The organism is Rhodanobacter denitrificans (assembly GCF_000230695.2).
GTDB lineage: Bacteria > Pseudomonadota > Gammaproteobacteria > Xanthomonadales > Rhodanobacteraceae > Rhodanobacter > Rhodanobacter denitrificans.
The window spans coordinates 2,815,132-2,869,612 of record NC_020541.1; the positions used below are offsets into that span (position 1 = coordinate 2,815,132).

58 protein-coding genes (2 of these 58 running past the window's edge) are annotated in these 54,481 nt (G+C 66.2%); 23 read left to right on the plus strand and 35 right to left on the minus strand.

The features are described from left to right. The 3 genes from R2APBS1_RS12900 to R2APBS1_RS12910 all read left to right on the plus strand — a co-directional run. A protein-coding gene (locus R2APBS1_RS12900; RefSeq protein ID WP_007507952.1) for a hypothetical protein crosses the window boundary here: on the plus strand, positions 1 to 300 show its 3' portion. It extends 270 nt beyond the left edge of the window; only the last 300 of its 570 coding nucleotides appear in the window; its start codon lies beyond the left edge, outside the window; the stop codon is at positions 298 to 300. Between the two features lie 418 nt (positions 301 to 718). Beyond that, positions 719 to 1,690, plus strand: coding sequence for a restriction endonuclease (locus R2APBS1_RS12905; protein WP_007507950.1), 972 nt, complete (start codon positions 719 to 721; stop codon positions 1,688 to 1,690). A gap of 229 nt (positions 1,691 to 1,919) precedes the next feature. Then, a complete protein-coding gene (locus tag R2APBS1_RS12910; protein WP_015448246.1) occupies positions 1,920 to 2,651 on the plus strand; it encodes a hypothetical protein in 732 nt (243 codons plus the stop codon). A gap of 334 nt (positions 2,652 to 2,985) precedes the next feature. Here the strand turns inward: R2APBS1_RS12910 and htpG are convergent, their stop codons facing one another. Together htpG and htpX are read right to left on the minus strand one after the other, a co-directional pair. Further along, entirely contained in the window at positions 2,986 to 4,854 is a 1,869-nt protein-coding gene (gene htpG / locus R2APBS1_RS12915; protein WP_015448247.1) for a molecular chaperone HtpG, read from the minus strand. A 164-nt stretch (positions 4,855 to 5,018) separates the two neighbouring features. After that, positions 5,019 to 5,912 carry a protease HtpX gene (htpX, locus tag R2APBS1_RS12920; protein ID WP_015448248.1) on the minus strand — a complete coding sequence of 298 codons (894 nt, stop codon included), beginning with the start codon at positions 5,910 to 5,912 and terminating at the stop codon, positions 5,019 to 5,021. Positions 5,913 to 6,019: 107 nt separating this feature from the next. On the opposite strand from htpX, the gene gluQRS reads away from it, so the two are divergent. From gluQRS to R2APBS1_RS12935, 3 genes are all read left to right on the plus strand, one after another. Then, positions 6,020 to 6,886, plus strand: a complete 867-nt coding sequence (gluQRS, locus tag R2APBS1_RS12925; RefSeq protein WP_015448249.1) for a tRNA glutamyl-Q(34) synthetase GluQRS — start codon at positions 6,020 to 6,022, stop codon at positions 6,884 to 6,886. Between the two features lie 111 nt (positions 6,887 to 6,997). After that, positions 6,998 to 7,738: a beta-ketoacyl-ACP reductase gene (gene phbB, locus R2APBS1_RS12930; RefSeq protein ID WP_007507941.1), complete on the plus strand. Its 741-nt coding sequence runs from the start codon at positions 6,998 to 7,000 to the stop codon at positions 7,736 to 7,738. Positions 7,739 to 7,849: 111 nt separating this feature from the next. Beyond that, on the plus strand, positions 7,850 to 8,773 hold the full coding sequence (locus tag R2APBS1_RS12935) for a tetratricopeptide repeat protein (protein ID WP_015448250.1): 924 nt from the start codon (positions 7,850 to 7,852) through the stop codon (positions 8,771 to 8,773). Positions 8,774 to 8,869: 96 nt separating this feature from the next. Here the strand turns inward: R2APBS1_RS12935 and R2APBS1_RS12940 are convergent, their stop codons facing one another. After that, positions 8,870 to 9,658 (minus strand): tRNA threonylcarbamoyladenosine dehydratase, encoded by a 789-nt coding sequence (locus tag R2APBS1_RS12940; RefSeq protein WP_041676777.1) that lies wholly within the window; start codon positions 9,656 to 9,658, stop codon positions 8,870 to 8,872. 123 nt (positions 9,659 to 9,781) lie between these two features. Between R2APBS1_RS12940 and R2APBS1_RS12945 the strand changes: the two genes are divergently transcribed. Then, entirely contained in the window at positions 9,782 to 10,171 is a 390-nt protein-coding gene (locus tag R2APBS1_RS12945; RefSeq protein WP_015448252.1) for a cytochrome c, read from the plus strand. Positions 10,172 to 10,228: 57 nt separating this feature from the next. Here R2APBS1_RS12945 and R2APBS1_RS12950 read toward each other — a convergent pair whose 3' ends face one another. The 6 genes from R2APBS1_RS12950 to R2APBS1_RS12975 all read right to left on the minus strand — a co-directional run bounded on the left by R2APBS1_RS12950 (position 10,229) and on the right by R2APBS1_RS12975 (position 14,277). Further along, complete coding sequence (locus R2APBS1_RS12950; RefSeq protein ID WP_015448253.1) at positions 10,229 to 10,531, minus strand: Mpo1-like protein; 303 nt, start codon at positions 10,529 to 10,531, stop codon at positions 10,229 to 10,231. A 58-nt stretch (positions 10,532 to 10,589) separates the two neighbouring features. Then, positions 10,590 to 11,465, minus strand: coding sequence for a pirin family protein (locus tag R2APBS1_RS12955; RefSeq protein WP_015448254.1), 876 nt, complete (start codon positions 11,463 to 11,465; stop codon positions 10,590 to 10,592). Between the two features lie 18 nt (positions 11,466 to 11,483). Then, positions 11,484 to 12,545, minus strand: a complete 1,062-nt coding sequence (locus R2APBS1_RS12960; RefSeq protein WP_015448255.1) for an NADH:flavin oxidoreductase/NADH oxidase — start codon at positions 12,543 to 12,545, stop codon at positions 11,484 to 11,486. 52 nt (positions 12,546 to 12,597) lie between these two features. Further along, positions 12,598 to 13,515 carry an alpha/beta hydrolase family protein gene (locus R2APBS1_RS12965; protein WP_015448256.1) on the minus strand — a complete coding sequence of 306 codons (918 nt, stop codon included), beginning with the start codon at positions 13,513 to 13,515 and terminating at the stop codon, positions 12,598 to 12,600. Positions 13,516 to 13,600: 85 nt separating this feature from the next. Further along, on the minus strand, positions 13,601 to 13,810 hold the full coding sequence (locus tag R2APBS1_RS12970; protein ID WP_007507924.1) for a cold-shock protein: 210 nt from the start codon (positions 13,808 to 13,810) through the stop codon (positions 13,601 to 13,603). 257 nt (positions 13,811 to 14,067) lie between these two features. Then, entirely contained in the window at positions 14,068 to 14,277 is a 210-nt protein-coding gene (locus tag R2APBS1_RS12975; protein WP_007507922.1) for a cold-shock protein, read from the minus strand. Between the two features lie 327 nt (positions 14,278 to 14,604). Between R2APBS1_RS12975 and R2APBS1_RS12980 the strand changes: the two genes are divergently transcribed. Continuing rightward, positions 14,605 to 15,069 (plus strand): hypothetical protein, encoded by a 465-nt coding sequence (locus R2APBS1_RS12980; RefSeq protein ID WP_231378358.1) that lies wholly within the window; start codon positions 14,605 to 14,607, stop codon positions 15,067 to 15,069. Between the two features lie 25 nt (positions 15,070 to 15,094). On the opposite strand, the gene R2APBS1_RS12985 is transcribed toward R2APBS1_RS12980, so the two are convergent. Next, the gene (locus R2APBS1_RS12985) at positions 15,095 to 16,330 is read right to left on the minus strand and encodes a winged helix-turn-helix domain-containing protein (protein WP_015448257.1); all 1,236 of its coding nucleotides are present in this window, start codon (positions 16,328 to 16,330) and stop codon (positions 15,095 to 15,097) included. A 183-nt stretch (positions 16,331 to 16,513) separates the two neighbouring features. Between R2APBS1_RS12985 and R2APBS1_RS12990 the strand changes: the two genes are divergently transcribed. Further along, positions 16,514 to 16,897 (plus strand): hypothetical protein, encoded by a 384-nt coding sequence (locus R2APBS1_RS12990; RefSeq protein ID WP_015448258.1) that lies wholly within the window; start codon positions 16,514 to 16,516, stop codon positions 16,895 to 16,897. Positions 16,898 to 17,012: 115 nt separating this feature from the next. Then, entirely contained in the window at positions 17,013 to 18,110 is a 1,098-nt protein-coding gene (locus R2APBS1_RS12995) for a phospholipase A (RefSeq protein WP_007507914.1), read from the plus strand. A gap of 85 nt (positions 18,111 to 18,195) precedes the next feature. On the opposite strand, the gene R2APBS1_RS13000 is transcribed toward R2APBS1_RS12995, so the two are convergent. Then, positions 18,196 to 18,678, minus strand: coding sequence for an FKBP-type peptidyl-prolyl cis-trans isomerase (locus R2APBS1_RS13000; protein ID WP_007507912.1), 483 nt, complete (start codon positions 18,676 to 18,678; stop codon positions 18,196 to 18,198). Between the two features lie 149 nt (positions 18,679 to 18,827). Continuing rightward, a complete protein-coding gene (locus tag R2APBS1_RS13005) occupies positions 18,828 to 19,313 on the minus strand; it encodes a glutathione peroxidase (RefSeq protein ID WP_015448259.1) in 486 nt (161 codons plus the stop codon). Positions 19,314 to 19,412: 99 nt separating this feature from the next. Between R2APBS1_RS13005 and R2APBS1_RS13010 the strand changes: the two genes are divergently transcribed. The 3 genes from R2APBS1_RS13010 to R2APBS1_RS13020 all read left to right on the plus strand — a co-directional run bounded on the left by R2APBS1_RS13010 (position 19,413) and on the right by R2APBS1_RS13020 (position 22,120). Beyond that, complete coding sequence (locus R2APBS1_RS13010) at positions 19,413 to 20,423, plus strand: methionine ABC transporter ATP-binding protein (RefSeq protein ID WP_015448260.1); 1,011 nt, start codon at positions 19,413 to 19,415, stop codon at positions 20,421 to 20,423. Beyond that, a complete protein-coding gene (locus R2APBS1_RS13015) occupies positions 20,420 to 21,097 on the plus strand; it encodes a methionine ABC transporter permease (protein WP_015448261.1) in 678 nt (225 codons plus the stop codon). Before R2APBS1_RS13010 ends, R2APBS1_RS13015 begins: the two co-directional genes overlap by 4 nt. Positions 21,098 to 21,325: 228 nt before the next feature. Then, the gene (locus R2APBS1_RS13020) at positions 21,326 to 22,120 is read left to right on the plus strand and encodes a MetQ/NlpA family ABC transporter substrate-binding protein (RefSeq protein ID WP_015448262.1); all 795 of its coding nucleotides are present in this window, start codon (positions 21,326 to 21,328) and stop codon (positions 22,118 to 22,120) included. Between the two features lie 145 nt (positions 22,121 to 22,265). On the opposite strand, the gene pncB is transcribed toward R2APBS1_RS13020, so the two are convergent. After that, positions 22,266 to 23,450: a nicotinate phosphoribosyltransferase gene (gene pncB / locus R2APBS1_RS13025; RefSeq protein ID WP_007507903.1), complete on the minus strand. Its 1,185-nt coding sequence runs from the start codon at positions 23,448 to 23,450 to the stop codon at positions 22,266 to 22,268. A gap of 333 nt (positions 23,451 to 23,783) precedes the next feature. On the opposite strand from pncB, the gene R2APBS1_RS13030 reads away from it, so the two are divergent. Beyond that, entirely contained in the window at positions 23,784 to 24,590 is an 807-nt protein-coding gene (locus tag R2APBS1_RS13030; protein ID WP_015448263.1) for a c-type cytochrome, read from the plus strand. A 14-nt stretch (positions 24,591 to 24,604) separates the two neighbouring features. Here the strand turns inward: R2APBS1_RS13030 and R2APBS1_RS13035 are convergent, their stop codons facing one another. The 4 genes from R2APBS1_RS13035 to R2APBS1_RS13050 form a co-directional block, all read right to left on the minus strand. After that, complete coding sequence (locus R2APBS1_RS13035) at positions 24,605 to 25,642, minus strand: aminopeptidase (protein WP_037115191.1); 1,038 nt, start codon at positions 25,640 to 25,642, stop codon at positions 24,605 to 24,607. 78 nt (positions 25,643 to 25,720) lie between these two features. Continuing rightward, positions 25,721 to 26,128, minus strand: coding sequence for an LptM family lipoprotein (locus R2APBS1_RS13040; protein ID WP_015448265.1), 408 nt, complete (start codon positions 26,126 to 26,128; stop codon positions 25,721 to 25,723). Positions 26,129 to 26,285: 157 nt separating this feature from the next. Further along, positions 26,286 to 26,594 (minus strand): hypothetical protein, encoded by a 309-nt coding sequence (locus R2APBS1_RS13045; protein WP_015448266.1) that lies wholly within the window; start codon positions 26,592 to 26,594, stop codon positions 26,286 to 26,288. A gap of 92 nt (positions 26,595 to 26,686) precedes the next feature. After that, complete coding sequence (locus R2APBS1_RS13050; protein ID WP_007507894.1) at positions 26,687 to 27,292, minus strand: rhomboid family intramembrane serine protease; 606 nt, start codon at positions 27,290 to 27,292, stop codon at positions 26,687 to 26,689. 201 nt (positions 27,293 to 27,493) lie between these two features. Between R2APBS1_RS13050 and R2APBS1_RS13055 the strand changes: the two genes are divergently transcribed. Further along, positions 27,494 to 28,372, plus strand: coding sequence for a PhzF family phenazine biosynthesis protein (locus tag R2APBS1_RS13055; protein WP_015448267.1), 879 nt, complete (start codon positions 27,494 to 27,496; stop codon positions 28,370 to 28,372). A gap of 13 nt (positions 28,373 to 28,385) precedes the next feature. On the opposite strand, the gene R2APBS1_RS13060 is transcribed toward R2APBS1_RS13055, so the two are convergent. Together R2APBS1_RS13060 and R2APBS1_RS13065 are read right to left on the minus strand one after the other, a co-directional pair. Next, on the minus strand, positions 28,386 to 29,270 hold the full coding sequence (locus R2APBS1_RS13060) for an NAD(P)-dependent oxidoreductase (protein WP_015448268.1): 885 nt from the start codon (positions 29,268 to 29,270) through the stop codon (positions 28,386 to 28,388). Between the two features lie 84 nt (positions 29,271 to 29,354). After that, positions 29,355 to 30,533: a BaiN/RdsA family NAD(P)/FAD-dependent oxidoreductase gene (locus R2APBS1_RS13065; RefSeq protein WP_484587429.1), complete on the minus strand. Its 1,179-nt coding sequence runs from the start codon at positions 30,531 to 30,533 to the stop codon at positions 29,355 to 29,357. A 229-nt stretch (positions 30,534 to 30,762) separates the two neighbouring features. Between R2APBS1_RS13065 and R2APBS1_RS13070 the strand changes: the two genes are divergently transcribed. After that, positions 30,763 to 31,245 carry a YajQ family cyclic di-GMP-binding protein gene (locus R2APBS1_RS13070; protein ID WP_007507886.1) on the plus strand — a complete coding sequence of 161 codons (483 nt, stop codon included), beginning with the start codon at positions 30,763 to 30,765 and terminating at the stop codon, positions 31,243 to 31,245. 2 nt (positions 31,246 to 31,247) lie between these two features. Here the strand turns inward: R2APBS1_RS13070 and R2APBS1_RS13075 are convergent, their stop codons facing one another. Both R2APBS1_RS13075 and R2APBS1_RS13080 read right to left on the minus strand, forming a co-directional pair. After that, positions 31,248 to 31,901, minus strand: coding sequence for an NrsF family protein (locus R2APBS1_RS13075; protein ID WP_007507884.1), 654 nt, complete (start codon positions 31,899 to 31,901; stop codon positions 31,248 to 31,250). A gap of 4 nt (positions 31,902 to 31,905) precedes the next feature. Next, complete coding sequence (locus R2APBS1_RS13080; protein ID WP_015448271.1) at positions 31,906 to 32,571, minus strand: RNA polymerase sigma factor; 666 nt, start codon at positions 32,569 to 32,571, stop codon at positions 31,906 to 31,908. A gap of 127 nt (positions 32,572 to 32,698) precedes the next feature. Here R2APBS1_RS13080 and R2APBS1_RS13085 point away from each other — a divergent pair, with 127 nt between their 5' ends. Together R2APBS1_RS13085 and msrB are read left to right on the plus strand one after the other, a co-directional pair. Beyond that, positions 32,699 to 34,420: a cytochrome c biogenesis protein DipZ gene (locus R2APBS1_RS13085; protein WP_015448272.1), complete on the plus strand. Its 1,722-nt coding sequence runs from the start codon at positions 32,699 to 32,701 to the stop codon at positions 34,418 to 34,420. 102 nt (positions 34,421 to 34,522) lie between these two features. Then, positions 34,523 to 35,125 (plus strand): peptide-methionine (R)-S-oxide reductase MsrB, encoded by a 603-nt coding sequence (msrB, locus tag R2APBS1_RS13090; protein ID WP_015448273.1) that lies wholly within the window; start codon positions 34,523 to 34,525, stop codon positions 35,123 to 35,125. A 13-nt stretch (positions 35,126 to 35,138) separates the two neighbouring features. Here the strand turns inward: msrB and R2APBS1_RS13095 are convergent, their stop codons facing one another. Continuing rightward, complete coding sequence (locus R2APBS1_RS13095) at positions 35,139 to 35,615, minus strand: hypothetical protein (protein WP_015448274.1); 477 nt, start codon at positions 35,613 to 35,615, stop codon at positions 35,139 to 35,141. Between the two features lie 84 nt (positions 35,616 to 35,699). Here R2APBS1_RS13095 and trxC point away from each other — a divergent pair, with 84 nt between their 5' ends. Further along, positions 35,700 to 36,143: a thioredoxin TrxC gene (trxC, locus tag R2APBS1_RS13100; protein WP_007507874.1), complete on the plus strand. Its 444-nt coding sequence runs from the start codon at positions 35,700 to 35,702 to the stop codon at positions 36,141 to 36,143. Here the strand turns inward: trxC and R2APBS1_RS13105 are convergent, their stop codons facing one another. Continuing rightward, positions 36,144 to 37,049 carry a LysR substrate-binding domain-containing protein gene (locus R2APBS1_RS13105; protein WP_015448275.1) on the minus strand — a complete coding sequence of 302 codons (906 nt, stop codon included), beginning with the start codon at positions 37,047 to 37,049 and terminating at the stop codon, positions 36,144 to 36,146. Between the two features lie 92 nt (positions 37,050 to 37,141). On the opposite strand from R2APBS1_RS13105, the gene R2APBS1_RS13110 reads away from it, so the two are divergent. The 3 genes from R2APBS1_RS13110 (at position 37,142) to R2APBS1_RS13120 (ending at position 39,980) form a co-directional block, all read left to right on the plus strand. After that, on the plus strand, positions 37,142 to 37,738 hold the full coding sequence (locus tag R2APBS1_RS13110; protein WP_007507870.1) for a LysE family translocator: 597 nt from the start codon (positions 37,142 to 37,144) through the stop codon (positions 37,736 to 37,738). 27 nt (positions 37,739 to 37,765) lie between these two features. After that, complete coding sequence (locus tag R2APBS1_RS13115; protein WP_015448276.1) at positions 37,766 to 38,392, plus strand: NADPH-dependent FMN reductase; 627 nt, start codon at positions 37,766 to 37,768, stop codon at positions 38,390 to 38,392. Positions 38,393 to 38,474: 82 nt separating this feature from the next. After that, a complete protein-coding gene (locus R2APBS1_RS13120) occupies positions 38,475 to 39,980 on the plus strand; it encodes a S10 family peptidase (RefSeq protein WP_015448277.1) in 1,506 nt (501 codons plus the stop codon). Between the two features lie 219 nt (positions 39,981 to 40,199). Here R2APBS1_RS13120 and R2APBS1_RS20190 read toward each other — a convergent pair whose 3' ends face one another. The 11 genes from R2APBS1_RS20190 to egtB all read right to left on the minus strand — a co-directional run bounded on the left by R2APBS1_RS20190 (position 40,200) and on the right by egtB (position 53,374). Further along, positions 40,200 to 40,394, minus strand: a complete 195-nt coding sequence (locus R2APBS1_RS20190) for a hypothetical protein (protein WP_157769749.1) — start codon at positions 40,392 to 40,394, stop codon at positions 40,200 to 40,202. A 14-nt stretch (positions 40,395 to 40,408) separates the two neighbouring features. Continuing rightward, on the minus strand, positions 40,409 to 41,104 hold the full coding sequence (locus tag R2APBS1_RS19740) for an RHS repeat-associated core domain-containing protein (RefSeq protein ID WP_217154266.1): 696 nt from the start codon (positions 41,102 to 41,104) through the stop codon (positions 40,409 to 40,411). 230 nt (positions 41,105 to 41,334) lie between these two features. Next, positions 41,335 to 41,481: a hypothetical protein gene (locus tag R2APBS1_RS20195; protein ID WP_157769750.1), complete on the minus strand. Its 147-nt coding sequence runs from the start codon at positions 41,479 to 41,481 to the stop codon at positions 41,335 to 41,337. 412 nt (positions 41,482 to 41,893) lie between these two features. Beyond that, complete coding sequence (locus R2APBS1_RS13125) at positions 41,894 to 42,220, minus strand: hypothetical protein (RefSeq protein ID WP_041676779.1); 327 nt, start codon at positions 42,218 to 42,220, stop codon at positions 41,894 to 41,896. A gap of 20 nt (positions 42,221 to 42,240) precedes the next feature. Then, positions 42,241 to 43,152 (minus strand): RHS repeat-associated core domain-containing protein, encoded by a 912-nt coding sequence (locus R2APBS1_RS19380; RefSeq protein ID WP_015448280.1) that lies wholly within the window; start codon positions 43,150 to 43,152, stop codon positions 42,241 to 42,243. A 68-nt stretch (positions 43,153 to 43,220) separates the two neighbouring features. Then, positions 43,221 to 43,544 carry a hypothetical protein gene (locus tag R2APBS1_RS13135; RefSeq protein WP_041676780.1) on the minus strand — a complete coding sequence of 108 codons (324 nt, stop codon included), beginning with the start codon at positions 43,542 to 43,544 and terminating at the stop codon, positions 43,221 to 43,223. Between the two features lie 63 nt (positions 43,545 to 43,607). Further along, the gene (locus R2APBS1_RS19745; RefSeq protein WP_015448282.1) at positions 43,608 to 44,054 is read right to left on the minus strand and encodes a DUF4279 domain-containing protein; all 447 of its coding nucleotides are present in this window, start codon (positions 44,052 to 44,054) and stop codon (positions 43,608 to 43,610) included. After that, positions 44,054 to 45,037 carry an RHS repeat-associated core domain-containing protein gene (locus R2APBS1_RS19750; RefSeq protein WP_167540069.1) on the minus strand — a complete coding sequence of 328 codons (984 nt, stop codon included), beginning with the start codon at positions 45,035 to 45,037 and terminating at the stop codon, positions 44,054 to 44,056. Before R2APBS1_RS19750 ends, R2APBS1_RS19745 begins: the two co-directional genes overlap by 1 nt. Before the next feature lie 68 nt (positions 45,038 to 45,105). Further along, the gene (locus tag R2APBS1_RS13140; RefSeq protein WP_015448284.1) at positions 45,106 to 50,928 is read right to left on the minus strand and encodes a Rhs family protein; all 5,823 of its coding nucleotides are present in this window, start codon (positions 50,926 to 50,928) and stop codon (positions 45,106 to 45,108) included. Between the two features lie 212 nt (positions 50,929 to 51,140). Next, a complete protein-coding gene (gene egtD, locus R2APBS1_RS13145; protein ID WP_015448285.1) occupies positions 51,141 to 52,127 on the minus strand; it encodes an L-histidine N(alpha)-methyltransferase in 987 nt (328 codons plus the stop codon). Beyond that, positions 52,124 to 53,374: an ergothioneine biosynthesis protein EgtB gene (egtB, locus tag R2APBS1_RS13150; RefSeq protein ID WP_015448286.1), complete on the minus strand. Its 1,251-nt coding sequence runs from the start codon at positions 53,372 to 53,374 to the stop codon at positions 52,124 to 52,126. The genes egtD and egtB overlap by 4 nt, the downstream gene beginning before the upstream one ends. A gap of 225 nt (positions 53,375 to 53,599) precedes the next feature. Here egtB and R2APBS1_RS13155 point away from each other — a divergent pair, with 225 nt between their 5' ends. Then, a complete protein-coding gene (locus tag R2APBS1_RS13155) occupies positions 53,600 to 54,040 on the plus strand; it encodes a DUF6491 family protein (RefSeq protein WP_007507860.1) in 441 nt (146 codons plus the stop codon). A 77-nt stretch (positions 54,041 to 54,117) separates the two neighbouring features. Here R2APBS1_RS13155 and R2APBS1_RS13160 read toward each other — a convergent pair whose 3' ends face one another. Continuing rightward, a protein-coding gene (locus R2APBS1_RS13160) for a hypothetical protein (RefSeq protein ID WP_007507858.1) crosses the window boundary here: on the minus strand, positions 54,118 to 54,481 show its 3' portion. The gene runs 62 nt beyond the window's last position; only the last 364 of its 426 coding nucleotides appear in the window; its start codon lies beyond the right edge, outside the window; the stop codon is at positions 54,118 to 54,120.

Genomic DNA, 54,481 nt, shown 5'->3' on the forward strand with positions numbered 1-54,481 from the left:
CTGGTCCTGCGCACCACGCCTCGCACCGAGGGCGACTACGACGCGCAGTTTGCCTTCGTATCAAGCTCGCCGGTGCCGTCGGGCTCCTGGTACTGGGTCCATATCGATGGCCACCGGCTGGCGCTGGCGAGCCGGGATTCCATCAACCGCGGGGCACGGATCCGATTCAACGACGACCGGAAAATGGACCGGTCCTCGAACCCCATGAACTACCGGTCCGCACCGACTCCGCTCATCCAGAACGCCACCCGCAACACACCCAGCCCCGCACCTGCACGCGTGCCCGGGCACGGAGGGTAATCCGGCCAGCAAGAAGGCCGCCTGCTCCCGGGTAGCACCTGGCAGCAAACAGTGAAAGGCCCGCCGCATGCGACTGGCCTTTCTTGCTGGAAGCGGAACGTACGGTGAGTTGCGACGCCGACATCCGCTACGACGCACGCCTCACGCAGGACACGATTGCCGTACCGATCGGCTCGCGCACGCAACGACGGGTGAGCGCGGCTGCTAGGCTCAAAATCCTTCATGCCATGCCGACCACCTCCAGCCGCAGGACTATTACCGTCGCGCGCAGAGCGTCGAGCCTTTCGCTTCGGAGCTCCTGACTTGCAAGCCAGGGAGCAAACCGTTGTCAGCGGATATTCGGGTATGGCGCCCGGTTTTCCCCGGCGGACGTTTGCAGTACGGTGGGCCTCGCCAGGGAGCACTCAGGGGGAGTGATATGGCGAAACACAAGCAAAGCGGCATCGAGCAGATCGCCTCGATGCCATGGCAGGCAGGTGTCCTGCTCGGGCTGATCGGTTATCTCGCCGTCCGCTTCGGCATCGGCTGGTACTTCGGCGCCCACACCGATCCTCTTTCCGCAGGCATTGCGAAGGATGCTCGCGACGGCATGCTGGCGCCGCTCGCGTGGATGTTGCTCGCGGGCTGCTGGATCGGCGCGCTCGTCTCACTTGTCAAACGTAACCAGCGTCGCCGGCTACTCGACTCGCAAACCGGCATCGAAAGCCTGCGCACCATGCGCTGGAGCGAATTCGAGCTGCTCGCCGGCGAAGCGTTTCGTCGCCAGGGCTACGCCATCGAAGAAACCGGCCTCGGCGGCGCCGACGGCGGCATCGACCTGATCCTGCGCAGGAACGGCCAGACCACGCTGGTGCAATGCAAGCAATGGCAGAACCGGCAGGTCGGCGTCAAAGTCGTGCGCGAAATGTACGGCCTGCTCGTGCACCACCAGGCCGCTGCCGTGAAGATCGTGGCGCTTGGCGACTACACCCCCGACGCCCACCGCTTCGCCCAAGGCAAACCCATCGAGCTGATCCACGGCGGCGAGCTGATCGCCACGGTGCGTAAGCTGCAATCCGGCAAGGCTCGCGCCACACATCCGCTGGATACGCCGCTGGCGTTTGGCGGAAGCATCGCCGCCAGCCTGCTCCTGATTGCGGGACTCTCGCCTTCTACAGCGAGCACCTCGCAGGCACGACAGATCGCTGCGCCTACTGCCGCTTTCCAGCCCACACTCGGACCGGAGCCGCCGTCGATCCCTCATCGCCCCACAGCATCGACACCACGCGCCCATGCAGTGATCTATGCGAGCGATTCGCAGGACGACGCGGAATTGCGCGAGTGGAAAAAGAGGAACGCCGAGTCGATGAAGATTCTGGAGAAGACCACGAAGGAGATGCCGCTGCGCTGATGTTCCTTCGTGCGGCAATACTCGAAACCAGATGTGTCTAAACCCACCCAATGGCGTACACCATGAGCTAGACAAGTTGATGGAGCGGGGGTTACGCATACCGTTCAACCCCGACCTGCGGTCTCATGCGGCCTATCTTGTGTGGCACCTAGACCATTGCTTCAAGCATTAACAAAGAAATCTCCCCTCATTTTTGTAATTCATCAACCCACTACCTGGAAAATTTTCGATGACACCTCCGCAAGTGCCGAAAGCGAAACTTCCTCCGTATTTTTTCTTGGGCCAGCCCATTGGACTCGCTGCACTGACGCTCGGCGCGCTTACCTTGTTTACGCAAAAACGTGATGCGATCGTCGGGGCCATACCGATTCTGGCGAATCGATCGCTCGACTGGTGCCTTCTGGCGCTGGGAGTCCTCGTCCTAGCATCCATGTCCTTGCTCATCCTCAAGACGACACAGCGCCACCAGGATCTGAACCGCAAAATGCACGAACGTCGAGTCGAAGAAGCGCGACAACGTCAGCTTTACGAGCCAAGACCATTGCAGTCGCCGATGACTCTGAAGCCACTCGAAAATGTGTGGATCGGAGTGATTCTCGGCTGGGTGGTCGGTCTCGGCATGATTGCCCTTGGCGTTGCCGGGTTCATGCAACACTCCAGTCTGAGTTCATTCGCCATATGCATGCTTTTCAGCCTGTTTGGTACTCTTATCGTGTTGACGGCCACAAATAAACTGTTTTGCAGGGTGGAGCTTCGGGGCGAAGAAATTTTCTACACTAGTATGTTTTGCAAGAGAAGTTTTCGAGCACAGGACATTCGCTCGGCCATCTACAGCAGAACCGGCAACGTCAAGACGCTGAAGGTAAGCACCGCTCAATCCTGGTTCATCGTCACCACCAGCAACTTTACCCAGGGGCAACTGGAAATCATCCGCAAGTTCTGCGATCCGTCGGCAACCTGAAGCCTGCTATGAAGGCGATTTTGAACTAGCAGGACGGGGCAATTAAATCGCCCTAGCCCGCGCGGCGAGTGTACCGAGTGCGGGCCAGGATGGCCCGCCGTTCTACCCGGGCTCGCGTGCGGCGATGAACTGGGGACAACAGGCCGCGTAGCGGCACGAAAGCTCTTCGCCCCAATGCCAGTGCACAGAAATGCAAAAGCGATTCCGGCCTTCGCCGGAATGACGAAAAGGAAAGAGCGTGGCGGGCACCCGCCCGCCCCCCGCAGGGGGAGAGGGAGCAAAGAAAAGCCCGCCGGATGGCGGGCTCTCTAATATCAACAAAGTACCTCGCGCCTCACCCCAGCAGCACCCGATTCATCCTCTGCACGAACGCCGACGGGTCCGGCAGCTGCGCCCCGGCCGCAATCTCCGCCTGCTCCAGCAGCAGCGTCGCCAGATCCTTCGCCTTCGCCTCATCGGTTTCCGCCTCGACGCGCTTCAACAACGCGTGCTGCGGATTGATCTCCAGCGTGGGCTTGTTCTCGGGCATCTCGTGGCCGGCTTCGCGCAGCAGGCGGGCCAGGTGCGGGGCCATCTCGTAATCGGAAAGCGCCAGGCATGAAGGTGAGTCGGTGAGGCGGGCGGAGACTTTGACGTCGCCGACGCGGTCGCCGAGCAGATCCTTCAGCTTCTTCAGCAGTGGCGCGGCTTCCTTAGTCGCCTCTTCCTGCTTCTTCTTGCCGGCTTCGTCCAGCGGCACCTCGCCCTTGGCGACGCTCTTGAGTTTCTTGCCTTCGTACTCGCTGAGCGAGCCGATCATCCACTCGTCGATGCGGTCGGACATCAGCAGCACCTCGATGTCCTTCGCCTTGAACGCTTCCAGCTGCGGGCTGCCGGCGGCGGCGGCGTAACTGTCGGCGGTGATGTACCAGATGGTGTCCTGGCCCACCGCCATGCGGCCGATGTAGTCGTCGAGCGCGACGGTCTGCTGGCTGCCCTCGCCCTTGGTGGAGGTGAAGCGCAGCAGCTTGGCGATACGCTCGCGGTTGTTGGCGTCCTCGCTGATGCCTTCCTTGAGCGTGTTGCCGAACGCCTTGTAGAAGGTGGCGAATTTCTCCGGCTCGTCCTTCGCCAGCTTCTCGATCAGGTCCAGCACGCGCTTGACGCAGGCGGCCTTGATCCGCTCGAGCTGGCGATTGTGCTGCAGGATCTCGCGGCTGACGTTGAGCGGCAGATCGTCGGCGTCGACCACGCCGCGCACGAAGCGCAGGTAGTTCGGCAGCAGCTCCTCGGCCGCGTCCATGATGAAGACGCGCTTGATGTAGAGCTTGAGGCCCTTGCGCTCGTCGCGGCCGCCCATCATCAGGTCGAACGGCGGTTGCGAGGGGATGTACAGCAGGGTGGTGAAGCTCTGGCTGCCCTCGACGCGGTTGTGCGTCCACGCCAGCGCGTCGTTGAAGTCGTGGCCGAGCGACTTGTAGAAGCTCTGGTAGTCCTCGTCGCTGATCTCCGACTTCGGCTTGGTCCACAGCGCCGAGGCGGCGTTGACGGTCTCGAACTCGTCGGTCGGTTTGTCGTCCTTCTCGGTCGGCATGCGGATCGGGAAGGCCACGTGGTCGGAGTAGCGGGTGATCAGCGCGCGCAGCTGCCAGCGGCTGAGGAACTCGTCCTCGTCGGCCTTCAGGTGCAGGATCACGGCGGTGCCGCGCTCGGCGAGCTCGACCGGCTCCAGCGAATACTCGCCCTTGCCGTCGCTTTCCCACTTCACGCCCTCGCCGGCCGGCGCATCGGCGCGGCGGCTGAGCACGGTGACCCTGTCGGCGACCACGAAGGCGGAGTAGAAGCCCACGCCGAACTGGCCGATCAGGCGCGCGTCGGCTTTCTGTTCGCCCGACATCGCCTCCAGGAAACGGCGCGTGCCGGAGCTGGCGATGGTGCCGATGTTCGCCACCACCTCGTTGCGGTTCATGCCGATGCCGTTGTCGCGCACGGTGACGGTGCGCGCGTCCGGATCCCAGCTGACGTCGATGTGCAGCTCGCTGTCGCCGGCGGAAAGTTCCGGCTTGGCGATCGATTCGAAGCGCAGCTTGTCGCAGGCGTCGGAAGCGTTGGAGATCAGCTCGCGCAGGAAGATCTCCTTGTGCGAGTACAGCGAATGGGTGACCAGGTGCAGCACCTGGGCGACTTCGGCTTCGAACTTGCGGGTTTCGGCGGGTGCGTTCATGCGTGGATGTTCCGTTGTTGCGTTGACTATGTGAGATGGTCCCTCCCCCTGCTTGCAGGGGGAGGTCAGGAGGGGGTTCGCCTTTGATCTTGGCATTCAGGCAAGGTCAAGAGCGCACCACCCCAACCCTCCCCTGCTTTGCAGGGGAGGGAGCAAAGCAGAGGTCAGCCGGCGTTCTGCAGCGCGGCGATGCGCTCCTCCAGCGGCGGATGGCTCATGAACAGTCGCTTGAAACCCTCGGCCAGCGGACCGGAGATGCCGAACGCGGCGATCGTTTGCGGCAGCGTGCTCTCGCCATGGTTGGCCTGCAGCCGCTGCAGCGCGGAGATCATCGCACCACGGCCGGCAAACTGCGCGCCCGCCGCGTCGGCGCGGAACTCGCGCCAGCGCGAGAACGCCATCACGATCATCGAGGCGAACAGGCCGAACACCAGCTGCAGCACCATCACCGTCACGAAGTAGCCGATGCCGGTGCCGCCGCGGTTGTCGTCGCGGCCGCCGGACATCCAGCTGTCGACCAGCCGGCCGACGATGCGCGCGGCGAGGATTACCAGCGTGTTCAATACGCCCTGGATCAGGGTCAGGGTGACCATGTCGCCGTTCGCGACGTGGCCGATCTCGTGGCCGAGCACGGCGCCGGCCTGTTCGCGGTTCATCTGCTGCAGCAGGCCGGAACTGACCGCCACCAGCGAGCTGTTCTTCGTCATGCCGGTGGCGAACGCGTTCATCTCCGGCGCGTCGTAGATCGCCACCTCGGGCATGCCGATGCCGGCGTTCTGCGCGTGGCGGCGCACGGTGTCGACCAGCCAGCGCTCGGTCTCGTCCTGCGGCTGCTCGATCACCCGCGCGCCGGTGGACCACTTGGCGATCGTCTTGGACATCGCCAGCGAAATGAAGGCGCCGCCCATGCCGAACACGGCGGCGTAGGCCAGCAGGCCGCCCATGCCGCCGTAGCCGCGGGCGGCGGCCATCTGGTCGATGCCGAACAGGCGGCAGACGATGCTCAGCAGGAGCAGGACGGCAAGGTTGGTGGCAATGAACAATGCGATGCGACGCATGGCTGTCTCTCTATCGTGGCAGTCATGAAGGGGACTGGGGGTGGACTGAAAATTCGGGGCGGCGGCCGGCGCTTTCAAGGGCTCGGCACGGCATCTAAGATGCGCCGATGAGCTATCGCGGTCGCTTCGCCCCCTCGCCGACCGGACACCTGCACTTCGGCTCGCTGGTCGCCGCGGTGGGCAGCTGGCTGTGCGCGCGGCACGCCGGTGGCGAGTGGCTGTTGCGGATCGAGGACATCGACCCGCCGCGCGAGGTTCCCGGTTCGGCGGCAAGCATCCTGGCCGCGCTGCCGGCGTTCGGGCTGGTTGCCGACCCGCCGGCGCTGTTCCAGTCGCAACGCATTGCCGCCTACGACGCGGCGTTCGAGCGCTTGCGCGCGGCAGGCCAGGTGTTCCCGTGCTGGTGCAGCCGCAGCGACCTGGCCGATGCCGGCGGCATCCATCGCGATGGTCGCTGCGTCGCGTCGCCGCAGGCGGCACAGGCGCCGGCCTGGCGGCTGCGCGTGCCGGACATCGCCATCGCCTTCGACGACGCCCTGCAGGGACCGCAGCGGCAGAACCTGCGCGACGAGGTGGGCGACTTCGTGATCCGCCGGGTCGAGGGGCTGTATTCCTACCAGCTCGCCTGCGTGGTGGACGACGCCTACCAGCGCATCACCGAGGTGGTGCGCGGGCTCGACCTGCTCGACTCCACCGCGCGGCAGATCTGGCTGCAACGCTGCCTCGGGCTGCCCACGCCGGCTTATCGCCACCTGCCGCTGGTGCTGGACGGCGAGGGACGCAAGCTGTCGAAGTCCGGGCAGGCCTTTCCGATCGACCCGGCCGCCCCCCTGCCGGCACTGCGGCAGGCGCTGGCATTCCTGCGGGTACCGGCGCTGCCTGCGGCAGCGGATGCACACCAACTGCTGGTGCAGGCGCTGGCGAACTTCGACCCGGCGGATTTGCCGCATTGCAGCGGTCACTCCGTCGCCTGAAACGCTATAAATGCGCAACGCACCGGCGTCCCGCGGCAACGGCTGCAACATGCGCCCGCCATGCTCCGGCGCGGCGGCCCTACGCTTCACCTGCACAGGAGTTCCAAGGACATGACGCAGCGCACGGCATTGGTCACAGGCGGCACCGGCGGCATCGGCAGCGCGATCGTTCGCTACCTCGCCGGGCAAGGGCATCGGGTGGCCACCAACTATCGCAACCCGGACAAGGCCGAAGCCTGGCGCAAGGCGATGGCGGCCGAAGGCATCGACGTGTGCATGGTGCAGGGCGATGTCTGCGACCCGGATGCCTGCGCAACGATGGTCCGCGTGATCGAGGCCAGATACGGGCCGGTCGACATCCTGGTCAACAACGCCGGCATCACCCGCGACACCACCTTCCACAAGATGACCTACCAGCAGTGGACGGACGTGATCAACACCAACCTCAACGCCTGCTTCAACGTCACCCGCCCGGTGATCGAGGGCATGCGCGCGCGCAAGTGGGGCCGCATCGTGCAGATCAGCTCGATCAACGGCCAGAAGGGCCAGTACGGCCAGGCCAACTACGCCGCGGCGAAGGCCGGCATGCACGGCTTCACCATCTCGCTGGCGCAGGAGAACGCGAAGTTCGGCATCACCGTCAACACCGTTTCGCCCGGCTACGTCGGCACCGACATGGTGATGGCGGTGCCCGAGGAAGTGCGTGAGAAGATCGTGGCGCAGATCCCGGTCGGCCGCCTCGGCAAGCCGGAGGAGATCGCCCACGCGGTGGCCTTCTTCACGGGCGACCAGGCCGCCTGGATCACCGGCGCCAACCTGGCGATCAACGGCGGGCATTACATGGGCTGGTGAGGTAGCGCCAAGCGAACGGATGGCGCGTCGGCATGACCTGGCGCGCACTTGCATCACCGCTCGCCACGGGCGTATATCCACCGTAACCCATCCGGTGAAGGGAGATCGCTCATGGTCATGGAACGTGTTTCCGGCACCTGCGTATGGATGCTTGCTGGCCTGGCCCTCGCCGTGGCGCTGCCGTGCAGGGGGCAAAGCGGCGCGGCGGCCACCGGCAGCACTGCCGCTTCCCCTGCCTACCCGCCTTCCACCAACGCGCCCTCCTACGACAGTGACCCGAGCTTCGGCGCCTCGCCGAACGAGGATTTCACCAGCCCCGAGAGCGACGCCAGACCGGGGGTGTATTTTTTCAGGCTCGCCGCCCGCGCCTACGAGCAAAAGAACTACCGCCACGCGATCGACATGTACAAGGTTGCAGCGTCCTGGGCCTACAAGCCGGCCGAATACAACCTCGGAGTGATGTACTACCGCGGCCAGGGTGTGCCGGTGGATCGGCCACTGGGCGCCGCCTGGATGGTGCTGGCGGCCGAGCGCAGCACACCTCAATACGTCGCGGCGCGCGACCTGATGATCACGCCGCTGAGCAAAGCCGAATTCGCCCGGGTCGACGCCCTGTGGAACGAGCTCAAGCCTACCTACGGCGACGCCACCGCCCTGCATCGAGCCAAGATGCGCTGGGCCCAGGTGCGCGCAGGAATGACCGGCTCGCGCACCGGCGGCAGCACCGGGCCGCTGAAGGTCGGATCGAGGGGCGGCCCCTCATCGCCCAGGACGGGCAAGAGCATGACGGGCGCGCCCTTGCATACGGACACCACGGGCTTCGAGATCACCAGCGGACATGACATGCATGGCGTGGTGGCCTATCAGCAGTTCCGCGAAAGCGACAACCCCTACGACCCGAAATTCAAGACGGATCCAGCCGGCACCACCTCGGTGGGTGCCCTGATGCCGATCCCAGCCAGCGAGGCCAGGGAAGCTGCGGACAAGACCCCGGATAACAACCCACCGGCGAACGACAAGCCCGTCCATCCGTAACCGTTCGTCGCCCGGGCGCGAGAACCGCACGGCAGGCTTGACCCGACCCCGGTCGTCTCGACACGCAAGCACGGGCGCGCTCGCGCCCGTGTCCACTCACCCCAGCAGCTTCTCCAGCACCTTGCCCACCGCCGCGAAAGCGAATGCCCCGGTGATGTGGGTGGCGGCGCCCAGTCCGCCACCGCAGGCCAGGTTCAGCGCGTCGCCGCCGGGCGGGCGGGTGCCGCAGACACTGCCGTCGGGCTGCGGGTACTGCACGTTCTGCAGCGAATAGACGGCCGACACGCCGAAGTAGCGATCCGGGTTGCGCGGAAAGTTGAAATCGGCGCGGAGCTTCTTGCGGATCAGGCTGAACATCGCGTCGTGCTCGGTGCGCGACAGGTCGCGCACGCGGATCTGGGTGGGGTCGGTACGACCGCCAGCCGAACCCACGCTGACGATCGGCAGCTTGCGCCGGCGGCACCAGGCGATGGTTTCGAGCTTCACGCGGAACGCGTCGCAGGCGTCCAGCACCACGTCGTAGCCGCGGTCGAGCAGTTCGTCCAGCGTGGACGGGGTGAGGAAGCGCTCGATCGCCTCCAGCCGGATGGTCGGGTTGATCGCGTGCGCGCGCGCCGCCATCACGCCCACCTTCGACTTGCCGAACTCGCCGTCCAGCGCGTGCAGCTGGCGGTTGGTGTTGGACACGCAGACCTCGTCCGCGTCGATCAGGGTGAGCCGGCCCACGCCGCTGCGCGCCAGCGCCTCGGCCGCCCACGAACCGACGCCGCCGATGCCGATCACGCAAACGTGCTTGCCTGCCAGCGTGGCCACGCTGCCGCTGCCGTACAGCCGCTCGACGCCGGCGAAGCGTTCGGCCGGGAACGTCGCGCCGGACGGCTGCATGGTCGTGTCTGCGTGGGTCACCGGGGAATCCTGTTGCAAAGGCGCCATTTTATCCTGCCCGCATGGATGCCGTGCGGCGGCGCGCGCTATTCTGCGGGTTTCCCCACCTGAGGAATCGTAGCGATGCGCGCAGCCCTGATGATCCTGCTTGGCCTGGTGATCGGCGTGATCGGCACGGCCAACGTGATGAATGCGCTGGCCGCGCGCAACCCGATGCCGAAGGCGGTGATGGAAACGATGGGCTACCACGTGGGCGAGCTGAAGAACGCGATCAAGGCCAGGCAGTGCGACCCGGTGAAGGTGCAACATCACCTGGCCCGCCTGGAGTCCACCGCCAGCGACATCACGCCGGTGTTCGGCATCGACGAAAAGGCCTTCACCGACGACGCCGCCCAGCTGCAGGAACGCCTGCACCAGGCCGTGCAGGCCGCGCCGGCGAGCTGCGCAGCGGTGGCGGCCGCGATCAAGCCGGTCGGCGAGACCTGCCAGAGCTGCCACCAGCAGTACCGCTGAGGGAAAGAGCGACCCCACCCCGGCCCTCCCCTGCCAGCAGGGGAGGGAGAAAATCTGTCAGAAGCGGATCTTGCCACGCAGCATCTGGCCGTACATCACCCAGTCGCCCATCAGGCTGTACAACGGGTGCTTGAAGGTGGCCGGGCGGTTCTTCTCGAAGCCGAAGTGGCCGATCCAGGCGAAGCCGTAGCCGACCACCGGCGCCAGCCACAGCCAGCGGAGCTGGCCGCTAGCCAGCGCCATCACGAGCACCACGACGACCAGCGTACTGCCGATGAAATGCATCCGGCGGCACCGGCGGTCGCTGTGCTCGCTGAAGTAGAACGGATAGAACTCGGCAAAGCTGCTGTAGCCGGACATGTTTCTGCTCCGTGGCGGGACGCTCCGATTCTGCCACGCACCACGTCGTGTACTCCGCCTAGGCCGGCAGCGGAATGAACTCCTGGTCGTCGCCGGCCACTTTCGGGAAGCGGCCTTCGCGCCAGTCGGCCTTGGCCTGCTCGATGCGCTCGCGCGTGCTGGCCACGAAGTTCCACCACAGGTGCCGTTCGCCATCCAGCGGCGCGCCGCCGAACAGCATCAGCCGGCTGGCCTCGTGCGCACGCAGCGTGGGCGCCGACGCGCCGGCCTGCACCGCCATCTGCTGCGCGCCGACTTCCAGTTCGCCCCAGCGGACCGCGCCCTCGACCACGTGCACGCCGCGCTCGCTGTGCTCGGCGGGCACCGCCAGTTCGGCGCCGGCGGCCAGCCGTACTTCGAGGAAGAACATCGGCGCGAACACCTTCACCGGCGAACGCTCGCCGTAGGCGGTTCCCGCGATCAACACCGCCTCGACACCGGGCTGGCGGATGCGCGGCAATGCGTCGCTGTCGTGATGATGAAATTCCGGCGCCACCTCGGCATCGGCCTGCGGCAAGGCCACCCAGACCTGGATGCCGTGCAGCATCTGCCCCCCCTGGCGCGCCTCCGGCGGCGTGCGCTCGGAGTGGGCGATGCCGTGGCCGGCGGTCATCCAGTTCACCTCGCCGGGGCGGATGTCGGCCAGGCTGCCGAGGCTGTCGCGGTGGCGGATCACCCCATCGAACAGCCAGGTCACCGTGGCCAGGCCGATGTGCGGATGCGGCCGCACGTCCATGCCGTTGCCGGCGGCGAACGTGGCCGGCCCCATGTGGTCGTAGAACACGAACGGGCCGACGTGCCGCGCCAGCAGCACCGGCAGCATGCGCCGCACCACGAAGCCGTCGCCGAGATCGTGCAGGCGGGTACCTTCAACCAGGGTCGGCACGGCGTCCATCATGTTCTCCTCGACGATTTACCAGGCCCGCTGATATTGCGCCGGGGCGTCGATCTTCGCACCCAGCTGTTGCGCCGCGCGGCGCGGGAAGTACGGGTCGCGCAGGCTCTCGCGCGCGATCAGCACCACGTCGGCCTCGCCATTGGCGACGATCTGCGCGGCCTGCTCCGCGCCGGTGATCAGGCCCACCGCGCCGGTGGCGACACCGGCCTCGCGCCGCACCTGCGCCGCGAACGGCACCTGGTAGCCCGGCCCCAGCGGGATCTTCGCGTGTGGCAGCAGGCCGCCGCTGGAGACGTCGATCAGGTCCACGCCCAGCGGCTTCAGCTGGCGCGCCAGTTCGACGCTCTGCCCGATATCCCAGCCGCCTTCGTCCATCCAGTCGGTGGCCGAGAGACGCAGCCACAGCGGCAGTTCGGCCGGCCACACTTCGCGCACGGCGACGATCACCTCGCGCACCAGCCGGGTGCGGTTCTCGAAGCTGCCGCCGTAGCGGTCCTCGCGCCGGTTGCTCAGCGGCGACAGGAACTGGTGCAGCAGGTAGCCATGCGCCGCATGCACCTCGACCAGGTTGAAGCCGGCCGCCAACGCACGCCGGGTGGCTTCGCGGAAATCCGCGATCACCGCCTGGATGCCCGCCTCGTCCAGCGCTTGCGGCACCTGCCAGCCGTCGTCGAACGGCAGCGCCGACGGCGCCACGATGCGCCAGTCGCCCTGCCCGGCCGGCACCGGGCCATGCCCTTCCCACGGCCGCAGCGTGCTGGCCTTGCGCCCGGCGTGCGCCAGCTGCACGCCGGCGATCGCGCCATGCGCCTTGATGAAGCGGGCGATCGGCTGCCACGCCTCCACCTGGGCCTGGTTCCACAGGCCGGTGTCCTGCGGCGAGATGCGGCCTTCGGCAGAAACCGCGGTGGCCTCGGCGATCACCGCCCCCGCGCCGCCCACCGCGCGGCTGCCCAGGTGCACCAGGTGCCAGTCGTTCGGCACGCCGTCGACGGCCGAGTATTCGCACATCGGCGAGACCACCAGGCGGTTGCGCAGGGTCAGGCTGCGCTGGGTGAACGGATCGAACAGTTTCATGCGGGCATCCGGCAGATCGGGCCTCTCGACATGCAGGCAGGCTCCCGGAGTATCAACCCGCCGCACCGTCGCGAACGGCGAACGCTGCGTCCGACCTGGCCAGCCAGTCGGCGACGCGCGCGGCGATCGGCGCGGGCGTCTTCATCCAGCCGAAATGGTCGGCCGGCAAGCCGCCCAGGTCTTCCCGCGCGATCGCCTCCACCCGGCGTTCGCCCGGTCCCAGCTTGCCCAGCAGCCAGTCCAGCGATGCCGGCGGCCCCAGCCAGTCCTCCTGCAGGCGCAGCGCCAGCAGCGGCAGTGGCAGCGCGGCCAGCCGGCGCTCGAAATCCTGCGCCATCCCGGCCGCCGCGTAACGGCCAGTGCGCCCGCTGCGTGCCCAATCGGCGATCACCCCGCGCGCCTCGTTGCCGCCAAAACCGATCCGCCGCCCGGGCAGGTAACCCACCAGCCTGGCCAGCAAGGGTGCCAGCACGTAAGCCACGCCGATCAGCCAGCCACGCCGGAAGCATCGCCAGTACGGCGAGCCGCTGGCCACCAGCAGCAGGCCGGTGAAGTCGCCTGGATGGAGGCTGGCGTAGAGCAGGCCGAGCTGACCGCCGAGGCTGTGCCCACCGAGCAGGCAGCTCGCCTGCGGCCAGCGCCGGCGCACGGCGGCCAGGCCCGCGGGCAGGTCGTCCTGCAACAACTGGCGATAACCCCAATTGCTGCCGCGGCCGGCGCGCCGATCGCTGGAACCGATGCCGCGCCATTCGTGCAGCACCACCGCGATGCCCCGCGCTGCCAGCGCCTGGGCCAGCGGCAGGTAATGCCGAGCCGGGATGCCCATCGCCGGAATCCAGTACAGCAGGTGCCGCCAGCGGCCGGCAGGAAGCACGGCCAGCCATTCGTAACGCGCGCCGTCGGCTGCGGTTACCGGAACCGCCAGCGGCTCGGCCGCGGCGAGGGTGCTCTCGATGGATCGGTCGGACATCCGCACAGGCTAGCGAATTGCCGCCATCACCACAAAAAAGAGGCCGGCTTGCGCCGGCCTCTTCAAACGAACGCCGCCACCACGATCAGACCGGGGTGACGTCTTCGGCCTGCAAGCCCTTCTGGCCGTCGACGACCTTGAAGCTCACCTTCTGGCCTTCCTGCAAGCTCTTGAAACCCGAGCCGGTGATGGCGCGGAAATGCACGAATACGTCAGGGCCATTTTCACGGCTGATGAAACCGAAACCCTTGGCGTCGTTGAACCACTTGACGGTACCTACTTCACGATCCGACATGACTCACTCCGATCCTATCCAGACGCTGAGACAAACCGGCCCCAACGGGCCGACGGTTTACTGAGCATGCAGGGTCCGGTGCAACAGTCGGATTCAGGAAATCCCTACCGGGCACTCACGTAGCCAAGCAGACGCAGTGGCCCAAGCATAACGGATTTTCAGCCGGTGAGTGATTTGTCAAGCGGGCTGCCAGGGACATTATCCAGGCAGGAAAAAACCGGGCATCGCTGCCCGGTTTTCCTTACACGGGACGGCACTCAGGCCGGGGTGACTTCCTCGGCCTGCAGGCCCTTCTGGCCCTGCACCACCTTGAACGAGACCTGCTGGCCTTCCTGCAGGCTCTTGAAGCCGCCGCCGGTAATGGCGCGGAAATGCACGAAAACGTCCGGGCCGTTGTCACGGGCAATGAAACCGAAGCCCTTGGCATCATTGAACCACTTGACGGTACCGATCTGACGATCAGACATGTTAATCACTCCACAGGTTTATAGACGCGGCGCCATGCGGCAACCGGCCGGCTTGACTGGTGTGCAAGGAAACAACCCAGGGGTGAACGATGAGGCAGATCGCAGATCGGCTGCATCGGGCCACAAACTCTGCTGACCCCGGCAAACACAGTGGGCGGATCATAACGGCACAACGGGGCCGAACGGAATGGAACGAATGCACCGTTTCCGGTCGCGCCGGCGGCAAATTCAGATTCCCTTGACCTTCGTCGCGCTCTAGTGGCGGCGATTCCCCGTATCCGTACCGGTACCCCGAGGGCCGGCACGGTCGCCACCCCGAGGAGAACGATGATGCCTGCCCTGTCCCGCCTTGCCCTGACCAGCGTGCTCGGAGGCCTGCTGCTGGTTGCTTGCGCGCAGCATCCCCGCAGCACCCAGACAACGACCCGTTCCACCGCGGCGACGGCACCCGCCGCCACGAAGGCTGTCGGCGCCTCCCACCGGGAACATGCCGCGACCGCCCCGCGCAGGCCCGCCGCCGAGCCCGACCTGTCGGAGAACACCGGCATCACCGCCTGCGACGACTACTTGGCCAGCTACATGGCCTGCCACCGCGCGGCGGAGATCTTCCCGCCGAGCCAGCTGCCATCCCGCTACGAGGCGATGCGCGCCGGCCTGTTGCGCGACGCGAAGAACCCGGAGATCCGGCCGCAACTGGCGGCACGCTGCAACTCGCTCGCCAGCCAGTTGCGGCAGGCCCTGCACGGCAAGCCGTGCGCGGCGAACCCGGCCCCCGCCGGCAGCACGCCGTAGGCCGCCCGGGCCTGAAGGAGCGGGGCTAGCCGGTGCCCCGCCAGGCGGCGCGCAACAACCGCGCGAGTCCCGCCGGCCGGGTGCGCCCCAGCTGGATCTCCGGGGTGCCGTGCCAGCGGGCGGTCTCGGCGATCGCCCCGGCTACCGCGTGCGCCAGCGTCGGCTCCGGCGACACCGCGGGTTCCAGGAACAGCGCCTTGACCTCGAACACGCCGCTGCCGCGGTGAGCCTTCGCATCCAGCCGGCCGACCAGCCGGCCGCGATGCAGGATCGGCAGCACGTAGTAGCCGTAGCGGCGTTTCGGCGCCGGCGTGTAGCACTCGATGGTGTATTCGAAATCGAACATCGCCAGGGCGCGAGCGCGATCCCACACCAGCGGGTCGAACGGCGACAGCAGCGCGGTACGGGTGGCGCGCAGGCGTCCGGCCAGCGCCTTGTCCAGCGCGTCGGCATGGTCGCGGTGCACATAGCCCGGTACGTTCCAGCCCGCCACCGGCACCGTCAGCAGTTCGCCGCTGGCCACCAGCGGCGCCAGTTCGCGATCGCCGACCTTCGGCTTCAGGCGGAAGTAGTCGGCGATCCACGCCGCCGGGGTCACCCCCAGCGCACGCACGCTGTCGAGGATGAATCGCTCGCGCTGCTCCGCCACCGACGGCGCGAAGGCGGGATCGAACGGCGGGTCGAGCCGGGCCATTACGTTTTCGGCCAGGTCGTAGACGCGCTGGAAGTTGTCCCGTCGCGCCACCATCAGCTCGCCCAGCGCGAACCATGCCTCCAGCCAGCGCTTCTCCGGTTTCCACTCCCACCAGCCCGGCTTGCCGGCGACGTCCGCGCGCGCGAAATCGGCCGACCGCACCGGGCCGGAGGCGCGGATCGACTGCAGCAGCGCATCCATCTCGGTACGTTGCTCGCGGTACATGCGCGCCGCATGGCGATGCGCCCAATGATGCGTGCGGTGATCGTGGCCGCCACGGTGCCAGGCGACGTCGGCGGCGCCGACGAAGCACGCCTCGTGCGCCCAGCACTCGGCCAGCCGCCCCTGCGCCAGCGCCTCGTCCAGCCACGCCGTGGGGTAGTTGCCCAGGCGCGAGTGCAGCACCAGGTAGGGGCTGCGCGCCACCACGTGGATGGTGTCGATCTGCAGCAGGCACATGCGCCCGATCGCCGCCACCACGTCGTCGCGCCGGGGCCGTCGCCGCGGTGGCTGCAGCAAACCCTGCGCGGCCAGTTGCAGCGCCCGCGCCTGGGCCAGGCTCAGCACGCGACCATCACCTGAAGGGACACCCAACGGCGGCGCACCTTCACGACCCCATGACGCGGATAGTAAGCCGGCATATACAAAGCCCCTGCTAGCGTGAAACGCGAGTTCGGCCGAACGGCATTCCGCCCGATCGATCGCGCATGCCCGCACAGCCTCCTCCGATCATTCTGGCATGGAGTACCGATGATGAAACCGCGCAAATCACTGTTGATCGTCTTCGCCACCGTCGGCCTGCTGTGCGGCGGTCCCCTGATCGCGCAGAACACCGCGCCGCAGACGCCACCGCAGGCGCCGATGGATACGGCACCCGCACCAGCTGGCACGGCGGCGGCGACCGCCACCCTGAACACGCCGACCGGCGAACTGGTGGTGCACTCGAGCATGCCGCCGCCTCCGCCGAGCGGTCCGGCGCCCGCCTTCGAGCAGTTGTCCGGCGGCGGGAAATACATCAGCGAGGAGCAGGCTTCGGCCTATCCACTGCTCGCCAACGACTTCCTCTACGCCGACCACAACCGTGACGGCCGGATCAGCAAGAGCGAGTACGCGCGCTGGACCGCAGGCAAATAAGTCCGCACGCCGCAGACGCCGGCCGCGCGCGCGGCCGGCGTTTTCACGCGCCGGTCAGCGTCGCCCATGGCCGCTCCGCTAGACTGGTCCGCCGCCCTGCCAGAACCTTTTCTTCATGAAGCGATTGACTGCGGCCGCCCTCCTGGCCTTGTTCGCCGTTACCCTGGCCTCCGCCGCGCACGCGCAGAACCCGGACCCCACCGACATCCGCGCCTGCACTGCCATCGAGAGCGACGCCCAGCGGCTGGCCTGCTACGACCATGCGACCGGCCGGGTCAACCTGCCGATCGCGCAGAAGCGGGTGGACGAGACGACCACGACGCCGAACATCTTCGGCCGCGACCGCCGGAAGACGCCCAGTGCCGGCGCGGAACCCAACAACGAAGTGGCCACGCCGCTGTCGCTGCTCGACAGCCGCTGGGAGCTGTCGCCGGAAAGCAAGCTCGGCACCTTCAACATCCGCGGCTACAAGCCGGTGTTCGTGCTGCCCGTGTTCGCCACCAGCAACCAGAACAACCGGCCGCACAGCCCGAACCCAGACAACACCGTGCCAGGTCCGGGAGAACAGCTGGACAACGCGGAAGCGAAATTCCAGCTCAGCCTGAAGACCAAGCTGTGGCAGGGCGTGTTCGGCGACGCCGGCGACCTGTGGGTGGGCTACACCCAGTCCTCGCGCTGGCAGGTCTACAACTCGAAGCAGTCGCGCCCGTTCCGCGAGACCAACTACGAGCCCGAGGCGATGCTGGTGTTCGACACCCACTACCAGGTACTGGGCTGGGAGGGCCGGCTGCTGGGCATCGGCTTCAACCACCAGTCCAACGGCCGCGGCAACCCGCTGTCGCGCAGCTGGAACCGGGTGATCGCCAACGTCGGCTTCGAACGCGACGGCTGGACCGTGATGCTGCGCCCGTGGTGGCGCGTGCCGGAAGCACGCCGCGACGACAACAACCCCGACATCGGCAACTACATGGGACGCGCCGAAATGCAGGTCGTGCACGAATGGCGCGGCCAGGAATTCGGCATGGCGCTGCGCCATTCCCTGCGCGGCGGCAGCCGCAGCCACGGCTCGGCGCGCTTCAGCTGGAGTTTCCCGGTGGCCGGCAACCTGCGCGGCTACATGGAGGTGTTCAAGGGCTACGGCGAAAGCCTGATCGACTACAACCACAATGCCACCTACCTGGGGCTGGGCGTGTCGCTGCTCGACTGGTACTAGGTCGGGCCGCAAACGACGAAGGCCCGGCGCCAGCGCCGGGCCTTCACGCATCCGCGGATCGCGGCCTGGCCGCGCCGGCGATCGATCAGTGGTGATGCCCGCCGGCGCCGTGCACGTGGCCGTGCGCCAGCTCTTCCGCGGTGGCGCCACGCACGTCGGTCACCTCGATGGCGAAATGCAGGGTCTTGCCGGCCAGCGGGTGGTTGGCGTCGATGAAGACCACGTCGTTCTCGACCTTGGTCACGGTGACGTTGATCTGGCCTTCCGGGCCGTGGCCCTGGAACTGCATGCCGGGCTGGATGTCCTCGACGCCCTGGAACGCCGCGCGCGGCACCTCCTGCATCAGCTCCTCGTGGCGCACGCCGTAGCCTTCCTCGGCGGCCACGTCGGCGGTGAACCTGTCGCCGACCGCGCGGCCTTCCATCTGCTTTTCCAGGCCCGGCACGATTTGCCCGCTGCCATGCAGGTAGGTCAGCGGCTCGCGGCCTTCGGAGCTGTCGATGACCTGGCCCTCGTCGTCGGTCAGCGTGTAATGGAAGGCGGCAACGGCGTTCTGGGCAATCTGCATGAGGTTCTCGCGAATAGGTTCAAGTCCGCCGGCCAGGTGCCGACACGAACCGCGCAGGTTACCAGAATCGCGAAGAACCGCCTGCAGGCCACGGGAATGCGCCAGCGTTGGCACCGGCGAACCGGCGCGGGAATTCGAAGGGAACCCGATCAGCCGGCGAGCCGGGTCCGCGTATCCTTGCCGATCTTCTCCGGCGTGTCGGTGGAGGCATAGCGTTTCACCACCTGGCCGTCCGCATCGACCAGGAACTTGGTGAAGTTCCACTTGATCGACTCGCTGCCGAGAATGCCCTTGCCCTCGCTCTTCAGCCACTTGTACAGCGGGTCGGCGTGCTCGCCGTTGACCTCGAGCTTGGCGAACATCGGGAAGGTCACGTCGTACTGGGTGCTGCAGAAGGTCTTGATCTCGGTCTCGTCGCCGGGCTCCTGGTGGCCGAACTGGTCGCACGGGAAACCGAGCACCACCAGACCCAGGTCGCGCTGGTCCTGCCACAGCGTCTCCAGCCCCTGATACTGCGGGGTGAAACCGCATTTGGAAGCGACGTTGACGATCAGCAGGGTCTTGCCGCGCCATTCGGCGAGCGAGCGGGGCTTGCCATCGATATCGCGAACGGTGAAATCGTAGACGCTGGACATGGACGGACTCCGTCTTGATGGATCAATCCAGCAGCATACGCCATCGACCGTGATGTCCGTGGCATAGAATGGCCCACCACCCGCAAGCCAGGCTCCGTCGTGATCCGCTTCGTCGATGTCCACAAGTCCTACCGCGTCGACGGCAAGGACATTCCCGCGCTGCAGCCGTTCAACCTCGACATCATGGACGGCGAGGTGTTCGGCATCATCGGTCTGTCCGGCGCCGGCAAATCGACGCTTATACGGCTGATCAACCTGCTCGAACGGCCCAGCGGCGGGCGCGTCTTCGTGGGCGACACCGAGATGACCGCGCTGGCCGAACCGGCGTTGCGCGCGCAGCGGCGCCGGATCGGCATGATCTTCCAGCACTTCAACCTGCTCGCCTCGCAGACGGTGGCGGACAACGTGGCATTTCCGCTGCGACTGGCCGGCGAACGCGATGCCCGTGCATTGCGCGCACGCGTCGACGAGCTGCTGGCGCGAGTGGGTCTGACCGCGCATGCCGACAAGTACCCGACGCAGCTTTCCGGCGGGCAGAAGCAGCGCGTCGGCATCGCGCGTGCGCTGGCCAACCGGCCATCCATCCTGCTGTGCGACGAGGCCACCAGCGCGCTCGACCCGCAAACCACCGCCTCGGTGCTGGAGCTGCTGGCCGAGATCAACCGCGAGCTGAAACTCACCATTGTGTTGATCACCCACGAGATGGACGTGGTGCGCCGCGTGTGCGATCGCGTGGCGGTGCTCGACGCCGGCGCGATCGTGGAGTGCGGCGCGGTCGCCGACGTGTTCCTGCATCCGCAGCATCCCACCACCAAGCGCTTCGTCAACGAGGCGCTGCCCGAGGAGGCGGCCAGCGAGCTGGCGCCGTTCGCCCGCGTGCCCGGGCGCCTCCTGCGACTGAGCTTCCGCGGCGAAGCCACGCTGACGCCGGCCCTGGGCCGCGTGGCGCGCGAGACCGGCGTGGAATTCAACCTCCTCGCCGGCCGCATCGACCGCATCAAGGACCTGCCCTATGGCCAGCTCACCCTGGCGATGCAGGGCGAACGGGTGGACGCCGCGCTGGCCGCGCTGCGCGAGGCTGGCATCGAGATCGAGGAGTTGCACCGATGAACCCGCTGCCGAAACTCTTTCCGAACATCGACGACTGGGGCGAGATCGGCCGCGCCTGCATCGACACCCTGCTGATGCTGGGCGGCTCGCTGGCGCTCACCGTGCTGATCGGCCTGCCGCTGGGCGTGCTGCTGTACCTCACCGGCAAGGGCCAGCTGCGGCCGATGCCGAAGCTCTATGCGATCGCCTCGCTGCTGGTGAACATCCTGCGCTCAGTGCCGTTCATCATCCTGATGATCGTGCTGATGCCGGTCACCTATGCCCTGGTCGGCACCAAGCTTGGCATCCGCGGCGCGATCCCGCCGCTGGTGATCGGTGCGGCGCCGTTCTTCGCGCGGCTGGTGGAGACCGCGCTGCGCGAGGTACAGCAGGGCGTGATCGAGGCCAGCCAGGCGATGGGTGCCAGCCTGTGGCAGATCGTGCGCCACGTCTTGCTGCCCGAAGCGCGTGGCGGCCTGTTCGCCGGCATCACGGTCACCGCGATCGCCCTGGTCGGCTATACCGCGATGGGCGGCGCGATCGGCTCAGGCGGCCTCGGCGACCTGGCCTACCGCTACGGCTACCTCAGCTACAAGTCCGACTACATGCTGGTCACCGTGCTGCTGCTGATCGTGCTGGTGCAGCTGTTGCAGATGATCGGCGACTACATCGTCACGCGTTATAAGCAACGCTGATCTGGTTATTTGCGTCTGGCGGCACAGGCGGCCTAGTTTCGTTGACCGCCCATGAGAATCACCGCCATGAGATTGCTGCTCGCCGCCGTCGCCGCCATCCTGGCCCTGCTCCTGCTGGCCGGCTATGCCGCGCCGAAGTCGTGACGACTCCGAAAGTCATGTTTGCCCCATGTTTGTATTTGGCAGTATAGACGGCTTATCATTGTGCGCCGCACAACCGAGTCCGCCATGAAACTGCTGTTTGCCTCCCTCGCCCTGACCTTGCTGTTGCTGGCCGGCTGCTCCGGCTCCGGCAAGCAGGGCGGCAACGTCCTCACCGTGGCCGCTACCGCGGTGCCGCACGCGGAAATCCTCAAGCAGGCCAAGCCGCTGCTGGCGAAGGAAGGCGTGGAGCTGCAGGTCAAGGTGTTCGCCGACTACGTGCAGCCGAACACCCAGGTAGCCGAAAAGAACATCGACCTGAACTACTTCCAGACCAAGCCCTACCTGGACGCGTTCAACCGCGAACGCGGCACCCGGCTCACCATCGTCACCGGCGTGCACATCGAGCCGTTCGGTGCGTATTCGCGCAAGTTCAAGAGCATCGACCAGCTGCCCGACGGCGCCAGCGTGACGCTGCCGAACGATCCCAGCAACAGCGGCCGCGCGCTGTTGCTGCTGGCGAAACACGGCCTGATCACGCTGAAGGATCCGACCGACGAGATGGCCACGCTGAAGGACGTCACCGCGAATCCGAAACACCTGAAGTTCCGCGAGCTGGAAGCGGCGATGCTGCCGCGCACGCTGGACGAGGTCGACCTGGCGCTGATCAACACCAACTACGCGCTGGCCGCCGGACTGAATCCCACCAAGGACGCGCTGCTGATCGAGGGCAAGGACTCGCCCTACGTGAACTACCTGGTCGGCCGCCCCGACAACCAGGACGACCCGCGCGTGCAGAAGCTGGCCCGGGTGCTGAACAGTCCGCAGATCAAGGCGTTCATCGAGCAGAAATACCACGGCGCCGTGCTGCCCGCGTTCTGACGACGCGCTGCGCTCCCTCCCCTGCTTGCAGGGGAGGGCTGGGGAGGGGTTCGCTCTTGATCTGCTCTTCCCCGCCAGCCCGAGCAACCCCCACCCAACCTCCCCCTGCCTGCAGGGGGAGGAGCCAAAGGCTGCCGCTATACAGTCACCCCTGCGTTGCGGGGATCTCGAACACCTGGCGCAGATACGCCACGTAGGCCTCGTCCTCGCACATGTTCTTGCCCGGCGAGTCGCTCAGCTTGGCCACCGGCTGGCCGTTGCAGCGGATCATCTTGATCACGATGTTGAGCGGTTCGGGACCCACGTCGTTGGTGAGGTTGGTGCCCACGCCGAAGGCGAGCTGGCAGCGGCTGCGGAAATGCGCGTACAGCTGCATCACCCGCGGAATGTCCAGCCCGTCGCTGAACACCAGCACCTTGCTGCGCGGATCGACCCGGTTCTCGCGGTAGTGCGCCAGCACCCGCTCGCCCCAGGCGAACGGATCGCCGGAGTCATGGCGGGTGCCGTCGAACAGCTTGCAGAAGTACATGTCGAAATCGCGCAGGAACGCGTCGAGCCCGTACACGTCCGACAGCGCGATGCCGAGGTCGCCGCGATACTCCTTCGCCCACGCCTCCAGTGCCGCCACCTGCGAATCGCGCAGGCGCGGACCCAGCGCCTGGTGCGCCTGCAGGTATTCGTGCGCCAGCGTGCCCAGCGGGGTCAGGTCGAGCTTGCGCGCCAGCCACACGTTGCTGGTGCCGGCCAGCTGTTCACCCAGCCCTTCGCGCAGTGCGGTCACCACCTTTTCCTGCCACAGCCGCGAATAGCGCCGGCGTGTGCCGTAGTCGGCGATCCTGCAGCCGGCGTAGTCCGGCGTGTCGCGCAGCAGGGCGATCTTCGCCTGCAGCCGCTGGCGCCCCTCGGCCAGATCGAGGCCGCCGCTGGTGTTGCGGAAGTACACCTCGTTGACGATCGCCAGCAACGGCACCTCGAACAGGATGGTGTGCAGCCACGGCCCGCGGATGCGGATCTCGATCTCGCCGTTGGCCGCGGCGACCGGCGCGATCGCCACGTACTTCTCGTTGAGCTGGAACAGCCCCAGGAAATCCACGAAATCGCTCTTGATGAAGCGCCACGTGCGCAGGTAGTCGAGCTCGTCCGGCGCGAAACGCAGCCGGCACAACGCCTTCAGCTCGGCGCGGATCTCCTCGATGTACGGCACCAGGTCGATGCCCGGCGTGCGGCACTTGAAACGGTACTCGACCTGGGCAGCCGGATACTGGTGCAGCACCACCTGCATCATCGAGAACTTGTACAGGTCGGTATCGAGCAGCGAGTCGATGATCATCGGAGGCCGGGGAGCGGAGCGGGATGGATCATTATCCACGCGAATCGCGCAGCTTGTTCCGCGCAAAAAGAAACCCCATCAGCCAGGGGAGGACTGACGGGGTTTGTCAGGCGGCATCCAGGGGAGGAAATGCCGGCCCCTCAGTGACGCGATGCCCTGCGCCACTTTCTGTCGCCATCACGGCGATACACGTGGTTAGTGCGGCCAGTCGCCGATGAGTTCAACCGGCATGGCGACGCTTGTTCAGCTTTCCGACAGGCTGGCGGCCGCAAACGGGCGAGACGGTATGCGCTTCGCCGTCTACAATTTCCTCAACCTCGGGCGGGATCGACCATGAAGCTGTTTGCCGTGTGCCTGCTCGCGCTGTGCCTGGTCCTGCCCGCGAGCGCGGCCGAGCTGAAGGTCGACCTCGGCCACGGCGTCGTCACCTATCGCAGCGAAACCCTGCTCAGGCGCCCCGATGCGCGCACGATCAGCGTGCCCGGCGACGTGGCGTTCCGGCGCGCGATGCATTACCGCGCAGTGCCGCTGGTCGCGCTGCTCGACGGCATCGGCCCCGGCGATCATCTGCAGTTCGTCGCCGGCGACGGTTTCGCCGCCGAGATCCCCGCCGCGCTGCTGCTGAACGCGCAAGGCAGTGAAGCGTGGCTGGCGATCGAGGATCCGGCGCAACCGTGGCCGACGCTCCCGGGGCATGGCCACGCCGGGCCGTTCTACCTGGTGTGGACGCGGCCGCAGGCCGCCGGCATCGGCACGGAACAATGGCCGTACCAGCTGGCGAGCATCCGCAGGCTGGCCGGCGTGGCCGAGTGCTTCCCGGCGATCCTGCCCGATCCGGCGCTGCCGGCGGACAGCGAGGTGCGGCACGGCTTCGCGGTATTCCAGCGCACCTGCTTTGCCTGCCACACGCTCAACGGCCAGGGCGACGCCAGGCTCGGCCCCGACCTGAACCTGCCGCACAACCCCACCGAATACCTGCGCGCCGACCTGCTGCGCGCCTTCATCCGCAACCCGCAGTCGCTGCGGCAATGGCCGCAGGCGAAGATGCCGGGGTTCGACACGCACGCGCTGCCCGATGCCGACCTCGACGCCGTACTGGCCTACCTGCGGCACATGGCCGGACGCAAGCGCGGCGGCTGAAGCGACCGCGCGATTCACGGCACGGCCAGCGCATCGGCCTGCTGCGAATCGCACAACGCCTGCAGCGTCCGTTCGCGCTGTGCCTTCGGCTCGCGCGCCAGCTTGCGCACGCTGGCGTAGAACGCCGGCCACTGCCCCTCGGCCTGGCGGAACAGCGCGGCGAAGGCCGGCGTCCAGCGTTCGTACAGGCCGAACGGCAGCAGCCGCGCATTGTTGATCGGCTGCGAGACCCAGGCGTCGTAGCGGTGCTCGCCCGGCCAGTCGCGCTCGCGCCACTGCGCATAGCGGACGCGGAATGCCGCGATCTCGCCCTGCTTGCCCGCCTCCATCGCCGCGGCGTCCGCGCCGCTGGCATACAGCGTCGCCAGGCGCGTACGCAGGTCCAGCACCAGGCGGGTGAAGCCCTCGTCCATCGCCCGGGCCCGCTCGTCCGGCGGCGGCAGGCCGCGCGACTGGCGCCATTCGCGCAGGCCCTCGCTCTGCACGAAGCTGGCGAACGATTCGTTGAACGCGGTGTCGCCCTTCACGTAGATCAGCTGGTGCGCCAGCTCGTGGAAGATCGTGCCGTCCAGTTCGTCGTCGTCCCAGCGCAGCATGCTCGACAGGATCGGATCGGCAAACCAGCCCAGGGTGGAATACGCCGGCACGCCGCCAATCCAGACGTCATCGCCGCGCGCGCGCAGCCGCGCCGCATCGGCCTTCGCGTCGGCCTCGGCGAACCAGCCGCGATAGGCGACGCAACCGCTGACCGGGAAGCACTGCGGCACCGCCTGCACCGAGTAACGCGGCGTGGCAAACACGTTCCACACCACGTAGGGCCGATCCAGCGCAACGTAGCCGGTGTAGCTGCGGTTGTCCGGCAGGGCCAGCCGCTGCGAGGCGAACCGGCGCGCCTGCCGCGCCTGGCGCAGACGCGCGGCGAGCTGCGGATCGGTGGCCGGGTCGTGCACCAGCTCGCTCACCGCACGGCGATGCGCGATCAGCTCGCCCTGCCCGTGCACCGCCTGTGCGTAGTAGCGCAAGCCGCCGCAGGCGCACAGCAAAAAGCCCATCGCCGCGATGGCGATGAGCCTTGGAATGCATTTGCGTGGCGGCACGAATCCGGGCATCCCCCGATGGTGCCTCAAACCTCAGCGGCGATCGTCGCGGTCGTGACGATCGCGCCGCTGCGGGTTGCCGTCGCGACGATCGCCGCGATGGTCGCCGCGGTCGCCGCCGTGGCCCTGCCACTGGCCGGCATGGCCGCGATAGTCGCGATGGTCGCGGTAGCGATAGTCGTCGTGCCGGTAGCGCGAACCGCCGTACCACACGCTGCTGACGCCCACGCTCACGCCGGGCGCATAGCAGCAGCCGTAGTAGCCGCCGTAATAGTCGTCGTAGTAGGCCGGCGCCGCGTAATAGGCGTTGCCGCCGTCGCCATAGTAGGCGTCGCCGGCGTAGCCGGAGCCACGCACATAGCTGTAGCCCGGATCGTAATAACAGCCCGACAGCGTCGCCGCAGCGACGATCAGGACAACACTGGCCAGCAGGCGTTTCATGATCCGTCCCCGTGTGGGAGTAGCGAGGCCACGGTAGGCCGCGCTGCTTGAACCCGCACTGAGTCCTGGCGCCTGCCCTGCCGGCGTTTACCCGCCAGCCATGTGCCGCCGTCCGCCCGCGGTAGCGGCCTCCGGAATCCGGCCCGCGCGCTGACTGTCACCCGCTCCTCTTGGCCGCCAGCAAGGCCTGGATTCTCGCCACGGCGTCTTCCTGGCTGATGCGCTGGACCGGCGCCGGCGGGCGTTTGCGCGCTGCCGGCTTCTTCGCCGCGGCGGCGGCAACCGGCCGGCTCGCCACCTTCCGGGTAGCTGGCTTCTTCACGGCCGCCGGCGTCGCCGCGGCCTTCTTCTGTGTCCCCTTGCGCGCAGCGGTCTTCTTTGCGGTCGGCTTCGCAGCTGGCGTCTTTCCGGCAGCGGCTTTCCCTGTCGGGGACTTCTTCGCAGCCGGCTTGCGGATGGTGGCCATACGTTCGTTCTCCTGCGGCGGGCAATGGGACCGTGACCAGTATGCACGCCCCGGCCGCGCCGGGCATGACGCGGCGCAGGCCGCGTTCATCATCAGAAGCTCGGCTGCATCAGCGCGTCGAGGAAATGCGGCAGCACCCGCGGCTCCGCCAGCAAGGTGAAGACCATACCGTAGGCCGCGCCCCACAGGTGCGCGCTGTGGTTGACGTTGCCCTGCCCGCGGCGGTCCATGTAGATCGAGTAACCGGTGTACAGCACCGCGTAGACGATCGCCGGCATCGGGATCACCAGCACGATGATCCGCGACCACGGCGCCAGCAGGATGAAGGCGAACAAGACGGCCGATACCGCGCCCGAGGCGCCGAGGCTGCGGTAGCTCGGGTTGCCGCGGTTCTTCAGGTAGGTCGGCAGGATCGAGACCACCAGGCCGCCGATGTAGAACAGCGCGAAGCCGAACGGCCCCATGCGCGCGGCGAAGAAGCCCTCCATCACCCGGCCGAAGAAGAACAGCGTGATCATGTTGAACAGCAGGTGGCCGAAATCCGCATGCACCAGGCCGTAGGTCACCAGCCGGTGGTATTCGCGCTGGCGGGCGATCGCCGGCGGCCACAGGATCAGATCGTTCAGCAGGCGGCTGTTCTTGAACGCCATGAACGAGACGATGCAGGTGATGGCGATGATGGCCAGGGTGATCGGCATGGGCGATTCCGCGTCGGGCAGCAAAAGCGCACATCTTGGCGCCCGCGCCGCGGCTTGTCGACTTTCCGCCCGCGCCACCGCGACCACCGGCGCTTATGCCCCGCCCGCTCGTCGATATTCCGCGGGATCACTGCCCAGCCCGGAGACAGGCGGCTATCATTCGCCGCTTTACGCGACCGCTGCGGTCGCCCGGCGCATGCCATGACCTCGCTCCGCTACCTGCATCTGGACGTCTTCGCCGCCACCTTGGGCGGCGGCAACCATCTTGGCGTGGTGATCGGCGCAGGCGACTGGAGCGCCGAGGCAATGCAGCGCTTCGCGCGCTGGACGGCGCTGGTGGAGACCACCTTCCTGCTGCCGCCGAGCGACCCGCGGGCCAGCTATCGCGTGCGCATCTTCACTCCGCACAAGGAAATCCCGTTCGCCGGCCACCCCAGCATCGGCAGTGCGCACGCCGCGCTGGAATGCGGCCTGGCCCAGCCGCACGATGGCCTGTTGTGGCAGGAATGCGGCGCCGGCGTGCTGCCGATCCGCGTCGAAGGCAACGGCACCAGCCGCGAACTGTTGCTGCAGTCGCCCGGCGAGCGGGTGCTGGACACCGGCCGCGACGCCCATCCGCTGCTGGCGGCCACGCTGGCCGGCATCGAACTGGGCGTGCTGCCGCCGGCGCTGGTCGACGGCGGGCGGCGCTGGTGGCTGGCCGAGGTGGCGGACGAAGCCAGCCTGCGCGCGTGGCGGCCCGACCACGCGGCGATTGCCGCGCTGGCGCAAGCCAGCGACAGCATGGGATTGTGCGCATTCGCAAGAAGCGGTCACCCCGACTACCAGCTGGTGGTGCGCGCGTTCCCGGCGGGCGTGGGCATCGTCGAGGACCCCGCTTCCGGCGCCGCCAACGGGCTGATCGCCGCGTATATCGTGCACGCCGAACCGCACGGCGCGCTGGCCCGTGGCTACCAGGTCAGCCAGGGTCGCGAGATCGGCCACGACGCGCAACTGCTCGTGCACATCGACGGCAACGCGATCTGGGTCGGCGGACGCAGCCACACGGTGATCGACGGCACGCTGCAGTGGGCGCCGTAACGCCCTGTACCGGCTATTCGCGTTCGTCCAGATGCGCCCGGCGCGCGGCGACCAGCGCCAGTGCCGACCAGTCCAGTTCCGCATCGCCGGCGGCCAGCGCCTCCAGCATGGCGTCGCGCAGCACGCCGGCGAACGGCAGCGGCACGCGCTGCGCCTCCCCCGCGGCCAGCGCCAGCCCCACATCCTTGTAGCCCAGCGGCAAGGCGAACCCGGCCGGCTTGAAACGCTGCTCGGCGATCAGCCTGCCGTAGCCCTGATAGGCCGGCGCGGCAAACAGCGTATTCGTCATCACGTCGAGAAAGTCCGCCGCGCTGACGCCGTGGGCGCGCGTCAGCGCCGTCGCCTCGGCCATGCTCTCGATCGCGCTGGCCAGCATGAAGTTGCCTGCGATCTTCGCCACGTTCGCGCGCTCCGGCGCCTCGCCCAATGGCCACAGTTTGCTGCCCATCGCCTCCAGCAGCGGCCGCACGCGTTCGATGGCGGCCGGCTTGCCGGCCACCAGGATGTTGAGCTTGGCCGCAGCGGCCATGTCCGGACGGCCGAACACCGGTGCAGCGACGTACTCCAGCCCGCGTTTCTCGTGCTCCGCGGCCAGCTCCCGCGCCAGCGCCACCGAGATCGTGGCGTGGTTGACGTGCACGGTGCCGCGATCCATCGCGTCGAGCAGGCCGCCGTCGAGGAACACCTCGCGTACCGCCTGGTCATTCGCCAGCATGCTGCACAGCACCTCGCCCTGCGCGGCGCGGTCGGCGCTGCGCGCCACTCGGGCCCCCAGCGAGGCCAGCGGTTCGGTGGCCGCGACGGAACGGTTCCACACCGTCAGCGTGTGGCCGGCCGCCAGCAGGTTGCTGGCCATCGCGCTGCCCATCGCGCCGAGACCGATGAATCCGACTTTCATGCGGGTGTCCTCGTGTCGAAACCGGCGCACAGTGAAGCACGCGGGATATTCAATCCGCGCGAAATCCGCCGTGCGCAAGCAGCCTCACGCCGCCTGCCCGGCCGCCTGCCCCGAGGCCCACGCCCACTGGAAGTTGTAGCCGCCCAGCCAGCCGGTGACGTCGACCACCTCGCCGATGAAGTACAGCCCCGGCACCAGCTTCGATTGCATCGTGCTGGAGGACAGCCCGTCGGTATCGACGCCGCCCAGGGTGACTTCGGCGGTGCGGTAGCCTTCGGTGCCGCTGGCGGTGATCGGCCAGGCATTGAGTTGCGCACCGACCTGGCTCAGTTCGGCGTCGCGGTACTGGCGCATCGGGCGGCTCTCGTACGCGGGGAGCGGCCAGGGATGGCCGCTGTCTTGAGGAGCGAGGAACCATTGCTCGCACAGACGCTGCGCCAGGCGTTTCGGCAACACGTCGCCCAGCACGGTTTTCAATTCCGCCAGCGGCCGCGCCGCGCGCTGTTCGATCAGGTGCGCGCCGGCGTCCCGGTTCGGCAGCAGGTCGATGCGCAGGTCGTCGCCGGGGTGCCAGTACGAGGAAATCTGCAGGATCGCCGGACCACTGATGCCGCGATGGGTGAACAGCAGGCCGCCGCGAAAACCCTGCTTGCCGACCCGCGCCTCCACCGCTGGCAGCGCCACGCCGGCCAGATCCTGGTAGTGCTCCTGGTGCTTGCCGCTCAGGGTCAGCGGCACCAGGCCGGCACGCGTGGGCAGCACGGCATGGCCGAACTGGCGCGCCAGTTCGTAGCCGAAGCCGCTCGCACCCATGCTGGGGATCGACAGGCCGCCCGAGGCGACCACCAGCGACTCGGCATGCACCTCGCCGCGCGCGGTGTGCACGCCGAAGCCTTCCGGCGTCTTGCGCACGCGCTGCACGCCGCAGCCCGCCTCCACCGTGACTCCGGCGGCGGCGCATTCGTCCAGCAGCATGCGCACGATCTGCTTGGCCGAGTCATCGCAGAACAGCTGGCCCGATTCCTTCTCGTGATACGCGATGCGGTGCTTCTCGACCAGCGCGATGAAATCCCACGGCGTGTAGCGCGCCAGCGGGGACTTGGCGAAATGCGGGTTGGCCGAAAGATAGTTCGCCGGCGTGGCGCCCATGTTGGTGAAATTGCAGCGGCCGCCGCCGGACATCAGGATCTTCTTGCCGACCTTGTTGGCGTGGTCGACCACCAGCACGCGGCGGCCGCGCCGGCCGGCGGCGATCGCGCACATCAGGCCGGCGGCGCCGGCGCCGATGATCAACACGTCGGTTTTCAAGAACTAACCATGGTTGCACCGTTGTGCTTTGGCTCGTCATCCCGGCGCAAGCCGGGATCCAGTGCCTTTGCCAACTATGAGGCGCTGGATTCCGGCTTGCGCCGGAATGACGAGAAGGAAAGTCGCGCATTATCGCCCAGCCGCATGGCTTACACTTTGCTCCTGTTTCCAGCGAGCCGCCGCCATGCCTTCCTTTGACGTGATCTCCGAAGTCGACAAGCACGAACTGACCAATGCGATCGACCAGGCCAACCGCGAACTGACCACCCGCTTCGACTTCAAGGGCGTGGACGCGCAGTACGTGCTGGACGACGGCGTGATCACCCAGAACGCGCCCAGCGAGTTCCAGTTGCAGCAGATGCTGGACATCCTGCGCGGCCGGCTGACCGCGCGGAAGATCGACATCCGCGCGCTCGACGTCGGCGACCCGGAAACCAACCTGGGCGGCTCGCGGCAGAAGATCACCGTGAAGCAGGGCATCGAGCAGCCGGTGGCGAAGAAGCTGGTCGCCGAACTCAAGGCGGCCAAGCTCAAGGTCGAGGCGCAGATCAACGGCGACAAGCTGCGCATCAGCGGCAAGAAGCGCGACGACCTGCAGGCGGCGATGGCGGTGCTGCGCAAGTCCGAGGTCGAGCTGCCGCTGCAGTTCGACAACTTCCGCGACTGAGTTCAGGCCCTCGACAGCAGCCGGCCGCCCATCGCGGCATTGACCGCCACCACCACGATCACCGCCAACGCGTGGGTCAGCAGATCGGTGGCGGCGGAGTCGAACGCGTGGCAGATCTCCAGCAGGCTGGCCGAGGCTGCCGCGCTGGCTAGGCCGATCAGCACCGCGGTGAGCACCGGCCGCAACGGACACGCGCGGCGCAGCAGCACGATCAGCAAGGCGGACAGCGGCACCGAGAAGCCGATGATGAAAATCAGGCAATCGGCGGACTGATGCATGCCGGCGATCTCGGTGCCCGGCGCGATCCATTCGCGCAGGCAGCCGAGGCCGCTGGCACCGATCCACAGCAGCGCTCCGGGCAGCGGCAGCCACGCCCACGCCGCACGGCGCCCTGGCACGCCCAGCGCGAACGCGGCCCACGCCGCGCAGATCGCGGTGATCGCCGCGCCGATGCCGGCCCAGGCCAGGTCCGGCGTGGCATCCCAGCGCCGCAGCATCGGGCCCGCGCCGTAATGCATCAGCAACCCGACCGCGAGCGCCACCACCACCAGCAGCCAGCCGGCGGTGCGCAGCCATGGCGGCAGCAGACGCCGCACCGGCACCAGCTCGGTGCCAAGGCGGTCGATCAGCGCCTCATGGGATTGCGGGTCGGACATCACGTCAGGGTTCTCCATGGAAACGTTCGCGCAGTGCCTTCAGCGCGCGGTGCAGGTTCACTTTCAGCGCGCCGGTGTTGCGCCCGGTCAACTCGGCCGCCTCGCTGAGCGAACGCTCGCGCAGGCCCAGCTGTTCCACCGCCTCGCGCTGGCCCGGCGGCAATTCGGCGATCGCCTCGTGCAGGCGCTGCGCGCGCTGTTCGCCCTCGGTGGCGGCGCTGGCGTCGTCGGCATCCGGATGCTGGTCGAGCGCGACATCGTCGCGCAGTTCGCGGCTGTCGCGACGACCGCGGCGGCGCAACGCGTCGATCGCGCGGCGACTGGCGATCGCGGTCAGCCACGCATCGTACGAACGGGTCGGGTCGTAGGTGTGGCGCACGCGGTGCACGGTGATCAGGGCCTCCTGCACCACGTCGTCCAGCTGATCCTGCGCCACGCCCTGGCGCCGCGCGGTGGCGCGGATCAGCGCCACCGAATCGGCCAGCAGCCTCTCGTAGGCGCGTCGGTCGCCGGCCTGTGCCGCAACCATCCACGCCGCCCGGCGCTGGCTGGGCGACTCGCCGTCATTCGCGGTGGCCACATCGGCTGGCACGGTCGGGGCGGGACTCGTTCGCAGGGAAAGTACGCTATCTAGACCCATGAAGCCGGTGGCGGTCAAGGCTTGCGACATGCTTCGCTCCGCGGCGGAACGCCTGACAGGTATTCGCTGCCGTCGGCGCCAACGTTACTTCGTGCCGGCGTGTAACCCTCGCCAGGGCAGCGGCGAATAATCAGACAACCTTCCACGGATGCCCCCCATGCTCGTGTTGATCCTCGCCTATCTCGGCGGCGTACTGACCATCCTCAGCCCGTGCATCCTGCCGGTGTTGCCGTTCGTGTTCGCCCGCTCCGACCGGCCGTTCATGCGCAATGGCTTGCCGATGCTGCTGGGCATGGCGATCACCTTCGCCGCCGTGGCCACGCTGGCTGCGCTCGGCGGCGGCTGGGCGGTGCACGCGAACCAGTACGGCCGCTACGTGGCGATGCTGGTGCTGGCCTTCCTCGGCCTGACCCTGTTGTCGACCCGGCTGGCCGAATGGATCACGCGCCCGTTCGTGGCGCTGGGCAACCGGCTGTCGCAGCGCTCGGCCGGCGATGGCGATTCGGTCTGGGCCGCGGCCGGCCTCGGCGTCGCCACCGGCCTGCTGTGGGCGCCGTGCGCGGGACCGATCCTGGGCCTGCTGCTGACCGGTGCGGCGCTGAACGGCGCCAGCGTGCATACCACCTTGCTGCTGCTCACCTACGCCGCCGGCGCGGCCACGTCACTGGGCCTCGCGCTGCTGATCGGCGGCAAGGTGTTCGCGCTGATGAAGCGCTCGCTCGGCGCCGGCGAGTGGGTGCGCCGCGCGCTCGGCGTGCTGGTGCTGTGCGGCGTGGCGGCGATCGCGCTGGGCCTGGATACCGGCCTGCTCACCCGCGTCTCGCTGGCCAGCACCGGCGGCATCGAGCAGAAGCTGATCAACGCCGTGCGCCCGGCGCCGGCGCCGCAGCCGGTGCTGAAGGCCGGCGAGCCGTTGCCGGTGGAAGGCACGCTGCCGTCGCTGGCCGGTGCCACGCAATGGCTGAACAGTCCGCCGCTGACCACCGAAGCGCTGCGCGGCAAGGTGGTGCTGGTCGATTTCTGGACGTACTCCTGCATCAACTGCATCCGCGCGCTGCCGTACGTGCGTGGCTGGGCCGACAAGTACAAGGACCACGGCCTGGTGGTGATCGGCGTGCATGCGCCGGAGTTCGCGTTCGAGAAGGATCCGGCCAACGTGACCAAGGCCGTGAAGGACCTGGGCGTCGACTACCCGGTCGCGCTGGACAACGACTACGCGATCTGGAAAGGCTTCGACAACGAGTACTGGCCGGCGCACTACTTCATCGACGCACAGGGGCAGATCCGCCATCACCATTTCGGCGAAGGCGAGTACCGGGAAAGCGAGGACGTGATCCGCCAGTTGCTGGCCGACGCCGGCCAGAAGAACCTGCCCGGCGGCTACGTCAGCGACGACCACCGCGGCGTCGAGGCGGCCGCCTCGGATGACCCCACCCGCTCGCCGGAAACCTACGTCGGCTACGCCCGCGCAATGAACTTCGTCGGCGGCCGGGTGGCGCGTGACGAGGCGCACGACTATCACGCACCCGCCTCGCTCGCCGTGGACCAGTGGTCGCTCGACGGGCGCTGGACCGTACGCGATGAAAACGCGCAACTGGAGCGGGCCGGCGGCCGCATCGTCTATCGCTTCCGCGGCCGCGACCTGCACCTGGTGCTCGGCCCAGCGGCGGACGGCAAGCCGATCCGCTACCGCGTGAGCATCGACGGCAAGCCGCCCGGCGCCGATCACGGCATGGACACCGACGCCGACGGCCACGGCACGATCACCAGTCAGCGGCTGTATCAGCTGGTACGCCAGGCCCACGGCAGCGGTGAGCGGCTGTTCGAGATCGAGTTCCTGGACCCGGGCGTGCAGGCCTACGCCTTCACGTTCGGCTGAAGCGACACGTAGGAGCCCGCTTGCGGGCGATGCCTCTGCGCTCGCGGAAAAGCATCGCCCGCAAGCGGGCTCCTACACAAAAGAACATCCACGGAGGTTGTCATGCCACGTCTCGATGAAACTCTCGCGATGGATCGCCGCCGCTTCCTGCGTGCCGCGCTCGGCGGCGGTGCACTGTTGGCCGTCGGCGGCGGCCTGCTGCTGCCGCGCCTGCATGCGGCGGCGAATGCGCCGGTCGGCGCGCCGGGCGAGGTGTTGCTGGAAATCTTCGACGACGCCGGCCACGACCTCGGCGCGCGCAAGGTGGCGAAGCTGGTGCTGAGCGACGCGCAATGGCGGCAGCGGCTGTCGCCGGCGGCGTACGAGGTGATGCGCCACGAAGACACCGAGCGCGCGTTCAGCGGCGAGCACGAGCGGCCTGCCGTGCCCGGCCTGTTCCGCTGCGTGGCTTGCGCCACTGCGCTGTACGACGCCGCCACCGAGTTCGACTCCGGCACCGGCTGGCCCAGCTTCTGGCAGCCGATCGCCGCGCGCAACGTGATCGAGCGCAGCGATCATCTGTTCGGCATGCAGCGCACCGCCATCAGCTGCGCCGGCTGCGACAGCCACCTCGGCCACGTCTTCGACGACGGCCCGCGGCCGACCGGGTTGCGCTACTGCATGAACTCGGTGGCGCTCCGTTTCGTGCCGCACGCAGCAGCCTGACCGCGCAAGCGGCTCAGCGGCCTTCCCGCGACCACGGCCACCAGCCGCGCCCCGAGCGCGCGTAGCGATCGGCCGCGCGCTCGAACGGATTGCGCGCGCTGATGCCGCCGCACAGCAGGTACAGCGGCAGGAACAGCGGGCCGAGCAGCATGTACTGGTAGACGTGTGCGCGTTCGTGGTCGGCCAGCGACACCGGCGGCTCGATGCCGCACCCGGCGCGATGGGCGTAGGTGAGGCACGGCACGTCCAGGCGCTCGCCGCTATGCACGATCACGTTGCCCAGGGTCAGCGCACCGCCGCGCCCCCACGGCCAGCGGCGCACCACCAGCGCCAGCTCGCGCGGCTGCCAGCGCATGCGCGCGCCGAAGGACACGGCGGCCACACCCAGCAGCAGGCCCAGCAAGGTATTCGGCGCGGTCCACAGCATGCCCAGCGCGAGCAGACTTCGCCGGGGCCAGCGTGTACCGGATGAGTCGGGATGTCGCAGCATGTCGGCTCGGCTTGGGTTCGGCGGTGGTCGTCGCCATCTTGTCGGCGTTGGCGCCTGGCGCCTGACCCGTTACCGGAGTCTGCCATGGGTACACCACTGGCCATCCCCTGCCCGCATTGCGGTGCGCTGAATCGCGTGCCGGCCGAACGGGTCGGCGAGCATCCGAACTGCGGTCGCTGCAAGCAGGCGCTGTTCGAGGGACACCCGGCGGAATTGACCGCGGCGAACTTCGAGGCGATCGTCGGCCGCGGCGACCTGCCGGTGCTGGTGGATTTCTGGGCGCCATGGTGTGGCCCGTGCGTCGGCTTCGCGCCGGTGTTCGTGCAGGCCGCCGGCAGGTTCGAACCGCGCCTGCGGCTGGCCAAGCTGGACACCGAGGCGCAGCCGCAACTGGCCGCACGCTTCAACATCCGCAGCATTCCCACCCTGGTCATGTTCAAGCACGGCCGCGAGATCGCGCGGCAGTCCGGCGCGCTGAACGCGGCGCAGCTGCAGCAGTTCGTCGAAGGCGCGCTGGCGCGCGGCTGATCACATGGCTGGCTGGCCGGTACCCGCCGCCTGCCAGCGCAGCCAGTCGATCACCGCGGCCACCGCCGGGCGCGGCCTGGCCGGCGGCCGCACGATCCAGTACGACGGCCCCAGCGCCACGCTGAGTTCGCCGAACGGACGCAGCAGGCTGCCGTTCGCCACGTCGTCCGCGGCCAGCCGATAGCGCGCCAGCGCCACGCCCTGACCCTGCATCGCCGCGCGCAACACCAGGTCGGACGAGGTGTAGCGTGCACCGCCCTGCAGCGACAGCTTCGCCGGCCCGTGCGCCTGTCGCCAAAGCTCCCACGCTGCCTGCGGGTCGCGATCGTGCAGCAGGCGCAGGCCAGCCAGTTGCGCCGGCCTGGACGGACGTCCGGACGCCTGCCACAGCGCCGGGCTCATCACCGGATACAGCGCGTCGTCCATCAGCGACTCGGCATGCAGTTCCGGCCACGGTCCCTTGCCCATGCGGATCGCCAGGTCGATGCGGCCGTCGTCCAGCGCATCGAGGCGCTGCTCCACCTGCACCGACAGTTCGATCTTCGGGTGCGCTTTTTCCAGCGCGGGCAACCGCGGCAGCAGCCAGCGGATCGCGAACGACGGCGAGGCGGACAGGGTCACCGCATGCGCCGGGCGGGTCTCGCGCAACGCCGCCACCGCCTGTTCGATCCCGCGCAGCCCGGCCAGCGTGGCACGACCCAGCGCCTCGCCCTGCGGCGTGAAAACCAGCGCGCCGCGACCGGCCGCCGTGCGCAGCAGCGGCACACCCAGCCAGCGATCCAGCTCGCCCAGATGCCGGCTCACCGAGGAGTGCACCATGCCCAGCTCGCGCGCGGCGGCGCGTACGCCGCCGTGCGCATAGACCATGGCGAAGGCACGCAAGGCATTCAGCGGCAGCTCGTTCATGGTCACAATTCTAGACCATAAACCACACGGCACAGACCAGCCGCAGCCACCAGAATGTGCTTCATCCGACCATTAGCGATGAGGGACATGCCATGGATCCGTTGCTCGCCGCGTGCGGCCTGCTCTGCGTGGCCGCGATCACGCCCGGTCCGAACAACCTGGTGGTGCTGCGCGCGGCAGGGCAGGCCGGCCTGCGCGGCGCGATGCCGGCGATCGCCGGCATCGTGTGCGGCGGCCTGCTGCTGCTCGCCGTGATGGCGCTGGGTGCGGGCGCGGCGTTCGCCACACATCCGCCACTACGGCGCTGGACCGGCGTGATCGGCGCCGTGTACCTGGCCTGGCTCGGCGTATCGCTGTGCGCCGCCGGCATCGCGCCACGGCACGCCGCCGCGACCTCGGCAGCCTTGCCGGCCGGCATCCTGGGCCTGATCGGCTTCCAGTTCCTCAACCCGAAAAGCTGGGTGATCGTGCTGAGCGTGCTGGCGGCGGTGCCGGCCGCCGGCCTGCGCGACTACCTGCCGCTGGCCGGACTGTTCGTGCTGATCCCCACCCTGTGCCTGCTGCTGTGGGCCGCGCTTGGCGCGTGGCTGGCCCGCTGGCTGGTGCGCCCCACGATCCGCCGCGGCGTCGACATCGTGATGGGCGCCCTGCTGGTCGCCTGCGCCTTCCTGTTGCTGATCGAACCCTGACCCCCTTGCTTCACTGGAGATACCGAGATGACCGTCTTCCATACGACTCCTGCCCGCCGCGTGCTGTGCCTCCCCGGCAGCCTGCGCCGCGATTCCTGGAACCGCCGCCTGCTGCAGGCGGCTGTGGCCCAGGCGCCGGCGACACTGCAGCTGGACGTCTACGATGCGCTGTCCGCCGTGCCGCTGTTCGATGAAGATCTGGAGCGGCGCGAGCCGGCCGGCCCCGCCGGTGTGCAGGCGCTGCGCGCGGCGCTCGCCGCCGCGGACGGCCTGCTCATCGCCACGCCCGAGTACAACCACGCCATGCCCGGCGTGCTGAAGAACGCGCTGGACTGGCTCTCGCGCGAAAGCCCGGCCGGTGACGTGCTGCCGGAGAAGCCCGTCGCCGTGCTCGGCGCCAGCAGCGGGCCGTGGGGTACGCGCCTGGCGCAGGCTTCGCTGCGCCAGGTGCTGCATACCTGCGGCGCCCTGGTGATGCCCGCCCCGACCCTGTTCGTGGCGAATGCGGCCAGCCGCTTCGACGCGGGTGGCGCGCTGACCGACCTGGCCATCGCGCAGTCGCTGCAGGATTTCACGCTGGCGTTCGAGCGATGGATGGAGCGCACCGCGCCGTCATTCGGCAATCGGGAACCCGCGGTGACGGCGCGGCGCTGACCACGATCACCCATGCCTTTACGCACACTCCCGCCGCGACGGCGCCGGTTAAGCTGGCCGCTTTCGCCCGCGAGGAGGAACCGTGCACAAATCCCTGCGATCCGTCCTGCTGGCGGCCTTCGTGCTGGCCGTCGCCAACGCTGCCCCGGCCTTCGCCGTCGACACCCACAAGCCGGCCGCGCCGGAGTCGGCCGGCAGCGACGGCTTCCAGCTGCCGCCGCTGCCGGCCGATGCGCACGTGACGCAATCGGCTACGGTGGACGGGCGCACGCTCAAGTACACCGTCACCGTCGGCTCGCTGCCGGTGCGCGACGACAAGGGCAAGACCACCGGCGAAGTGGTGTTCACCGCCTACACCATGGCCGGCAGGGACCGTCCGGTGACGTTCGCGCTGAACGGCGGCCCGGGCGCCTCCTCGGTGTACCTCAACCTCGGCGCGATCGGGCCGAAACGGGTGAACTTCGGCGCCGAAGGCGACAACCCGTCCGACCCGGCCACGCTGCACGACAACCCCGGCACCTGGCTGGGCTTCACCGACCTGGTGTTCATCGACCCGGTGGGCACCGGCTACAGCCGCGCGCTGGTCGACGACAAGGAAGCCACCAAACAGTTCTACAGCACCGACAGCGACATCCAGTATCTCTCGCGCATCGTCTACGACTGGCTGGTGAAGAACGGCCGCATGGCCTCGCGCAAGTACCTGGTCGGCGAGAGCTACGGCGGCTTCCGCGGCCCGCGCATCACCGAGTACCTGCAGACGCGCCTCGGCGTGGCGATGAACGGCGTGGTGCTGCTGTCGCCGTACCTCGACCCGGCCGCGTTCGAGGACGGCAACGTGTCGCCGCTGCCGTGGATGCTCACCTTACCCTCGATCGCCGCCGCCCATCTGGAGCGCGAGCACAAGCTCAGCGCCGCGGCGATGGCGCCGATCATCGAATACACCCGCGGCGAATACGCCAGCGACCTGATGCGCGGCCGCGCCGACCCGCAGGCCACCGAGCGCGTGGTGAAGAAGGTCACCGAGCTGACCGGACTCGACCCGCTGTTCGTCAAGCGCTCCGGCGGCCGCATCGAGACCCAGGCCTACCTGCGCGAGGTATACCGCGCCGAAGGCAAGCTGGGCAGCCGCTACGACTCCAACGTCACCGCGTGGGACCCGTTCCCGTACGCGCCGCACCAGCAAAGCGGCGACCCGATCCTCAACGGCATCATCGCGCCCACCACCACGGCGATGGTCGACTTCGTCACCCGCGTCGTGGGCTGGAAATACGACGGCCGCTACAACGCGCTCAGCTACGAGGTGAACAAGCTGTGGCACGAGGACAAGGACGCGAACAAGGGCTCGGTGTCGCAGCTGCGCGAGGCGGTGGCCAACGACCCGGGCCTGCGCGTGCTGATCACCCATGGCTGGGACGACCTGTCCTGCCCGTTCATGGCCTCGGTGCTGATCGTCGACCAGATGCCGGCAATGGGCGACCCGACCCGCGTGCGGGTGAAGAACTACCCCGGCGGCCACATGTTCTACGCGCGCCCCGACAGCCAGGCTGCGCTGACCGCCGACGTGAAGGCGTTGTACGGCGTCAAATGAGACAACCGCAACCGGAGACCGGACGCACTACCACCTCGTGCTCGCGCGCTGAGCGCGAGTGCACTGCCGTGCACCAAGCAGTCCCCGAGTCTTGTTTCACTCAGTTTGCGCGAGCCATGGACGACTCGACTGCCACTCAAAGCGAGAGGCGTCGAACCTGCCGCGCAGCAAGCTGGGTGGAAACATGGTTCGTTCGCAAAATGGCGGGATTCGAGGTGCTCATCCCAATTGACGCGGGCTTTTAGCCTCATCGACACAACGAAGCCAATCGTCCCACGCAGCTGGATCCAGCGGCTTGCCGTCGCTTTCAATCGTAATATCTGCGATGAGAGTTTCCATATCATTTCCCGCTCGAGCATAGAACTGCTCGAGAAACAACCGCATGGCTATAAGCGCTTCATGCTCGGTAATCAAGGGGGGAGCCTCCATCATTTCGAGACGTCATTGACGCCGCCGTTGGTGATCTGGGTGCCGTTGCGTACCTCCACCCATACTTGACGTCCATCGGGCAGCGTCTCACGATAGACGCTGATGCTGCCACTTGGGCCGCGAGTGCCGATAAAGTTACCCGGTTTCACCGCACCCTGAAGGAGGGCGCGATTTTCTGTAGTATCCTCAGCCATATGTCCTCGAGCATTTCGGAAAATATGTGACGTATCGTCTCTGAAGGCGATTCCGGCATCTCTTTTTGCAAATTTCAAAAACCTGCTAAAGCCAGCCAGCCTGCCAACAATGCGGCCAATTCCATCGCCCAATAAGTTCAGAGCAGTAAATTTAGCCGTGAACAGGCCCGCCTGCTTGAGCGCCCTGCCCTGATTTTTTAAAATCGTGGCATTGGTTAGGCGAATATCGTCGCATGTCTCATCGCATTGTCCTGCAGATCTGGTCGGCGCAGCGCTTTGTTTGGCACTCTCCTGTCGGTCGTCAGAATTCGCCGCAACGGCACAACACGGCCCATCAGGATGCATGATGGATCGATCTAATTCAGAGCAACCTGGTAAAGTTCCAGCACTGTTGCAGATTCGACGTCCTGTCGGATCAGTAACCACAATATGATTACTATTGGCGTACGCAAATCGATTGAGTTTGAACACATCTCCCGCACTCGGCCCCACAGGATCCACACTGATAAATCGCCCTACCGCCGGATCGTAATACCGTGCGAATACAATCGCCGGCAGGCTTCGCCGGCATCCTTAACACGATCAACCACTTACACACCCAGCAGGGTGCGTATGGTGTATGCCAGCGTCGAGGGTTAAGGAAACCGGGGCTTTTTGCTCGCGTTGACTCCACGACAAGGGCGCAGCAGAAGGTCACCCCTTTAGCATCCGTGAGCCACGGATGAGCCGGTCTATTCGGTCGAGTGCGCCAGTTCCCGCACGGCACGATCGAACGCTTCCTCGCTGACCAAGCCACGGCTGGAACGATCCAGCAGATTGCGCATCGCCGGGGTGTAGACAAAGCCTTCCATTTCACCGGAGACGATCGCGTTTTCCAAGGCAGCACGACGAAGCAGGTCGGTGTGTTGGAGGTCGGTCGTGATGAGGGGGGCTATTCCCAAACGAAGGGCGGCGATACACGGCGGCGAGGAACCCACAAGTCGTCGTGATCGCGGGTCCCATTTTACCGCGCTGGTGTGGTCATGGCGACGCGTTGGGCTCGATTCTTTCCCCGCCGAACCTTACGATGACCGCACGACACCGCGACCTTTCCACGGTGGATGGCACGCCACCGGCTGGTGAGTCAAGGGCGAACCATCGCCCGGCGCTTGGTGGTCGCGCAGCGAGCGTTTAGCGTCCGCCAGTGCGGGGGACATTGCGGGAATCATGCGGCAATACAAGACGCGACCCGAACTTATAGAAAACGTCCCGCTCGGAGCGCAGCATCAAACGCATGTACGAATAGAGCCTTCAAGTAATCGCCTCAATGTCTCCAATGAAAGCCACTCCACCCCGCCAACTGCTTATGTCCATCGCGGCGCTGGACTTCGCTTGTTCATCCGATATCCCAGTCATCGCACAAAACACCTTCTTGCCGTTCTGAAGCTCCGCGATTTCACTTCCTTTGTGTCGAGGAGAAGCAACGACGTAGCGATACACGGAATCGCGATAGCTCATGCTTTCGTTCAGTTCAATAAGCGCTTTCCCTCCGTGGTCATCGCGCGTCATTTGCAACAGTTCGCCTCGGAGTGGTTGCCACTTCAAGGCTTCGCCAAGATCCCACGGATCGCTGAGCATGATTGAAATTCGCATTGGACTCACTGCTGCATCGTGTCTGTTCGGACTACAGTGGCTGGCACGTCTCCAGTCGCAGTACGTTCCATTCCACCTCCAGGCATATTGAAGTTCGGTTCAACGCGAGTCGGCGCTGAAAAACGCCCGGCGGGAACTTCCAAAGTAACTCGCACTTCCGGCTTAGTAGGGAGGGCCAATCGTTGCTGAGCGCGTCCAGCTGAAGAATTGACCGCATCGCTCGCGTAATGCGTTCCAGACCGACCGCCTCGAACAAGACCGCTATCCTGCGTTGCCTTGAGCTCTGCTTTCGACATTCCCCGCTGGACTAATTCGGTCTTAGGCGAATCCGACAACACCTTGTCGATCATAACGGCGGTTTTCACCATGCCGACCGCCTCGACCACAGCACCCGCACCCGAAGCTGTCAACATCACCCCCAAACCGACCTTCGCTATAGGCGACAGTGGTTCGTTCGGGTGTGTGGCGGCATAGGCCCCCTGCGCCGCCACCATCCTGCCGCAAGAGCCATCAGCGTCGGAGCAACGCCCATCCGGATCGGTGTGATTGACCGGGTTGTTGCTGGTGTAGTCGTACCGATTGAAGTTGAACAGATTGCCCGGCGTAGGTGCCACCGGATCGACGCTGAGGAAGCCTCCTCTACTTGGATCGTAGTAGCGCGCCTGCATGTACACCAAGCCGGTATCCGGGTCGTTCACATGGCCGGTGTAGCCCGGCCCGTTTGGCGCGGTACCCAATGCCTGCACGCCGTACGGCTGGTAGTCGAACGTGGCCGTGATGGTGCCGTTGGCATCGGCTTCGGCCAGCGGCGTGCCCTGCGGGTCGGAGTACACGTAGGTCACCGTGCCGGCATGAGCGGCTGCGCCCAGCGAAAGCCAAAGGGCGGCGATGCTCAGCAGGATCTTGAGTGGATTCATGGTGGCGCGTCCTTGCGGTCCCTTCGAGATATGCCTGACAGCGACGATGGCCGATCGCGACGACGAACTCATATCGATCCCTCCGTCTCCGCCGTCATGGTGGCGGTCGAGCTGGAGATGCTGCTCCCGGCGGCGTTGTAGAAATCCACGCGCATCTGGTACGTGCGCCCGCGCGAGCCAGACGTCGGGCCGAAAGTACCGGTGGTGTAGTAGTCCGCCGGGTTACTACTGACCGCCACCGGCGTCGACGCGCCGTTCGTCAGCGTGCCGCCGGCATCGACATCGCCGGACGGTACCCCCACGTAAGTCCAGGTGTATTGCACGGTCACCGCCCCACTGGGTAGCGCACCGCTGAGCTTGACCACGTTGCCAGCGGGTGTTGCGCTATACACCTGCCACGTGGTGCCGCCGACGATCGCGAAGCTGATCGGACAGCGGACGGCACATCGGAGCGACTATTCGACTTCCTCCGTCCCGGTTTCGACGCAAGTTTCATTCGACCCGTAGACGTCTAGTGCTAAATCAATCTCCAACTCAGCAAGTTTGCTCATCAGCTTATAAGGCAAAGTGTCTCCACTATTTCCAACAGAAAACCAACCGATAAAAAATTCGATACGACCACCTTCTATACAAATTCGATGGAAGATATCTTTATATTGACCGAAGGAAGCTAAAGCACGTTCAAGTGTCTCGCTTAGATTTTCTTCACCATGTCGTTCGATGTTGAACGTGCAGTAACTTTCGTCGTAGATGCCCTCCAACTCCCTTCCTTTTGGTGTCGTACGCCTCTCTCCCGCCTTCCACATACGGGTAGGCTTTATGCCTAGCTCAGTGCTCAAATCAGAAGGGTCAAAGGATGACCCAAAGAAGCGCAATGAGATTTTGAACCGAAATGTATTCATCAATTGCTCCCCGGCAAATAATCGCCTTTAGGTCCATTATTTACCGGATTTCCCTCATGATCTCCCGTGATTACATCACCATTTGGTGCAATCCCAGTCCAATCTTGCGGGCCCGCACCAACACCGTCTTTTATGGTATGAACATCATCCTTGCTTAGGCCAGGATATTTATCGATCGGTATAGTCCCGGGAGGAGCACTCTTTGGCTTTGATCCAGGGATTGGCTTTGCCAATTGCACGAGTGGATAGGCCACGACCCTGCCCCCACATGTTAAAGATCCATAGCACCCCTGATGCCCATAAATCAGGTCGTGGAAGCCATTGGCATCCACTATAAATAGTTCGACTCCAAGAAGCGTCAAACCCGCTGTGCGCACCGCTGCACCCCCAATGCTGCTAGCAAAATCTGAAGAATAAGAAGCAGTAACCGTGACAGCAGCTAGGTTTGTAGCAGAACTTGGTGTTGATGATGCTTTCGAATTACTCCCCCCGGAATTCGCCGCAACGTCACAACAACCAGACGGTCCGTGACCAACACTGTGATACGGATCATAACAACCTGGAGAAGTTCCAGTGCTATTACAAATTTGACGCCCTGTCGGATCAGTAACCATGATAGGGTTACTATTGGCGTACGCAAACCGATTGAGTTTGAACACATCTCCTGCACTCGGCCCCACCGGATCCACGCTCAAAAACCGCCCTACCGCCGGATCGTAATACCGTGCCTGCATGTACACCAACCCGGTATCCGGGTCGTTCACGTGACCGGTGTAGCCCGGCCCATTCGGCGCGGTGCCCAGCGCCTGCACGCCGTACGGCCGGTAGTCGAACGTGGCCGTGATGGTGCCATTGGCGTCGGCTTCGGCCAGCGGCGTACCCTGCGGGTCGGAGTACACGTAGGTCACCGTGCCGGCATGCGCGATCGCACCCAGCCAAAGCCACAGGGCCGCGATGCTCAGCAGGGTCTTGAGTGGGTTCATGGCGACGCGTCCTTGCGGTCCTTTCGAATGATGCCTGACGGCGACTACGGTCGATCGCGACGGCAGGCTCATATCGACCCCTCCGTCTCCGCCGTCATGGTGGCGGTCGAGCTGGAGATGTTGCTCCCGGCGGCGTTGTAGAAATCCACGCGTACCTGGTACGTGCGCCCGCGCGAGCCAGACGTCGGGCCGAAAGTACCGGTGGTGTAGTAGCCCGCCGGGTTGCCACTGACCGCCACCGGTGAGGACGCGTTGTTCGTCAGCGTGCCGCCGGCATCGACATCCCCGGACGGTATCCCCACATAGGTCCAGGTGTACTGCACGGTCGCCGCCCCGGTGGGTAGCGCGCCGCTAAGCTTGACCACGTTGCCGGCGGGTGTGGCGCTGTACACCTGCCACGTGGTGCCGCCGACGATCTTGAATCCGATCGTTGAATACCCCTTCTGTCCGCTGGGAATGAGGTAGCCCACCGCATAGGCATTGCCATTGATGGCGATGGGGACGGCCGCGACGATTGTGCCGGTCGCACTCCACGGCCCGCAGCCACCGGCATTGCAGGCCTGCACGTGGTAGCCGTAGGTGCCGCTGCCCTTGCCGCTGATCGCCAGGCTGGTGGCGCTACTGCTCTGGACCGTGGTCCAGCTGCCGCCGTTGAGCTGCTCCTGCAACGTATACGTGGTGGCGGTGCTGACCGCGCCCCAGCTCACCGTGTAGCTGCCCGTATTACTGCTGGCCGGCACGCTTAGGGCAGGCGCCGTGGCCGGTGGCTGCAGCACCACGGTGTTGCCGATCGCGCTCCACGGCCCGCAGCCACCGGCGTTGCAGGCCTGCACGTGGTAGCCGTAGGTGCCGTTGCCCTTGCCGCTGATCGCCCGGCTGGTCGCGCTGGTGGCCTGGATCGTGGTCCAGCTGCCGCCGTTGACCTGCTCTTCCAGTGTATACGTGATGGCGGTGCTGACCGCGCCCCAGCTCACCGTGTAGCTGCCCATGCTGCTGCTGGCCGGGACACTCAAACTGGGCGCGCTGACGGGTGGCAATGTCGCTGCCACTGTCCCGCTGACCCTATAGGCACTACACCCGCTAGTGTTGCAGGCATTTACTTGAAAAGTATAACTGCCACTAACCGTCAGCGTGTGGCTCGTGCTGGTAGCTGTACCATTGTAGACACTGACCCAGCTGCCGCCATTGAGGCTCTGCTGCAATGTGTAGCTAGTGGCTGTGCTGCTGGCTGCCCAACTGATCGTTACACTGCCGTTGCTGGTCGCCGGCACACTGATACTCGCGGGTGTCGGCGGAGGCAACAGCACCGTCGTGTTAGCCGTGCTGCTCCATGCCCCGCAGCCACTTGTATTGCAGCCCTGAACCCGATACCCGTACGTCCCGTTGCTCTTGCCGCTTGCCGTCCAACTGGTGGCCGCACTACTTTGGATGGTGGTCCAGCTACCGCCGTTGATCTGCTCCTGAAGGGTGTAGCTGGTGGCGCCGGTGACCGCGCTCCACCCCACCGCGTAGCCACCGGTGGTGTTGCTCGCTGGCGCGGTCAGGGTCGGTGCTCCCGACACTGGCGGCGCGGGTATAAAAAATGTACCGGACTGGTTCAGTACAAGGTTGCCATTGCCCACGGGCGAGTCGCCATACATATAGATAGGCGCACCGGTGTACTGAGTACGCACCGCCGTGGTCAGTGGCACCGCGAAGCGATATGCCGTGCCGCTGGCTTGGCATGCCGTGGACACGGCCGACTCACTGGCTATATTGGCGGTAGCGGTGGCGACTCGGGTGCCACCGCCGCCCGATGGGCCACCGGCGAACACTTCTACACCAATCGATTGGTTCAATCCCGTGGAACAGGCCCAGCCGTTCACCGTGGCATTGCCACTACCATCGATCACCACCCCGTCGATCGTGCCTATCACACGGGTGTTGTAGTTCACATTGCGGGCGATCAGCTTGCTGCCCAAGTAGATGAAGTTGGTGGCTTTGCCGGTGCCTGGCTCCCACTGGTACATCAGCTGACCGGCGTGGTCGTAGAAGTAGTAGATGGCGGCCCCGTCGCTGGCCGGCGTTTTGCTCACCCGCCGCCCGGACGCATCATAGGCATAGCTGTCGTAGCCCGGGATCTGGGTGAGCTGGTTCTTCTGGTCGAAGACTAGGCTGACGCCGTTCTTGTTGATGACGTTGCCCCGGTTGTCATACACGAAACTATCGACCGGGCTGGCACCGTTGAAGATGTCGGTCAGCTTGTTCGTCGCATCGTAGTTGTAGCTGAAAGTCTGCCCTGCACTCAGCCGGGTGCGCAGGTTGTTGATTGGGTCGTAGGTGTAGGACTCCGTCCCCCACAGGCCGTTAGCCGTGGCGCTGGTCAGGCGATTGAGGGCATCGTAACCAAACGTCTTGCTGCGCGGACCGCCAGCCAGGTCCGTCACCTGGGTGATGTTGCCGTTGACGTCGTAGGTGAAATCCTCACTGAGATTGAGCGTGCTGGTGGTGCCGAAGGTAAAGTTGCTCAGCAACTGCCGGGTGTTCTGTTCGGCCACATAGCCGGTGCCGTTGCCGTAGGTAAACTCCGCCAGGGCACCGTTGGGGAAATAGCCGATGCTGCCGGCATAGCTGCCAACCTTGGTGGCCCGACCCAGCGCATCGGGTGCATACGCTACCGCCTCGCTGGTGCCTGTGCCTGCCGGGTAGTTCACGGCGGCGAGATGACCGTAGGCATCGTGGATGTAGCTGATCGTCCAGGGGTTCTGTCCGGTCAGCTGCAACGACTCACTGGTGAGCATGCCGCGGAAGTTGTAGGTGCCGTTCCAGATGCTGGTACCGGACACCGCCTTCGTCACTTGGCCGAGCGCGTCGTAGGTGGTCTGGGTGCTCTGCGTGCCGCTGGGGGGCGCGATCGTCAGCAGCCGGTTCATCCCGTCGTAGGTGAAAGTGGTCCGTGCGGCCGCGGCGACCTGGTCCGCCCCGCATCCGGTGCCGATGATGGTCAAACCCGACGCGCTCCACGCCAGATTGTTGGCTGCGTCGTAGGCCAGCGCGGTGCTGCCGCTTTCCGGCTCGGTGGTGCGGCACAAGCGGTGATAACTGTCGTAGGTCAGTGTCTTGGTGACGCTGTCAGTCTCGGTGCCGTTGTAGAGGCCCGACTGGGTGATGGAGGTCGGGTTGCCGTAAAGATCGCGGACGATGGCTTGGGTGATACCGCCGGGTGCCTGCACCAAGGTCACCGCATCGTAGGTCGGTTGATCGAAAACCTGGTAACTGGTGGTGGTAATGTTGCCCTTGGGATCCGTCACTTGCTGGCGGGCGCCAGACAGGTACGCTGTCGCGGTGGTGAGCACCCCCAGTTCAGAATCCTGTTGGCTCTTTGTCAGCCGCCCCAGAACGTCGTAGGTCTGATGCGTACCAGTGGTGAGGATGGACAGATCCGGCGCACCGCTGACCGGATATGACGCAAAGATATTCTGTCCGCGCCAATCGTAGCCCTTCGCCGTCGTGATGTCCGAACCGGCGCTGCCTACGATCGAGGTATCGCTGAGCAGGGGCCGCAGCATGGCGTCGAAGTAGGTAACTTCGCTGGCATTGCCGGTGATGACCGTGCGCCGCCAGTGGTTGGCTGCAATGCCCCGCTCGGCAGCGGCAACGAAGCTGTACGCGAAGGTGGTTGGATACCACGCCTGCTCGTCGCCGCCGGGATAGCTAATACGGGCGATCCTACCCATCGCGTCGTAGGTGTAACTAGCGGTGTGGCCTCCCTGATCGGTCACGCTAGTGATCCGGCCAGCGTCGTCCACGACCAGGCTTTCGCTGGTCAGATCCGGAAAATTGATGAGTTGGGGCTCACCACGCTTGTAGTTGCTCAGGCTTGTGGTGTGATTGTTACCATCAGTGAAGCTCGTCAGCTGGCCCAGTGCGTCGAAGGTGTAGCTTTTCACCAATTGGCCGAAGCGCCAGCGCTGCGAAAGGGTAACGTTGGTGAGGTCGTAGACATTCTTGCTTTCCGTTTCACCGGTGGTGAGATTGTCAACTTGCTGCGGCAGGCCGAGCACCCAGTGCGGCAGGTCATTGAGATACGCCGTCTGCTCTTCGATCGCTGCCTGGCCCGAAATGCTGTTGAAGCGTTTGGTCTTGGTCGGCTGCGCGAAGGCATCGAAAGCCTCGGTTAGCGCCGTGTACGTGTCACCGTCCTGAGTAAGTACTGTTTGCTTGACCGGCCGTATCCGATTGCCCATCGGGTTCTCGAAGTTGGGCAACAAGGATTGACCCGCAATGTTGGGAAACGGCTGACTCAGCGCATCGGCATCGCTGATGTAATTGTTGGCGGAGCTTCTGGATACGTGGCCGGAAAGATCATCGACTTCGGTACCGAGCAGTTGGCCTTCATTGCGAGCGTATTGCACACCGAAGATGTACTTGGTGACATCGCCGGGGCTGGTAACCGTGACAGTCTTGGACAACGAACAGGTTGAACAGACGTCGGGGGAAATGTAGGGCTGTGCGTTGTTGTTGTAGCTCCATGGCACAGACGCAGTGTAGTAGTAGGGTCCGCTGGGACCACCGTCCTGATAAGTCCAGGTTTGTGTAGCCAACCCTGGGCCACTGATCTGTTTGGACACCAGTGAAAAATTGTCGAGGAAATCGTAGACGACCGGATAGTTGTGATATGGATTGCCGTCGCCCGGGCAGGACAACGGAACGTAGTTACGAATATGGCGAACGTATTCGAAATCGAAAGTACCGATCGCTCCCGATGGCGCACCGATCGTGTAAACGAAAGATCCAGAATTCTGTAGAGGGGCGATCTGGCAGTGGCCCGCTGGCGGATGAGCATCATCCGGCCAATCGTTCTTGGTCGTGACCAATGTGCCCGATGTGACGGCATAGGTCCATTGCGAGCCGTCCGGCCGCGTCACAGCACTCAGCTGCGGTTTGCCGTTGGACCCGGTGACATAGGTATATGACCAAGTGCCCAAGGCACTGGTCACCGAGGTAATGGTGCTGCCCGACCATGTCAGGGTGATTGTGCGCCCGTCGCTGGATGTGATCTGGGTCAGCTGATCGCCGGTATAGCTGTAATTGACCCAGTTGCCGAAACGGTCCTGGGCACGCGTGACCAGCAGATAGACGTTGGTGCGCCCGACAGCAAACGGCTTGGCCGTTGTCGAATATTGCCAGGCGAGTAGCGGTGCCTGGCGCGTGACTGCCCAGTCGAAGGTATAGCGAACACCCGATGGCGAGGTCGCCACGAAGGCTTCGCCAGCAAGGCCGTTCTGGGCAGTCGCCATGCAACTGACCCGGTAGTTGCCACTGGTCACCCAAGGATAAGTTTGCCTCAACGCGTACGCAGGCGACGCGGCTTGCGTATTGGCCAACAGCTCCTGATCCCCGCCGCCCGGGACATGCATCCTGTTGCCGCCCCACACTTGCCCATAAGGCGCATCACCCACCGAACTCGTGATGGGGATGAATACCTCCATATTGGGCCAATCAACATTGTCGCTACAACGGTTGTAGCTGTAGCCGGAACTCTGATTCAACTGCCAGCCGTTCTGCGTGATGACCGTCGCCACGATGTAAGGTATGTCGATATCCCAGTCGCCGAACCCCGCCAAAGAGCTGCCGGGATCGGCGCGACGATCCTCAATCACCAGCCTGCGCCGCAATTGCACCGGCAGCACGTTGTTGCCGGGAATATCTACGTCCGTCACGCCGAACTCGGTCGCGCCGTTATAGAGACTGACGTTATCGCCAAACAGCGTCGACGTGAGAGGAGTGACTTGCTGGGCCGCGTTGAGGCGCTTGCCAAACTCCTCGTAGGGATCGACTCCGTTGTACTGAGCGTGGGCAGCCGAAGAGACGACCGCCAAGAAAAGACCGAACACGATCCCTGTGCGCATAGCCTGTGCTTCCCCTGAAATTAGGCTGTCGAGAAATGACTTCCCGACTTAGCGTCTTGAATTTGACGCGGCGTTGATGCTTAACCCAAAAGCATGCGTTTGTCAACAAGCAAGTTCTTGCGGATTTCTGCATCACCGTCCAGCCCAAGTGAAGGCGACAGCGCATTCAATTGCGGATAGCCCGGTCTTACACGTCCTTGAAAGCGCAGGATTTAGCGCGCCATGCCGGCGCGCACCAGGTATTGCACGCTGAACATCCGTTGCGGGTCGGTCCACACGCGCTGCACGGCCAGTCCGGCACGGGCGGCCAGCGTGGCGAAGTCCTCCGGCGAATACTTGCAGCTGTACTCGACCTGGATCGCCTCGTCGGCGCGGAACGGCACGTTGACCCGGCCGACTTTGACCTGCTGCTCGCGGCGGCTGACGATGTGCGTCTCGATGCGCCCGGCCATCGGGTTGTAGTGCGCGCGGTGGGCGAACGCCGACAGCTCGAAGTTGCTGCCGATCTCGCGGTTGAGCCGCGCCAGCATGTTCAGGGTGAACTCGGCAGTGACGCCGGCGCGGTCGTTGTAGGCCGCCTCGATCAGCGCTGGATCCTTCTTCAGGTCCGCGCCGATCAGGATGCCGCCGGCGTCGCCCATCTCGTTGCGCATCTTGCGCAGCAGCACGGCCGCCTCGCGGTTGTCGAAATTGCCGATGGTGGAGCCAGGGAAATACAGCACGGTGCGCCGCGGCGCACGCGGCGGGATCGGCAGTCGCAGCGGCTTGCTGAAATCCGCGCACAGCGGCTGCAGCGGCAGCTGCGGAAACGCCGCGGCCAGCCGCTCGACGCTGCGCCTGAGCGGCTCGGGCGAAATTTCCACCGGCACGTAGGCCACTGGCTCGTGCAGATGTTGCAGCAGCATGCGGGTCTTGTGCGCATTGCCGCTGCCGTATTCGACCAGCCGCACGCCGCTGCCGAGCACGCCGGCAATGTCGGCGGCGTGCTCGTCCATCAGCGCGATCTCGCAGCGCGTGAGGTAGTACTCCGGTTGCTCGCAGATGCGCTCGAACAGCGCCGAGCCGCGTTCGTCATAGAACAGCCACGACGGCAGCCGCTTGGGGCGGGCGCCGAGGCCGCGCTGGACAACTTCAAGGAGATCGCTCGACGGCGGGCGACGCTCGTCGTCACTGAGGCCAAAGGGTTGCACACTGCTCATCGGTCCTGTCCCAGTCGCAGCCCGGCGAATTGCCAACGGGCCTGGGGTGGAAAGAAATTGCGGTAGGTGGCGCGGACATGATCGCGCGGCGTGGCGCAGGAACCGCCGCGCAACACCCACTGGCCGCACATGAATTTGCCGTTGTACTCGCCCAGCGAACCGGGCAGCGGGCGGAAACCCGGGTAGCTGACGTAGGGCGAGGCGGTCCACTCCCACACGTCGCCGTACAGCTGCAGCAGGCCGGCATCGCCACTTGCCGCACGCGGCTGGAAGCGCTGCGCGTCCTGCAGGTTGCCGTCGATCGCGACGCCCTGCGCCACCGACTCCCACTCGGCCTCGGTGGGCAGCCGCGCGCCGGCCCAGCGCGCGAACGCGTCGGCCTCGAAATAGCTGAGGTGGCAGACCGGCTCGTGCGGGTCGAGCGCGCGCGCGCCGGCCAGGGTGAACTCGCTGGCCAGGTCGTCCTGCCAGTAGAGCGGATGCTGCCAGCCCTCGCGCTGCAGCGTGGCCCAGCCGTCGGACAGCCACAACCCGGGTTCGCGATAGCCGCCTTCACGCACGAAGGCCAGGTATTCGGCGTTGGTCACCAGCCGGTTGGCCAGCGCGTGCGGCTGCAGCAGGGCGCGATGGCGCGGGGTCTCGTGGTCGAACGCGAAGCCCTCGCCGCGGTGGCCGATCTCGACGATGCCCTCGCGGCCATCGACGAAGCGCAGCGGCACGACTTTCGCATCTGCCGACGCGGCAATCGGTGCGCGATAGGCCGGCTGCAGCGGATTGCACCAGAACGCGTGCTTGATGTCGGTCAGCAGCAACTCCTGGTGCTGCTGTTCGTGCTGCAGGCCCAGCTCGACCAGTCCGGGCAGTTCCGCGTCGTCGCTGCGTTCCAGCAGCTCGCCCACCGCGTCGTCGACATGGCGGCGGTAATCGAGCACCTCGTCCAGCGACGGGCGCGACAGCAGACCACGCTGCGGCCGCGCATGCATCGGCCCGACCGACTGGTAGTAGGAGTTGAACAGGTAGTGCCAGGCCGGATCACGCGGCCGGTAGGCCGGGTCACGGCCCAGCACGAACTGCTCGAAGAACCAGCTGGTGTGCGCCAGGTGCCACTTGCCCGGGCTGGCGTCGGGCATCGATTGCAGTTGCAGATCCTCGGCGCTGAGGCTGGCGCACAGCGCCAGCGTACACTGGCGTACCTGGCGGAATCGCGCCGCGATGCCGGCCGGCGCGGACGATTGCCAGGTCGTCACCGGCGCCCTCCCGGCATCCGCACGGCGGCCTCGGTACGGAGCGTTTCGCGATGCAGACAGTTCAAAAACATGTCCGCCAGCATGCCGCGCCAACCGTTCACTTATTGTGATATGAAGATGGCAGATGCTTTGCAGCGCCGCCCCGACGGCCGCCGTCGCAGCCGGCGTGCAGCTCCCGCGGCCGGTTCACGATACCCGCTCCGCGCAACCGACGAGGTAACGCCCATGAAAGCGATTCTTCCCGCCCTGCTGTTCGTCCTCGCTGTCGGCAACGTGCACGCGGCCGAGCCAGGCCGAGCCCGTTCGCCGTTGCCCGCAAACGAGTGCATCGACACGACGCAGATCAACGAGTGGTACATCGTCGATGCGCGCACGGCCATCGTGCGCACCGGTCCGAAGCATTACCTGGTGACGCTGCAGAATGACTGCCCGCGACTCGGCACGCCACCGCCCGGGCTGATCTTCCGGCCCAACCCGTCCAACGCCATCGTCAACCGGGGCCGCATCTGCGGCGAGGTGGGTGAAACGGTGCACTCGCGCTACCAGCCGCCGTGCGCGATCGAGTCCGTCAGCAGGATCGACAAGGCCCGCTTCAAGCAGCTCGGCGAGCACGCCACCCGGCACGGCAGCGGCGCCGAGCTGCCGACGGCCCTGCCGGCGCACTGAGGCACCGGCCGCCGAAACACGAAGAGCCCGGACAGGCCGGGCTCTTCGTTGCGCAATGCAATGATCCCACGCATTGCTCAGTCGTCGTCATCGTCACCATCTTCGCGGATATACCGTGTCTGGTACGGGTCGCCATACACCACGGTGCGGGTTTCGACCACGCGGCGACGCACGACCGGGGCATCCTCGTAGATCACCGTGCGCGGCGGGCCGTACACCACCGGTGCCTCGTAATACACCGGTGCCGGGCGCAGCGCGTCGCTGACCAGGCCGGCCACGGCACCGGTGACGATGGCGCCGGCGATCCAGCGGCCGCCGCTCCAGTAGCCGCCGTGGCGGTAATAACCGCCGTCGTAATCGTGGTGACCGCCGTGCCACCCGCCGCCATGCCAACCACGATCACCGTGATCGTGCGCCGACGCGCTCAACGGCATGGCCACA

Coding starts and splice junctions, on each gene's coding strand:
- R2APBS1_RS12940 (WP_041676777.1), bottom strand. CDS start 9,658: ATGCAGCCGTCCGGCGCGACGTTCCCGGCCGAACGCTTCGCCGGCGTC.
- R2APBS1_RS13070 (WP_007507886.1), top strand. CDS start 30,763: ATGCCTTCCTTTGACGTGATCTCCGAAGTCGACAAGCACGAACTGACC.
- R2APBS1_RS13060 (WP_015448268.1), bottom strand. CDS start 29,270: ATGAAAGTCGGATTCATCGGTCTCGGCGCGATGGGCAGCGCGATGGCC.
- R2APBS1_RS12980 (WP_231378358.1), top strand. CDS start 14,605: ATGATGCCTGCCCTGTCCCGCCTTGCCCTGACCAGCGTGCTCGGAGGC.
- R2APBS1_RS12950 (WP_015448253.1), bottom strand. CDS start 10,531: ATGTCCGGCTACAGCAGCTTTGCCGAGTTCTATCCGTTCTACTTCAGC.
- R2APBS1_RS13110 (WP_007507870.1), top strand. CDS start 37,142: ATGGATCCGTTGCTCGCCGCGTGCGGCCTGCTCTGCGTGGCCGCGATC.
- R2APBS1_RS12960 (WP_015448255.1), bottom strand. CDS start 12,545: ATGAAACTGTTCGATCCGTTCACCCAGCGCAGCCTGACCCTGCGCAAC.
- R2APBS1_RS12935 (WP_015448250.1), top strand. CDS start 7,850: ATGGTCATGGAACGTGTTTCCGGCACCTGCGTATGGATGCTTGCTGGC.
- gluQRS (WP_015448249.1), top strand. CDS start 6,020: ATGAGCTATCGCGGTCGCTTCGCCCCCTCGCCGACCGGACACCTGCAC.
- R2APBS1_RS13085 (WP_015448272.1), top strand. CDS start 32,699: ATGCTCGTGTTGATCCTCGCCTATCTCGGCGGCGTACTGACCATCCTC.
- R2APBS1_RS13155 (WP_007507860.1), top strand. CDS start 53,600: ATGAAAGCGATTCTTCCCGCCCTGCTGTTCGTCCTCGCTGTCGGCAAC.
- R2APBS1_RS13035 (WP_037115191.1), bottom strand. CDS start 25,642: ATGGGCTTTTTGCTGTGCGCCTGCGGCGGCTTGCGCTACTACGCACAG.
- R2APBS1_RS12995 (WP_007507914.1), top strand. CDS start 17,013: ATGAAGCGATTGACTGCGGCCGCCCTCCTGGCCTTGTTCGCCGTTACC.
- R2APBS1_RS19380 (WP_015448280.1), bottom strand. CDS start 43,152: ATGAATCCACTCAAGATCCTGCTGAGCATCGCCGCCCTTTGGCTTTCG.
- R2APBS1_RS13020 (WP_015448262.1), top strand. CDS start 21,326: ATGAAACTGCTGTTTGCCTCCCTCGCCCTGACCTTGCTGTTGCTGGCC.
- R2APBS1_RS13105 (WP_015448275.1), bottom strand. CDS start 37,049: ATGAACGAGCTGCCGCTGAATGCCTTGCGTGCCTTCGCCATGGTCTAT.
- R2APBS1_RS19750 (WP_167540069.1), bottom strand. CDS start 45,037: ATGAACCCACTCAAGACCCTGCTGAGCATCGCGGCCCTGTGGCTTTGG.
- R2APBS1_RS13080 (WP_015448271.1), bottom strand. CDS start 32,571: ATGTCGCAAGCCTTGACCGCCACCGGCTTCATGGGTCTAGATAGCGTA.
- R2APBS1_RS13015 (WP_015448261.1), top strand. CDS start 20,420: ATGAACCCGCTGCCGAAACTCTTTCCGAACATCGACGACTGGGGCGAG.
- R2APBS1_RS12955 (WP_015448254.1), bottom strand. CDS start 11,465: ATGGACGCCGTGCCGACCCTGGTTGAAGGTACCCGCCTGCACGATCTC.
- phbB (WP_007507941.1), top strand. CDS start 6,998: ATGACGCAGCGCACGGCATTGGTCACAGGCGGCACCGGCGGCATCGGC.
- R2APBS1_RS13125 (WP_041676779.1), bottom strand. CDS start 42,220: ATGCTCAGCGATCCGTGGGATCTTGGCGAAGCCTTGAAGTGGCAACCA.
- R2APBS1_RS19745 (WP_015448282.1), bottom strand. CDS start 44,054: ATGAATACATTTCGGTTCAAAATCTCATTGCGCTTCTTTGGGTCATCC.
- R2APBS1_RS12975 (WP_007507922.1), bottom strand. CDS start 14,277: ATGTCTGATCGTCAGATCGGTACCGTCAAGTGGTTCAATGATGCCAAG.
- R2APBS1_RS13055 (WP_015448267.1), top strand. CDS start 27,494: ATGACCTCGCTCCGCTACCTGCATCTGGACGTCTTCGCCGCCACCTTG.
- R2APBS1_RS13040 (WP_015448265.1), bottom strand. CDS start 26,128: ATGAAACGCCTGCTGGCCAGTGTTGTCCTGATCGTCGCTGCGGCGACG.
- R2APBS1_RS12905 (WP_007507950.1), top strand. CDS start 719: ATGGCGAAACACAAGCAAAGCGGCATCGAGCAGATCGCCTCGATGCCA.
- R2APBS1_RS12965 (WP_015448256.1), bottom strand. CDS start 13,515: ATGTCCGACCGATCCATCGAGAGCACCCTCGCCGCGGCCGAGCCGCTG.
- R2APBS1_RS13045 (WP_015448266.1), bottom strand. CDS start 26,594: ATGGCCACCATCCGCAAGCCGGCTGCGAAGAAGTCCCCGACAGGGAAA.
- R2APBS1_RS12990 (WP_015448258.1), top strand. CDS start 16,514: ATGATGAAACCGCGCAAATCACTGTTGATCGTCTTCGCCACCGTCGGC.
- R2APBS1_RS13115 (WP_015448276.1), top strand. CDS start 37,766: ATGACCGTCTTCCATACGACTCCTGCCCGCCGCGTGCTGTGCCTCCCC.
- R2APBS1_RS13140 (WP_015448284.1), bottom strand. CDS start 50,928: ATGCGCACAGGGATCGTGTTCGGTCTTTTCTTGGCGGTCGTCTCTTCG.
- htpX (WP_015448248.1), bottom strand. CDS start 5,912: ATGCGTCGCATCGCATTGTTCATTGCCACCAACCTTGCCGTCCTGCTC.
- trxC (WP_007507874.1), top strand. CDS start 35,700: ATGGGTACACCACTGGCCATCCCCTGCCCGCATTGCGGTGCGCTGAAT.
- R2APBS1_RS13065 (WP_484587429.1), bottom strand. CDS start 30,533: ATGTGCGCGATCGCCGCCGGCCGGCGCGGCCGCCGCGTGCTGGTGGTC.
- R2APBS1_RS13030 (WP_015448263.1), top strand. CDS start 23,784: ATGAAGCTGTTTGCCGTGTGCCTGCTCGCGCTGTGCCTGGTCCTGCCC.
- R2APBS1_RS12970 (WP_007507924.1), bottom strand. CDS start 13,810: ATGTCGGATCGTGAAGTAGGTACCGTCAAGTGGTTCAACGACGCCAAG.
- htpG (WP_015448247.1), bottom strand. CDS start 4,854: ATGAACGCACCCGCCGAAACCCGCAAGTTCGAAGCCGAAGTCGCCCAG.
- R2APBS1_RS13050 (WP_007507894.1), bottom strand. CDS start 27,292: ATGCCGATCACCCTGGCCATCATCGCCATCACCTGCATCGTCTCGTTC.
- egtD (WP_015448285.1), bottom strand. CDS start 52,127: ATGAGCAGTGTGCAACCCTTTGGCCTCAGTGACGACGAGCGTCGCCCG.
- R2APBS1_RS13005 (WP_015448259.1), bottom strand. CDS start 19,313: ATGTCCAGCGTCTACGATTTCACCGTTCGCGATATCGATGGCAAGCCC.
- R2APBS1_RS13095 (WP_015448274.1), bottom strand. CDS start 35,615: ATGCTGCGACATCCCGACTCATCCGGTACACGCTGGCCCCGGCGAAGT.
- R2APBS1_RS12945 (WP_015448252.1), top strand. CDS start 9,782: ATGCGCGCAGCCCTGATGATCCTGCTTGGCCTGGTGATCGGCGTGATC.
- R2APBS1_RS13075 (WP_007507884.1), bottom strand. CDS start 31,901: ATGTCCGACCCGCAATCCCATGAGGCGCTGATCGACCGCCTTGGCACC.
- R2APBS1_RS13000 (WP_007507912.1), bottom strand. CDS start 18,678: ATGCAGATTGCCCAGAACGCCGTTGCCGCCTTCCATTACACGCTGACC.
- R2APBS1_RS12910 (WP_015448246.1), top strand. CDS start 1,920: ATGACACCTCCGCAAGTGCCGAAAGCGAAACTTCCTCCGTATTTTTTC.
- pncB (WP_007507903.1), bottom strand. CDS start 23,450: ATGATCATCGACTCGCTGCTCGATACCGACCTGTACAAGTTCTCGATG.
- msrB (WP_015448273.1), top strand. CDS start 34,523: ATGCCACGTCTCGATGAAACTCTCGCGATGGATCGCCGCCGCTTCCTG.